Genomic DNA, 53,874 nt, shown 5'->3' on the forward strand with positions numbered 1-53,874 from the left:
GGGCAGACGCAGTTCGTGGCCACCGGTGTCTCGGTGGCTGACAACATGATCAAGCGCAACCCTGCGCTGGGCGCCGAATACAAGTTGCTGCTCAAGGACAGCCCGAACTACATCGGCGTGGCCAAGGGCGAGGACGCACTGCGCACCAAGGTCAACGAGATCGTGCTGGCCGCCAAAAAGGCCGGCGAGCTCGACGCGCTGGCCAAGAAGTGGCTCGGTCGTCCCGCCGGCACGCTGCCGGAATAAGCCCCGACCCACGCGCAACGCCCCACGCTGAACGACCATGGGCATCGAACTCGACTTCATGGCGGTGCTCTCGCAGTGGCCGCTGCTGCTCAAGGGCATCGCCTGGACGGTCGGTCTGACCGCCGTGTCGGCGGTGCTGGGCGTCGCACTCGGCGTGGCCTGCGCCTGGGCCCGCACCGAAGGCCCGGCGGCGCTGGGCTGGCTGGCAGCGGCCTATGTGGAGCTGATCCGCAACACGCCTTTCATCGTGCAGCTGTTCTTCGTGTTCTTCGGCCTGCCGGCGGCGGGTGTAAAGCTCACGCCCGAACTGGCCTCGGTGATCGCCATGGTGATCAACCTGGGCGCCTACGCCGCCGAGATCGTGCGCGCTGGCGTGGAGGCCACGCCGCGCGGTCAGTTCGAAGCGGCGGCCAGCCTGGCGCTGTCGCGCGCACAGACCTTTGTGTACGTGGTGCTGCCGCCCGCGCTGCGCAAGGTCTGGCCCGCGCTCACCAGCCAGATCATCATCGTGATGCTGGGCTCGGCCGTGTGCGGGCAGATCGCCACCGAAGAGTTGAGCTTCGCCGCCAACCTGATCCAGAGCCGCAACTTCCGCGCTTTTGAAGCCTTCATCGTCGCCACCGCGCTCTACCTGGTGTTGTCGATGGCGGTGCGCAGCCTGTTGAACTGGCTTGGCCCGCGCTATTTGTTCGGAGGGCGCCGTGGTTGATTTCACCCTCTGGGACATCGTGCGCAACCTGCTGCTGGCTGCGCGCTGGACGGTGGTGCTGTCGTTGATTGCCTTCATCGGCGGCGGCGTCGTGGGCCTGCTGTTGCTGGTGGCGCGCACCGCGCGCTGGCCGGGGGCGATCGGCTTCGTCAAAGGCTATGTGCAACTGTTTCAGGGCACGCCGCTGCTGATGCAGTTGTTCCTGGCCTACTTCGGTCTGGCGCTGTTCGGCTTCGACACCTCGGCCTGGGTGGCAGCATCCCTCGCGCTCACGCTCTACACCAGCGCCTTTCTCGTCGAGATCTGGCGCGGCTGTGTGGAGGCCGTGCCCAAGGGTCAATGGGAAGCCGCACAAAGCCTGGCGCTGAACTTTGGCGAGCAGCTGCGCTACGTGATCCTGCCGCAGGCGCGTCGCATGGCCATCGCGCCCACGGTGGGCTTTCTGGTGCAGGTCATCAAGGGCACGGCGCTGGCCTCGGTGATCGGCTTCGTCGAGCTGACCAAGGCCGGCACCATGATCACCAACGCCACCTTCGCCCCCTTCCTCGTCTACAGCTGCGTGGCGCTGATGTACTTCGCGCTGTGCTTCCCCGTGAGCTGGACCGCCCGCTCGCTCGAAAGGAAACTCCATGGCCGCCGTTGAATCGCCGTCCGCCGCCAGCGCCACCACCGGCCAGGCTATCGTCCAGATCGCGGGTCTGCGCAAGTCCTATGGCACCAACGAAGTGCTCAAGGGCATCGACCTGAACGTGCAGCGCGGCGAGGTCGTGGCCATCATCGGCAAGAGCGGCTCGGGCAAGAGCACGCTGCTGCGTTGCATCAACGGGCTGGAGACGTTCCAGGCCGGCACGCTGACGGTGGACGGCCAGCCACTGCGCCACAACGACCCGGCCGCGATGCGCGAGCTGCGCCAGCACGTGGGCATGATCTTCCAGAGCTTCAACCTCTTTCCGCACCTGAGCGTGGGCCGCAACGTGATGCTCGCGCCCTCGCTGGTGAAGAAGGCGGCCGAGGCCGAGAACATCGCGCGTGCCCGGCAGTTGCTGGAGCGGGTGGGCCTGGGCGACAAGTTCGACGCCTTCCCCGACCAGCTCTCCGGTGGTCAGCAGCAACGCGTGGCCATTGCGCGCGCCCTGGCCATGCAGCCCAGCGTGCTGCTGTGCGACGAGATCACCTCGGCGCTCGACCCCGAGCTGGTGGGCGAGGTGCTGCAGGTGGTGGAGTCGCTGGCCAACGAAGGCATGACGCTGCTGATGGTCACGCACGAAATGAACTTCGCGCGCAAGGTGAGCGACCGCGTGATCTTCATGCACCAGGGACGTGTGCACGAGATCGGCCCACCGGCCCAGCTGTTCGGCAACCCAACCACACCGGAGCTGCAGCAGTTCCTGTCGTCGATGCACTGACGACGCAAGGGCGGTCAGCGAGGGTCAGGCCAGGTCGCGCAGCCAGATCCAGATCACGCCCAGCGACAGCAGCGTCACCGGCACGCCGATGCGCGCGTGCCGCTTCCAGTCGATGACCACGCCTTGCCGGCGCGCCAGGTCGGCGACGATGAGGTTGGCGATCGAGCCCACCAGCAGCAGGTTGCCGGCGAAGGTGGTGATCAGCGCCAGCAGCACGCCGGCCTGCGGTTGCCCCTGCAGGTGCGGCAACAGCAGCATCACCGCTGGCACGTTCGACACCAGGTTGGACAAGGTCACGCCAACCACCAGCAAGGCGCCCGGCTGGCTCAGGTGCACGCCCCGCGCCTGCAGCCACGCCACCGCCTCGGCGGCCAGGCCGGTCTGCTCGAAGGCATGGTTCACCACGAACAGCCCGATGAACAGGATCAGCAAGGGCCAGTCCACCAGCTTCATGAACTCGGCCGAGGCCAGGCGGCGGCTGAGCAGCAGCAGTGCCGCGCCCACCAGCGCCATGACCTCGTGCGGCCCATCCTGGGTGAGGAACAGCACCAGCAGCGCCCCCGCCACAACCAGGCCCTTGACGGTCTGCCACGCATCAAACGGGGGCTCGTCGTCGGCACCGTTCGAAGGCAAGGGCTCGTGCTCGGTGCGCGGCTGACACACCAGCCACACCCACAACACCACCAGGCTCAAGGTCACCGGCAACACGGCGTGGCGTGCGTAGTCGGCGAAGTCGAGCCGCAGAACCGAGCCGATGAGCATGTTCTGCGGATTGCCGATGAGCGTGGCGGCCGAGCCGATGTTGGCCGCGCAGGCCAGGCCGACGAGGAAGGGCAAAGGGTCGGCACCCCGACGCAGGCACAGGCGGGCCACCACCGGCGCCATGGCCAGGCAGACCACATCGTTGGAGAACACCGCCGACAGCACCGCCGCCATGCCCACCACCAGCGCGAGCAGCAAGGCATCCGACACCGGCAAGTCACCGATGCGCCGCGTCGCGGCCTCGTAGAAGCCCCCCAGGCGCATCTGGGCCGAGATCACCATGAAGGCGAAGAGCAACAGGATGGTCGGCAGGTCCACCGCCTCGGCGGCCTCGACCACGCCCATGCCCGAGACCGCGATGACCGCGATGGCGCCAAGCAAGGCCACGCCCGAGCGGTCCAGCCGCAAGCGGGGCAGACCGCCCAGGAACATGCCCAGGTAGACCACGCCGAAGATCACGACGACAGCCCAGTCGGCCATGGCGACGAACAGAGGATCGGGGTGCATGGACCGCGCATCGTAGCGGCGCGCAGCAAAAAGCCGCCCGAGGGCGGCTTGGTGGCAGGCGTGTGCCGAACAGCGGCGCGCCTCAGGGCTGCAGACCGAGCTCTGCGTCGTGAAACACCTGTGCGCCTTCGACCACATGGCGCGCCTGCACGGGCGCCAGACGCTGAAGCATCGACTCGGCGACCTGTCGGGTGGCGTAGGTGGACAAGAGAAAGAACACGCGCATCCAGCGGCTGTGGGTCAGGATGCTGTACTCCACGGCGGCGAAGTAGTCGCGGACGACCGACTTGACGTCATCGTCGGTCAGGGCGTCGTCCTGAGAGATCCTGGCCAGGCGCGCACGCGCTTGCATCAGGGCATGGTCGAAGTCCTCGTTCTTGCGGCGCGACAGCACCACTTCGAGGATGTCGTCGACACCCACGTCAGGCATCGCCGCCAGCAACTCGTTCACACGGCCATAGCAGTGGCGAAACACCTGACTCTCTTCGGCCAGTTGCTGCCTGGCCACCAGAAGAATCAGTCGATCGCGGACTTCGTAGAGCCGGAAACGGGCCCGCATGCGGGCCGAGCGCAGGAACAGGTGATAGAAGACAAACGCGGCAACCAGGAACACCAGGACATGCAGCGCCAGCAACTGAATCATCGGTGACTCCTCCGTTGGGACGATTTCCTGAGTTTCAGCACCTGCCGCTCGAGTTCCGCCTTGGCCTTGCAGCAGCGCTCCACCTCATCGGTCAGGATCCCTTGGCGGTGGGCGCAATGCCGCACCATCAGTGCCAGCACCCCCGCCATGGTCGTGAATGTAATCGCCCACAGCGTGGGCGGCGACAGGTCAGGGCCAACAATCACGCCCCAGAGCCACTCCATGCCCGGTCCGATGGTGCATATGGCCAGCAGCGAGGCGAACACCTGACGCAAGAAACCCACCATCCGCGACCCGACCTCTGAAATTTGAGAGGCCAGGATGGTAACAAATGAATTCTTTTGAATTCATTTCGAGGCGATCCATCGCCTCGATTCGATACCAAAGTCGAAAGGTGGTCAGCTTTGCAGCGCCGCCCACATCTCCTGGTCGCGCTCGGCGGTCCAGACGCGCGGGTTCTTGATGCCCTTGGCCTCGTCGTAGGCGCGGCTGACGTCGAACGGCAGGCAGTGTTCGTAGATGAACACGTGGCCGAACACCGGGTCCATGCTCTTGCGCGTATGGGCCATGGCGGCCTTGAGGTCCATGCCCGCAGCGGCGGCTTCCTTGCCGGCCTGGAACAGCGTGGTCACCCAGCGCTGGGTGTAGTCCAGCGCCTTGTTGACGTCGGCGTTGCCCTTCATGGCTTCGCCGCGGCCGGGCACGATGGCCTCGGCCTTGAGAGCGCGCAGTGCCTCGAGCGTGGCGGGCCATTCCTCGAGCTGGGCGTCGCCGGTGTAGACGCCGGCCTCGTACTCGACCAGGTCACCGCTGAAGAGCACCTTTTCGTCTTCGACCCAGGCGATGGTGTCGCCGCGGGTGTGGCCCTGGCCCGGGTGCCAGATCTCGACCTTGACGCCGCCCAGGTCGACGGTGAGCGAGCCTTGGCGGCCGGGCTTGCCGTCGCCGATGACCATGGTGGGCCAGGTCAGGCCGGGCACGGTGTCGGCGCCGCGGAACAGGCGCGGAAAGCGCTCCATCTCGCTCTTCATGTCGGCTGCGCCACGCTCGACGATCAGCTCATAGGTGCCGCGGCTGGCGATGACTTCGGTCGCGCCTTCGGCCACGTAGGCGCTGGCGCCCAGCACGCGCACCGCGTGGTAGTGGGTCAGCAACACATATTTGATGGGCTTGTCGCTGACCTGGCGGATGCGCTGGATCAGGTCCTGTGCCATGGCCGGCGTGGCCGTGGCATCGCTGACCATGATGAACTTCTCGCCGATGATCACACCCGAATTGGGGTCGCCTTCGGCGGTATAGGCCCAGCAGTGGGGGCTGAGTTGCTCGAAGGTGATCTGCTTGTCCTGCAGGTCGGCCTGGGAGGCGAAGGCTTTGCTCATGGGACGGTCTCCGTGGGAAAGCGTGGATTTTACTTAAACGAAATCCGTTTCACATCCGTAAATCAATGCCCCGACACTGCCGAGGGTCTCGGGCCGGCAAATCCCCCTTCGATCACGGCCACCACCTCCTCGGCAAAACCGCTGTAGCTCATGGGTCCGCCGGGTCGCAGCCAGGTGAAGGTCCAGTTGATCATGCCGAACAGCATCATGGCCAGGGCCGCCTGGTTGGACGCGGTGACCCGCTCGGGGTAGGCGCGGCGGATGAAGCGCGTGAAAGCGGCCACCACGTCGCGCTGGCGGTCGAGGATGAGTTCTTTCTGCACCTCGCCCAGGAACTTGGTGTCCGACACCAGCGCGACGTGGCGTGTGGCGCTGGTCTCGTACTCGGTCAGAAACGCGCGCACCAGTTCGTTGAGCGCTTCGCGTTCGCTGAGGTTCTTGCGCTGGGCACGGCCTTCTGCCTCACCGATGAGCGCCAGCAGGCGCTGGGTGTAGCGGTCCAGCAGGTCGAACAGGATCGCTTCCTTGCTCTCGTAGTAGTGGTACAGACGGGCCTTGCTGGTGCCGCAGGCCTGGGCGATGTCGTTCATGCTGGCCGCCGGAAAGCTCTGGCGCGCGAAACAATGGGCCGCGACGTCGAGGATCTGGTCGCGTTTGAGGTCGTGGGTGGCGGACTTGGGACGGGCCATTGGCGGATTCTGCCCGCACCCGCAGAATCGCCGCATGCCCACCCCTGCCGACCCCTTTGTCGAACACGTTCGCGAACTCCTGTCCAGCCTGGGCCCGGTGGCGGCGCAGCGCATGTTCGGGGGCTGGGGCCTGTCGGTGGACGGCATGAACGTGGGGATCATTGCCTGGGACACGCTGTTCCTCAAGACCAACGCCGAGACCGAACCCCAGTGGCTGGCGGCCGGCGCGCGCGCCTTTGTCTATGAGGCCAAGGGCAAGCCGATGAGCCTGCACTACCACACGCCCCCCGAGGAGGCGATGGAATCGCCCGCGCTGATGGCGCCCTGGGCGCGGCTGGCGCTTCAGGCGGCGTTGGCGGCGCGCGCGCCCAAGCCGAAAGCCAGACCCGGCGCCAAAACCAAGGCGCCGACCAGGGTCAAGGCGCCGCGTGCCAGCCGCTGACACCCCACGGCGCCGCGCTCAGGGCTGGTTCGACTCGAAGCGCGAGAGCACCCGGCCACGGCCGGCCACCAGAAACTCGCCATAGCCCAGCACGCCGCGCAGCAGTCGCGCGAACGCGACCACCACTTGACCAAGGGCCCTGCCCAGTTCGCGCGTGGGCGTGGCCACCTCGCGCGCAAAGCGCTGGGATTTCTCGACCGCCTGGGCGCTGAGGCACCAGTCGAAGCGCAGCGCGTCGCCATTGACCCAGGGTTCCATGACGACGTGGCTGCCCGCAGGCACCTGCAGGCTCTCGCCGGTCTGCAGGACGATGTCGCCCAGGCCGCCAGGGACCTGAGGCAGGTTGAGGGTGACCCAGGCGCGGCCGTTGAGGATGCAGAGTTCGCTGTCCTCGACGGGGTACAGGCTGATGGCGCGATGGGCTCCGACGAGGTGCCCGCGGCGCTGCTGGGTTGATGCGGATCCGGAAAGGGTGTTCATGCTGGACCTTCCTTGCGTAAACGTGTTGGAGCGGTATGAATGGTCGGCTTTGCGGGCTTCGCCGTCCAATGAAACACCGCTAAGCTATTGATTCGCCCAACGCATCAATGCCGCCATGTCCCTGACGCCCCGACACCCCCGAACCCGGCCCATAGGCATGGGTCATCTGCGCGCCTTCGAGGCCGTGGCCCGTCACCTGAACTTTCGCGCCGCGGCCGAAGAACTCTCCCTCACGCAAAGCGCGGTGAGCCGGCAGATCCAGTCGCTCGAAGACGAGGTTGGCGCCTCGCTGTTTCTGCGGCACACACGATCGGTCGACCTCACCAGCGCCGGGGCCATGCTGTTGCGCTCGGCGGCCAGCGCGCTCGAACGCGTGGACGGCACCGTGCGCCAGATCCGCCAGAGCGCAGGACGCAAGAGCGTGGCCATCACGACCTGGGCGTCGTTCGCGTCGATGTGGTTGATTCCGCGGCTGGAGGCCTTCCAGCGCAACCACCCGGACATCGACATCCGCATCGATGCCACCGACGTCGCGGTCGACCTGTCCACCGCCGACGTGGACATGGCGCTGCGCTACGCTGCGCCGCAAACCGTTGCGCCCGGCGCCATCCGGTTGTTTGGCGAAAAGCTCACGCCGGTGGCCAGCCCCTGGCTGCTGCAAAGCCACCCGATCCACCGCATCGAAGACCTGGCCGGCTGCGCCCTCATCGAGGCCGGCGATGCGCACCGCACCCGCCACCTCGAATGGCTGAGCTGGCAGCGCTGGCTGGAGCACTTTGCCGGCCCGGAACCGGCCCCGCGGGGGCGCAAGGCCGGCGCCAAACCGCGGTTGAACCCGCAGCGCTGGCTGTACTTCAACTACGCGCAGCAGATCGTGCAGGCGGCCATCATCGGCCAGGGCGTGGCCTTGGCACGCCTGCCGCTGGTGGCCGAGAACCTGGCCAGCGGCGCGCTGGTCGAGCCCTTGCCCCAGGCGCGCATGGATTCGCCGCTGGTGTACTGGCTGGTGATGGCCCCGCGAAGCGACCACCGCCCGGAGGTCAAGGCCTTCGCCGACTGGTTGCTGCAGCAGGCTGCTGCCACGCGCGAAGCCATTGGCGACGTGCCCGACCCGGACACGGTGGATCAGATCGATTGATGGCCAGTGGCGCCAGCGGGTTACTGGCGAGCGGGCACACTCGCGCGCCTTGCCCAACCGACCCGCCGCCATGAACGCCCTGCGCCACAACAGCAACCTGCGAAGCATCGTGTCCATGCTGATCGCGGTGGGCTGCTTTGCGCTCATGGACGCGGTGCTCAAAACCTTGTCGGGACGCTACCCGGCGCTGCAGGTGGCCGCCCTGCGGGGCGCCACCGCGCTGCCGCTGGTGCTGCTCTACATCGCCTGGCGGGGCACATGGCACACCGTGCTCAAGGTGCGCTGGCCCATCCACGTGTTGCGCGGACTGCTCGGCATCGTGATGTTGACGCTGTTCACGATGGGCGTGCGCTCGCTGCCGCTGTCGGCGGCCTACACCCTGTTCTTCATTGCACCGCTGCTGATCACCGCGCTCTCGGTTCCCGTGCTCAAGGAGCGCGTGCCGGCGGCCCACTGGTGGGCCATCGGCGTCGGTTTCATCGGTGTACTGATCGCCTTGCGGCCCAGCGGCGCCGACCTGCAGGCGGGTCTGGTCACCACCGGCGGCCTGGCGGTGCTGGGTGCTGCCCTGTGCTACGCCGTGGGCGCGGTCAGCGGCCGCCTGGCCAGCCGCACCGACTCCAGCGAATCGCTCATCCTGACCGCCATGGCCTTTGTCGCCGTGGGCGCCGGTGCCCTGGCGCTGCCCAACTGGGTGCCGCTGGCGCGCGCCGATGCGCCGCTGTTGCTGGCGCTGGCCATCACCGGCTTTGCCGGACAGGTGGCCATCACCGACGCGTTCCGCCATGGCCAGGCGTCGGTGGTGGCCGCCTTCGAGTACAGCGCGCTGGCCTGGGGTGTGGGCCTGGACTGGCTGCTCTGGCAGACCCTGCCCGCCTCGCACACCTGGCTGGGCGCGGCCATCGTGATCGGCAGCGGGCTCTACCTCATCCGCCACGAACGCCGCATCGCCGAGGTGCACGCCTCGGCTGAGCACCCTTGAGATTGCAGCCGGTCAGCTGAAGCGCTCGCGCGTCCAGGCATCGATCAGGCCGATCGCCTGCGCCATGGCCTCGGGTTGCCCCTGGAAGTAGTGGTTGGCCGGCGCGATCACGTGCATCTGTCGATCGGCGCTGGCCGCAGCCGCATGCAACAGGCCCACATCGGGCTGGGGTACGGCGTCGTCCGAGCCGTGCTCGATGGCCAGCAGCGGCACCGTGACGCGGCGCGCCGAGACCTCACCGTCCGCACGCGAATGGTCGATCGACCACTGCGACAGCCAGGATCGCAAGGTGGAAAAACGCGCCATGCCGACCGGCCCGCTGTTGACCGTCTCGGGCACCCCCAGATAACACCGCCCGATCGGCCGGCCATTGGGGTCGATGCTGCCGTCCAGAAAGCGCGGGTCGGCCAGGGTGCGGTGCGTGACGAAGCCGCGCTCGACCTCGGCGCCGCCGCGCTGGCGCAGGGTGTGCAGGGTCTGCTGCACTTGCGCGGTGATGCGGCGCACCCGCGCCAGTTGCGCGGCCCGGTACTCGGCCAGCCAGTCGGCCGGGTACGGCGCCCGCACCGGCAACTGCGGCGAATACAGGTCGAAGCGGGGATCGCGGCGATCCGGGTCGGCCTCGTCGAGCACCGACGGGTCAATCCAGTCAAGCAGGCAGCGCGCGCGCGAACGGTGGGCCGCCTCGATCACGATGCCATCGACGGGCGGCAGGCCGGCGCTGCGCAGATCGAGCGGGTCACCTGCCGGCGTGGCCGTGATGTCGGGTTGCTCGGCCTGCGCCTGGTAGGTCAGCGAGAGCGAGCCACCGCCCGACCAGCCCAGCAGCACCACGCGCCGAAACCCCAGCACTTCACGCGCATGGCGCACGGTGGCGCCCAGGTCGAGCAACACCTTTTCCAGGATCAGCGCGGTGTCGTTCTTGGCGTAGCGGCTGCCCATGCACAGCACCGGCCAGCCCGCGGCCGCCAGCGCGCCCGGCAGCGGCAGCAGCTGCAGCGTGGAGCTCGGGTGCATCAGCACGAACACCACGTCGCGCGGCGACCCCGGTGCGTCGATCAACAGGCCTTCGATGTTGATCGCACCCTGGCTGCCGGAAAAGCCGTAGGTCTCGGTGAAGGCGGATGTTTCGCGGTAGCTGATGTGCACCCACTGGCGCGGTGGCATCGCGCTCATCGCACGGGCCAGGCCACACCGGTGTCGACAAGGATGGCGTCCAGTGGCACGTCGTGCGGTTCGGGTCGCATCTCGGACAGGAAGGCGAAGTCGTAGCCCAGACCCACGGTGAACGGCCGCGGACTCAACGTGGCCAGCGTGCGGTCGTAGAAGCCGCCGCCGTAACCCAGTCGGTAGCCGCCGGGCCCGTAACCCACGCAAGGCACGAAGATCAGCGTGGGTTGCACGACCTCGGTGTCCTTGGGCTTGGGAATGCCATAGGCGTCCTCTTCCATCGGGCAGCCCGGGTACCAGGTGTAGAAGGTCAGCGTCTTGTCGATCTTGTTGACCACCGGCAGGCCGATGCGCCGGTTGCGCGCCGCACTTTGTGCGTCTTCTTCGAGGCCGGCTTCCTGCCACCGAAACAACGCCGGCAGCGGATCGAACTCGCCCTTGATGGGCCAATAGGCGCCGATCACCGTGTCGGGCCGGTTGACCAGCCACACGCGCATCACACGTTGCAACATGTCGTTGCGCCACAGGCGATCCGGCATGGCCTGGCGCTTGTCGACCATTGCCTTGCGCCACTTCGCCTTGGTCTCGCCCGGGGTGCCACCGGCCGTCTGTCCGTCGCGATTGAGGGAACTCTCACCCGGCTTGCTGTCCATAATCGTCGTGGTCTTTTCGCGCTCGTGGATTCAGGGATTTCGCATGCATTTGCCGTTGACCGTTCGCCGTTGCTGGCGCACGACCCGCCGGGCCATTATGGCGGCGCTGTTGGTACCCACCGTGGCATGGTCGCAAACGGCCGCGGACAAGGCCTTGCTGGACATGCGCGAGGCCTATCGCAAGAACCAGGTCGGCGAGCTGGCCCGCCTGCTGCCCGCCACGCGCGGCCACCTGCTGGAACCCCTGGCGCGCTACTGGGACATGCGCGCCCGGCTCGACACAGCGTCGCCTGCCGACGTGCGCGCCACGCTCGACGCGATGGCCGGAACCTACTGGGAGGACCGCCTGCGCAACGACTGGTTGCTGCAACTGGGCAAGCAGCGCGACTGGGCGCGCTTTGCCACCGAGCGCCCCCTGTTCCGCATGAACGACGACCGCCAGGTCACTTGCTACACCGTCATGCTTGACGCCGCCGCCTCGCGCCTGCCCGGCGAAGTGGCGGCCGAGCGCGTGCGCGAACTCTGGCTGGCACAACGCGACCAGGAAGACGGCTGCGCCACCGCCGCCCAGGCCTTGCTGGCCAGCGGCCACCTCAAGCCGACGGTGGCCTGGCAACGCGCCCGCCTGATGATGGAAGCGAACAAGCCGCGCGCGGCCAGCCAGGCGGTGTCGCTGCTCGATCCCGAATGGGGGGCCATGGTCGAGACCATCGCCGCCAATCCGGCGAAGTACCTCGACAACAAGATCACCGCCTTGCGTCCCCGCACCAAGGAGCTGGTGACCCTCGCGCTGGTGCGCCTGGCCGCACAGGACCCCGCCGCAGCCGCCGACGCTGCCGATGACCTGCGCTGGCGCGCTCAATTGACCGACGAGGAGCGCAGCTGGGTCTGGGGCGCGATCGGCCGCCGCGCGGCGCAGCGCCTGCAAGACGATGCGCTGACGTTCTTTGCCCGGGGCGAGCCGCACCAGATGACCGACGACCAGTTGGCCTGGATGGCGCGCGCCGCGTTGCGCGCCGGGCGTTGGGAGTCGGTGCGCGATGCCATCTACGCCATGAGCCCGGCGCTGCGCAGTGAGACGGCGTGGGTCTACTGGCGCGCCAGGGCGATTGAGAACCTGCGCGAACCCGACGCCGCGGTGTCACGCGCGCAGGCCCGCACCCTCTACGAGTCCATTGCTTCACCGCGCGACTTTCACGGCATGCTGGCACTCGAAGCCCTGGGCCTGCCGATCACCGCGTCCGAGCCGCCGCCCGCGCTCACCGACGCCGAGCGCCAGGCCGCCAGCGGTGATGCCGGCCTGCAGCGCGCACTGGCCGCGATCCGCCTGGGCCTGCGCAGCGAGGGCAGCCGCGAATGGACGTACCAGGTGGCGCTGCATTCCAGCGGTGGACTGGGCGACCGCGAACTGCTGGCCGCCGCCGATCTGGCCTGCCGCGAGCAGGTGTGGGACCGCTGCATCAACACCAGCGTGCGCACCCGCGACGTGGTCGACATGGCGCAGCGCTTCCCCATGCCGTACCGCGAGCAGGTGGTGCCGCGCGCGCGCGAGATCGGGCTCGACCCGGCCTACGTGTACGGCCTGATCCGCCAGGAAAGCCGCTTCGTCACCGATGCCCGTTCAGGCGTGGGCGCCTCGGGGTTGATGCAGGTGATGCCGGCCACCGCGCGCTGGACCGCGCGCAAGATCGGCTTGAGCGATTTCCGCGCGCAGCAGATTACCGAGCGCGACGTCAACATCCAGATTGGCACCGCCTACCTCAAGCTGGCGCTCGACGACTTCGAAGGCTCGCTGCCCATGGCCGCTGCGGCTTACAACGCCGGCCCCAGCCGTGTGCGCCAGTGGCGCAACGGGCCGGTGCTGGCCGGCGAGGTCTGGGCCGAGAACATTCCCTTTGAAGAAACCCGCGACTACGTGCAGCGCGTCTTGAGCAATACCACGCTGTATGCCGCCGTTCTGACCGGTCAACCGCAATCGCTGCGCGCACGCCTGGGCCAGGTGGGCCCCCGCAGCCCCGACTCGGCCGCCGTCAACACCGAACTGCCCTGAGCGCCAGGGCCGAGGAGACCGCGATGCGCAAGGTATTGGTCCTGGGTGGCACCGGCTTCGTCGGGCGCCATGTCTGCGAGAAGCTTCACCGCGATGGCTGGGAGGTGACGGTACCCACCCGCCGCGCGGTCAATGCCGCCGCGGTACAGCACCTGCCGCGGGTGCATGTGGTCACCGCCGATGTGCACGACACCGACCACTTGCTGCCGCTGATGCAAGACCACGACGCGGTGGTCAACCTGGTCGCGGTGTTGCACGGCGATGAACAGCGTTTCGAACGCGTGCACGTGGAGCTGCCGCTGACCGTTGCCGAAGCCTGCGTGTCTGCGGGCATTCGACGCCTGGTGCACGTGAGCGCCCTGGGCATTTCGACGGATGGCCCATCGCGCTACCAGCGCAGCAAGGCGCAGGGCGAGGACGTGCTGCGCGGCAGCGGCCTGGACCTGACCCTGCTGCGGCCGAGCGTCATGTTTGGACACGGTGATCGCTTCCTCAACCTGTTTGCCGCGTTGCAGGCGCGTGCACCGTTCGTGCCGTTGGCCGCCGCCGATGCGCAGATGCAGCCCGTGTGGGTCGAGGACGTGGCGCAGGCGGTGGCGCGCTGCCTGGGTGGCAACGGGGTGGCGCGTGGCAGCGTCGGACAGACCATCGAATGCGCCGGTCCGGAGGTCTTCACGCTGCGCGAGCTGGTGCAGGTGGCCGGCCAGCACGGTGGGCAGGCCCGCCCGGTGTGGCCATTGCCCCGCGCGCTTGGGCGGTGGCAGGCGGCGCTGATGGAGGCGCTGCCGGGCGAGCCGGTGCTCAGCCGCGACAACCTGGACGCGCTGTCGGTCCCCAACGTGGCCAGCGGGTCGCACCCGGGTCTGGCAGCGCTCGGCATTCGTCCGACCAGCCTGCATGCGGTGGCACCCACCTACCTGGGTCGCCGAAATTCGCGCTCAAAGCTACTGCATTTGCGGGAGCAGGCTGGACGTTAGTCGGATCAACCGTCGCGAACAGATCACCAAAACTGTACGGGAGTGGTGTTATCTGTCATGCTCGCGCCGCTCACAAAATGAGTACCTTTCACTGATAGGCGCATCATGAATCCGCAACAGCCCCCCTCCTCTGCCTCCACCGCTCTCCAGGACCCGCTCATCCCCCGCTCGGACACCCAACGCGACGTCGTCAACCGCCTCAAACGCATCGAGGGTCAGGTTCGCGGCCTGATCGAGATGGTGCAATCCGAGCGCTCCTGCGAAGAGGTGGCGCAGCAAATGGCGGCCGCTCGCAAGGCGATGGACAAGGCCTTCTACCGGATGATGGCCTGCACGATGATGGACGCCATGGCCGACATCGCTGTGGAGAGTCCGGTGATGCGCGGCGTCGAGCGGTCCACGCGCATCCTCGAAAAGTACGCCTGATCGTCGCGAAAGGGGATTGATGCGCTGCGCGCATCCATCAGTGCGCCAATGCGCATCGACTGCAGGGTGGTGGCCACCTACCATCGGCGAGCTCAACGGAGTTCACCATGTCCCTGCAACTGATCATCGGCAACAAGAACTATTCGTCCTGGTCCATGCGCCCCTGGGTGCTCATGCGCCAGGCCGGCATTCAATTTGAAGAAGTCCAGATCCGCTTCGATTCCTTCGACGCGGATTCCGAGTTCAAGCGGCGCGTCACCGCCATCAACCCCGTGGGCAAGGTGCCCGCCCTGATCGACAACGGCCTGGCCATCTGGGACTCATTGGCCATTGCCGAATACCTGGCCGAGCGCTTCCCCGACAAGCACCTGTGGCCGGCCGACCCCCGCCAGCGTGCGCGCGCCCGCAGCATCTGCGCCGAAATGCACAGCGGGTTCAGCGCGCTGCGCAATCACTGCCCCATGAACATCGAAGCGTCGCTGCCCGAGGTGGGCCAGCTGTTATGGCGCGACCAGGCAGGCCTTCGTGCCGACATGGCGCGCCTGATCGCCATGTGGACCGAACTGCTGGCGGATCAACCCGCCGATGGTCTGTTGTTCGGCGACTTCACCATTGCCGACGCCTTCTTTGCCCCCGTTTGCTCCCGCATTCGTACCTACGCCCTGCCCGTGCCACCGCGCCTGGACGCATACGTCGATCGCGTGCTGGCGCTGCCCGGCGTCCAGGCCTGGACCCAGGACGCGCTGGCCGAGCACGACTTCATCGCCTTCGACGAACCCTACCGGCTCGGGCCCGACCCGGCCTGAAGCACGCGGCAGTGCCTACACTGCCGCTCCATGCAGATCTATCTGGTGGGTGGTGCGGTGCGGGACGCGCTGCTGTCGCGCTTATTCGGCTGGCCGGCGCCGGCGCGGGCCGACCGCGACTGGGTGGTGGTCGGCGCATCGCCCGAAGCCATGGCCAAGGCCGGCTTCGAACCGGTGGGGCGCGACTTTCCAGTGTTTCTGCACCCGGGCACGCGCGAGGAATATGCCCTGGCCCGCACCGAGCGCAAGACCGCGCCGGGCTATCGCGGCTTCGCTTTTCACACCGCGCCCGATGTCACGCTGGAGCAGGACCTGGCCCGGCGCGACCTCACCATCAACGCCATGGCGGTGGCCGCCGCTGAGGCCGATCACCCCGCCGACGCCGCACTGATCGACCCCTGGGGCGGCCTCGAAGATCTCCGCCAGCGCGTGCTGCGCCATGTCACGCCAGCCTTCGCCGAAGACCCGGTGCGCATCCTGCGCGTGGCCCGCTTCGCCGCACGCTGGCCCGACTTTCAGATCGCGCCGGACACGCTCGACCTGATGCGCGACATGGTGGCGCACGGCGAAGCCGATCACCTGGTGCCCGAGCGCGTCTGGCAGGAAGTCGCCCGCGGTCTGTGCGAAGCCCGACCGAGCCAGCTCGTGCGGGTGCTGGCCGACTGCGGCCTGCTCGCGCGGCTGGACTTGCGCACGCTTGAGCAACATGCCTTTACCCCGGCGCTGGCGGCCACGCCTCTGTTCGCGCGCGCCGGCTTGACCGAGCGTTGGTGCTGGCTGGTTGCGGGCGAGAGCGACCCCGGGCGCCTGCGCACTTTGTGCGAGCGCTGGCGGGTGCCCACCGCCGAGCGCGACCTGGCACTGCTGGTCCAACGAGAACGCCACGCGCTGCGCACGGCCGATGTCGGTGACGTCGACGGCCTGATGGCGCTGTTCGAGCGTTGCGACGCCTGGCGCAAGCCGCAGCGCCTGCGCCAGGCGCTCGACGTGATCGATGGCGAGGCCTTGCAGACCGGCCCCGAACAGACCACCCGTGTGCATGCATCGACACAAGGCCTGCGCCAGGCCCTGGACCGACTGCAGTCCCTGGATACCGCGGCCATCACGCGCGCGGCCCTGGCCGAGGGCGCACAAGGCCCGGCGGTGGGCGAGCACTTGCGTCAGGCACGGCGCGCGCACCTGCTGAGCCGCGACTGAGCCCGCGGTCAGGCAAGCTCCTGTCAAGCCGGCGCCGTTTGTCGTAGCGCAGCACTGCGATAAGGCCGCGGTGCTTGGCCGTCTTGGCCGGAGCAGGTTAGGGTAGCGGGCTGATGACCAATCTGCCCCCCCTCAGGGCCGGGCATTCCGCACTCTTTCTGGATTTCGACGGCACGCTGGCCGACCTGGCCAGCCGCCCTGACGCGGTGCGGGTGCCGCCGGATCTGCCCGACCTGCTCGACGCCTGGCACCAACGCCTGGGCGGGGCGCTGGCCATCGTGACGGGCCGCGCCCGCGACGACCTCACCCAATGGCTTCCGACCCACCGATGGCCTGGCGCCTTTGAGCACGGGGCCGTGCGTGTGGGTGCCGATGGCATCGAACGCACGCAAGCCGGCATCGACCTCTCGCCCGTCGCGGCCGCGGCACAGGCCTTCGCTGCCCGCCACGCAGGCCTGCTGGTCGAGATCAAGAAGACCTCGCTGGCGCTGCACTACCGGCTCAACCCCGCGCTGGGCACGGCGTGCGTGGACATGCTGGCGCGTGCCATTGACGAGCAACCCGGCCTGCGGCTGATGCACGGCAAGGCGGTGGTCGAGGTCAAGGCTGCCGACGCGGGCAAGGGCAAGGCCATCGAGGCCTTCATGAACGAATCGCCGTTTCTCGGCCGTCAGCCCTGGTTTGCGGGCGACGACGTCACCGACGAAGACGGCTTCGACGTGGTGGCTTCGCTCGGCGGGGCCAGCATCAAGGTGGGCGACGGACCGACACGCGCCCACCACCGCTGTACCGGACCCACGGCATTGCGGACCTGGTTGCGCCGCGCACTGGAGAGCGACACATGACGCCATCGAACGGCTTTGCGCCACCCGCCACACCCTCGCTGCACATGGGCGTGGTGGGCAACTGCGCCATCAGCGCACTCATCGACCAGCGCGCGCGCGTGGTCTGGTGCTGCCTGCCGCGCTACGACGCCGACCCGGTGTTCTGCGCCTTGCTGGGCGGCGACGGTGCCAGCGACGGCAGCTGGGCCATCGAGATCGAGGACTTCGCTTCGTCCACCCAACGCTACGAACCCAACACCGCGGTGCTCATCACCGAGCTGTGGGACAGCCATGGTCAGGGCCTGCAGGTGACCGACTTCGCCCCCCGCTTCCCCAGCCGGGGCCGCTTCTTCCGACCCATGCAACTGGTGCGGCGCGTGAAACCCATCAAGGGCACGCCGCGCATCCGCGTGTGCCTTTCACCGCGCTTCGAGTGGGGTGCGCAGACACCACGCATCACCTCGGGCAGCAACCACGTGCGCTACGTCGGCGACCACCTCACGCTGCGCCTGCACACCGACGCCCCCATCAGCCACGTATTGGCGGCCGAGCCCTTCCTGCTCACGCGCGAGCACAACTTCATCCTCGGCCCCGACGAAACCCTGCAAAGCGGCATCGGCGACACGGCACGCCAGTTCGAGCAGGACACCCTGGCCTACTGGCGCACCTGGACGCAGCGCCTGGCCGTGCCCCTGGAGTGGCAGGACGCGGTCATCCGCGCCGCCATCACGCTCAAGCTCTCGCTTTTCGAAGACACCGGCGCCATCGTCGCCGCCATGACCACCAGCATCCCCGAAGCGCCCAACAGCGAGCGCAACTGGGACTACCGCTACTGCTGGCTGCGCGACGCCTTCTTTGTGGTGCGCGCACTCAACAGCCTGGCCGAGGTCGGCACCATGGAGGACTACCTGCGCTGGCTGGCCAACGTGGTGGTGGGCAGCGCGCGCGACGGCACCGGGCATGTGCAACCGCTGCTGGGCATCGGCCTTGAGCGTGAATTGCCCGAACGCATCGTGACCAGCTTGCCGGGCTACCGTGGCATGGGCCCGGTGCGGGTCGGCAACCAGGCGCATGAGCACTTCCAGCACGACGTCTACGGCAACATCGTGCTGGCCGCGGCCCAGGCCTTTCACGATCAGCGTCTGATTCACCGCCCTGGCGTCGACGAGTTCGAGCGGCTCGAAGCGATCGGCGAACACGCCGTGCGCGTGTTCGACCAGCCCGACGCCGGCATGTGGGAGCTGCGCACCCGCGCGCGCATCCACACCTCGTCAGCGCTCATGAGCTGGGCCGCCTGCGATCGCCTGGCCAAGATCGCCCACCGCCTGGGCCTGGACGAGCGCGCCAATGTGTGGCGCTCGCGTGCCGACGGCATGCGCGAGCGCATCCTGCGCGAATCGTGGTGCGAAGAGCGCCAGTCCTTCGCCGAGAGCTTCGGTGGCCGCGACCTGGACGCCAGCGTGCTGCTGATGGCCGAGGTCGGCATGATCGAGCCAATGGACCCGCGCTTCGTGTCCACGGTGCACGCGCTGGAAACCCACCTCTGCGACGGCCCCTTCATGCGCCGCTACGAGGCCCCCGACGACTTCGGCAAGCCCGAGGTCGCTTTCAACATCTGCACTTTCTGGCGCATCGACGCCCTCGCCCGCACCGGGCGACTGACCGAGGCGCGCGCCATCTTCGAAGCCATGCTTGCTGCTCGCAACCCCCTCGGCCTGTTCTCCGAGGACACCCACGCCACCACCGGCGAGATGTGGGGCAACTTCCCGCAAACCTATTCGATGGTCGGCCTGATCAACGCCGCGGTGCGACTGTCGGCCTCGTGGGACGAAGTCGTATGAGCCGGCTGGTCGTCGTCTCCAACCGCATCGCCGACCCGCGCAAGACCGCCGCCGGCGGCCTGGCCGTGGCCCTGGGTCAGGCGCTCGAAGCCAGCGGCGGCCTGTGGTTCGGCTGGAGCGGACAGATCGCCGAGAACGGCACGCCCGGCGAAGGCGACATGAACCGCCAGCAGGCCGGCAAAGTGCAGCTCGTGACCGTGGACCTCAGCCGCGAAGACCACGACAGCTACTACCTCAACTACAGCAACGGGGTGTTGTGGCCGGTGTTCCACTATCGGCTCGACCTGGCCGATTTCGACAGCGGCGGCGTGGCCGGCTACCGGCGCGTGAACCAGATGTTCGCGCACAAGCTCAAGAGCCTGCTCAAGCCCGACGACATCATCTGGGTGCACGACTACCACCTGATCCCGCTGGCGGCCGAGCTGCGCGCGGCGGGGTGTCAGCAGCGCATCGGCTTCTTCCTGCACATCCCGTTGCCACCACCCCTGATCCTGGCCGCCCTGCCCGAGCACGACTGGCTGATGCGCTCCCTCTTCGCGTACGACCTCGTGGGCTTTCAGAGCGAGACCGACGTGGCGCACTTCGCGCGCTATGCCGCCACCGAGATGCAGGCCAAGCCGGTGGGCGAGCACGGCTGGCAGGCCTTTGGCAGCACCGTCCAGGCCCGCGCCTTCCCCATCGGCATCGACGTCGACGAGTTCCAGTCCATGCTCAAGGGCAAGGAAGCCGTCGACATGCAGGCCCAGCTCAAGCGCGAATACGTGCGCCGGCGCCTGCTGGTGGGCGTGGAGCGGCTCGACTACTCCAAAGGTCTGCCGCAGCGGCTCAAGGCGTTTCGTCAACTGCTGCGCAACTACCCCGAGAACCACGGCAGCGCCACGCTGATCCAGATCGCCTCGCCCAGCCGCGAGTCGGTCGATGCCTACGCTGCCTTGCGCGCCGAACTGGACAGCCTGTCGGGCGCCATCAACAGTGAGCACGGCGAGATGGACTGGATGCCGGTGCGCTACATCCACCGCAACGTGGCGCGCAAGCGCCTGCCCGGGTTGTTTCGCGCGGCCTCCGTGGCCCTGGTCACGCCGCTGCGCGACGGCATGAACCTGGTCGCCAAGGAATACGTGGCCTCACAGAACCCGGACGATCCGGGCGTGCTGGTGCTGTCGCGCTTTGCCGGCGCCGCCGAGCAAATGCCCGAAGCCCTGCTGGTCAACCCCTTCGACACCGCTCGCACCGCCGAGACCATTCAGCGCGCCCTGCAGATGCCCTTGCCCGAGCGCCAGCAACGCCACCAGGCCCTGCTGGCGCGTATTCGCACGCACGACGTGCATTGGTGGCGCGAGGCCTTCCTCGCCGCCCTCAAGCAGACACCGGAGGACACTGCATGAATGAAAACCTGTTGAACATGATCACCACCTGGTGGGCCGAGCTGGGCTCGGCCGCCACCACGGCCATGCGCATCGCGGTCATCCTGGTGGCGGCCTGGGTGCTGATCGGCGTGCTGCAGCGCGCCATCCGCAGCATGCGCGTGCGCATTGCCAACCGCCTCGATGACCGCGAGGCATCCAAGCGCGCCGAGACGCTGGGCCGGGTCTTTCGCTATCTGGTGGCGGTGGTGGTGAGCCTGATCGCGGGCATGCTGGTGCTGGGTGAGCTGGGTGTGTCGGTCGCGCCCATCCTGGGCGCTGCCGGTGTGGTCGGTCTGGCGGTCGGCTTCGGCGCACAAAGCCTGGTCAAGGACTACTTCACCGGCTTCTTCATCCTGCTGGAAAACCAGATCCGCCAGGGCGACGTGGTGCAACTCAGCGAGCACACCGGTCTGGTGGAGGAAGTGACGCTGCGCTACGTGCAATTGCGCGACTACGACGGCAACGTGCACTACGTGCCCAATGGCTACATCACCACCGTGGTCAACATGTCGCGCGGCTTCAGCCAGGCGGTGATGGACATCGGCGTTGCCTACCGCGAAGACGTCGAAGCGGTCATGGACGTGATGCACCGGGTGGGCCGCGAACTGCGCAACGACGAGACCTTCGCGCCCCGCATCCTCGACGAGCTGGAAATGGCCGGCGTCAACGAATGGGGCGATTCGGCGGTGGTCATCCGTTGCCGCTTCCGCACCCAGCCGCTGGAGCAATGGGGCGTGCGGCGCGAATACCTCAAGCGCCTGAAGGCCGCGTTCGACGCCGAGGGCATCGAGATTCCGTTCCCGCACATGACCGTCTACGCCGGGCAGGACCGCACCGGCAAGGCGCCCGCCTTCCCGTTCGAGCAAGTCGTGCAGCACTAGGACCTGGTATTGCCCGAGCGGGGCATTCGACTTTGTGGTGATCGGCACCGCCTGCATGGCCGGCGATGCCACCATCCGCCCTCCCACCGACGGAGGTCGCCATGCCCGCGTCCAACCCGCTGAACCGCCCGCTCGCCGACGGCATCGCGCGACTGGGATTTCGCAAGTGGTACGAGCGCGAGCTGCTTTCCAGCCACGCGCACATGCTGCTGGCGGTCCTGGCCGTCATCGCCATGCTCGCCAGCGCCGAGGCCATGCGTGGCGCGCCGCTGCACGAGCGGCTGCTCGACGTGCTCATGGCCATCGCTTCGGGCGGTATCGGGTACTGGGCGCTGCGCCGCTACATGTATCTGCTGATGCACGCCGAAGAAATGGCCAACCAGGCCAGTTGCGCGGCCTGCCAGAGCTACGGGCAGCTCAGACTCGCCGACGCATTCAATGTGAAGGGCGCCGATGCCCCGCGCTATGTGCCAGTGTGCTGCAAACGCTACGGCCACGCCTGGGACATGCGAGACGACTGACGCCAGCCCGCTCAGGCTTCAGCCAAAGACCGAATCGCTCTCGGCGTGCGCGGCGCCCACGAACACCCGCAACACCGGGCCGTTGCCATCCATTTCCCACAGCCGCCCCTGGATGGTGAACTGGCGCCCGCCCACGCGGAACACGTCGCCCGAGACGGGCGCCACGTTGTGGCCACGCCAGTAGTCGGGCACCGTCACGTTCATGCGCTTGAGCCAGGACTGATCCTCGTGGGTGAAGACCAGCGCGACGCGCAGGGAGCTGCTGAACATGGGGCCTCCGGCAAAGGACTGGGGGTTACAAGAGGCTCGCAGCGTAGCGCAAGGCCGTCATCAATCCAAGCTGTCGAGCAGGCTGGCAACGCCTTGCAAAGCGGGCGACTCGGGCGCGGTGATGACCCACACGGGAATTGGCCGCAGGTAGTCGCCAAAACGACCCTTGGCCTCAAAGCGCTCGCGAAACGGCGAGCCGTCAAACCAGTTGCCCAGGCGCGGCACGATGCCACCACCGATGTACACACCGCCGCGCGCGCCCAGCGTGAGCGCGAGGTTGCCGGCGACCGCGCCCAGCACCCCGCAGAACAGGGCCAGTGCCTCCAGGGCCTGCGGGTGCGCATGGGACAGGGCCGCGTCGCTGACGGCGGCCGCGGTGGTGATGTCGTGCGTCACCCGATCGGCCTCGCACAACAACCCGAAGGTGCCAAGCAGGCCGGACCCGCTGCACACCCGCTCGGCCGACGCATGCCCGTGGCGGCGCACCAGGCCATCGAACACCAGGCGCTCGCGCGGCGTGATGGCGGGCCAGGTCACGTGGCCACCCTCACCCGCCAGCGGCAGCCAGCCGCCACGCCCATCGGGCAGCAGGCCCGACACGCCCAGGCCGGTACCGGCACCAATCAAACCGATGGCCGCCCCTTCGACCGGCGTGCTGCCCCCGACCTGCCGGCGGTGCGCCTCGGGCAGCGTCGGCAAAGCCAGGGCCAGTGCGGTGAAGTCGTTCACCACACAGAGCTGGCGCAGGCCAAGGGCCTCGCGCAGCTCACGTTGCGAAAAGGACCAGTCGTGGTTGGTCATGTGGACCGCATCGTCCACCACGGGGTTGGCGATCGCGATCGCGGCCATCGCCACCCGCTGCGGCGCCAGGCTGTCGACGTAGTGGCGCAGCGCGTCGAGCAGGCTCGGAAACCGGGTCACCGGCCAGACCACCACCGACGCCAGCGGACCGCCCGCTGCACACTGATAGGCAAACCGCGCATGGGTGCCGCCGATGTCGGCCAGCAAACGGCCGCCATGGGAATGCGTCGTCGTCATGGCGCCGCATGATAAGCGGGTACTGCGGCCCGTCGGGCGCGGCAATCCGAAGGAACCGGGATGGGGCAAGTGCCACCCATGACGGCCCCAGCCCTCCGGTTTCACATGGCCATCTCTCGCAAGCCCGACACCAAACTCGCTGCCCCCATCTCGGTCAAGGATCGCCAGCTGGCGGCCTACCAGCTGGATCAGCTCCAGGCCCGGCACGCCCTGGGCACCCATGCGAACGGCCTGCTGAAGTTCAAAGACGGGGTGCTCTACAGCAAACCCGGCTCGGCCGACGACGTCGCGACCCGCTTCGGCAACCGGCCGGCGGCAGAACGCCAGCGCGACAAGACCGATGCGGCGCGCCAACGTCTGTGCGAAGCGATCGACCACGACTTTGGGGCAGGAACAGCCGCGCGCATTGGCCTTGATGCCGAGGATCGGGTTCTGCGCGGCAGCGACCTGTCGCAGGCCTTGTGCGAAGGCGCCGCAGCGCAAGCGCTGTACCACTTCGCCGTCTACTCCGATGACGACACAGAAAACATGCGCCGGACGATCCAGGGCATGTTGCCGGCGATGAGAGAACGGCTTCAGACGGAGGGCGCGCTCGCCATTCACGGGACCTACTCGGCCGACCAATGGAAGTGGGCCGCCAAGCAAGTGGTCCGGGACAAATTCCCCGCGGCGACCGACAACTTCGATTTGGCCCGCAAACAAGTGGCGTCCAACCAGATACTTTCAGGGGCTCCCCCACATCACCAGGAAAACGTTGCGCGGACCATCAAGCGCAACATGCTCGCGCTCACGGGCAACGCCGGCATCATGATCCCAGCGCCACAGGCTGCCGCCGAGGTGACCGATTGCTATGTCACCGTTGCCAAAGCGCTGACCAACCTGGGGGCTTTTCCCACGACAAACGCCGATACCGACGCCCTGTCCCGCGGTCAGAAGGCCGTGGAGGAGCTGTTGCCCACCCTGATTGACCGCAGTCTTGTCGGACCGCACCCAAGACCATCGCGCGCAGACGCTGCCAGCACGTTGGCGTTCGCGTTCGTCCTTCGCCAGCACATCGATCACTTGCCTGCCCCGCAGCTTGCCCACCTGCCGGATGACATCGATACCGCCATCGGCGAATGGATGGGCACGCTGGCGCAGCATCCCGACTTCGCCAGATACGACCGTGAGGCGCTGGACCTGATCAAGCAATGCCTCACCAGGGGCGAGCAACCCACCATCGCCAACCTGCTACAGCAGCGCCGCCTGGCGCAGTTGAACGACCCCACCATTTCCGCGGCGCAACGTCAGTCGGTGCTGACCGCCGCCACAACGAGCGCGATCGACGACCCGACCGGCTCGAACCCGTCGTTCCAGCCACGCTTCGATGCACTGTTGATCACGCTGAAATCGCCCCTGGAACAACCACGGCGCCAAGGCCGGCTGGACTCCGTTCTGGGTCCGTGGGTCACCCAGCTCCGCGCGGTGCTGCAGCCCTCGACGCCCACGGCCCCGGGCCTGCCGCTCGACGATGACGCCGCCACAGACGCCTGCCTGCAAGCCTTCGAGACTCTGCTTGCGAACCCGGCTTTCAGCCTGACGCCGGACATGAAGGCCGTGATGCAGGGCATCGACAGCAGCCAGCGACCGCCGAACGTGAAGGAAGCGCTGAAACAGCAATGGCTGTTCGACACACTGGCGACGCAGATCCTGCTTCCTGCGGTGCAGCGCCAGGGTCAGGCCGTCGACCCCATGCTGGGCATTCAGCGCGACGCTGGCGCCGAACGCATCGCCCGCCTTCTGACGGATCTGTTCAACCCCGACAACCTCGACCCACGCGTGCAACGCACCCGCAACGCCTGGCGCGCATTCGCAGAGAACGCAGCGGGCGCCGTTTGACCGTTTGATTGAGTGAGGCGGTTGGCCAGCCGCCGCCGGCTCAAGCCCGACGCTGCGAGCGCGCCCAGCGCACGATGTCGGCCGCGCCCATGGCGCCCGGCTGGCGCGCCACCTCGCGCCCGCCCACGAACAGCGCCAGCGTAGGAATGCTGCGGATGTTCAAGGACGCGGCGAGCTGCTGGGCTTCTTCGGTGTTGACCTTCACCAACCGGAAGTTGGGCTCCAACTCGCGCGCGGCCGCCTCGAACTGCGGCGCCATCATGCGGCAGGGGCCGCACCAGGGCGCCCAGAAGTCCACCAGCACCGGCAGATCGGACTTGGCGATCGTCCTGGCAAAACCCGCTTGGTCCAGCGCCACCGGCTTCCCCACGAACAGCGGCTGGTGACAGCGCCCGCAATCGGGGTCGCTGGCCAGCGCATCCGCGGCCAGGCGGTTGGTGGTGCCGCAATGCGGACACAGGGTGTGCAGTGGGGTGGTGGTGGCGCTCATGTGTATTCAGGTGGGCCCGGATGTCGCCAACTCAAGAGCGCGGCATCCGTTGCGGGACAGGCGGCATCGGCGGAACCCAAGACCTGCGGGGGTTACCCAGCATGGCGAGCAACACTGCCTGACCCCGCGCACCATGGACTCACTCGAACAGATCGATCAGCGCCTGGCCGACGTCGTCGACACATCGGCCAACCTGCTGGGCTTTGTGCGCGAAAGTGAGGCCCCCATCTGGACCCTGCTGTTTGCCGACGACGCCTGGGTGGACGTCGACATGCGCGGCGACGGGCTCTTGTCCATTGGTACCGAGATCGGTGGCTTGCCCGACCTGCTGGCATCCCAGCGCATGAACGAGTTGATGTTGAGCTACGCCGGCTTCACCCCGGACACCGCCTTCAGCATGACCCCCGACGGCGTGCGCCATCTGCGCCAGTACATGCCACGCGATGCACTCGATCAGCCCGGCTTCATCACCACGGTGGAAGGGTTTGTGGCCAAGGCGCAGGCCTGGCGCGAGCTGCTGCAAACGCCGCCCCGGCCCAGTGCCCGGGTAGCCGCCGAGGCACACCCTGGCCTTCTGCTTGACATGCGCGGCTGAACAACAGCCCGCTTGTTCGTGCACGAGGCGTTCAGATCAGGTAACCGATCAGCGACGCCACCATGCTCAGCAACACCGTGCTGGCAAACGGCAGAAACCACTCCCGCCCGAACGCCCGGAAGTGAAAGTCGCCAGGCAGCTTGCCCAGGCCCAGGCGCTTGAGCAGTGGCGTGACCCAGCTGATCAGCATCAGGGCCAAGAAGATGACGATCATCCAGCGAATCATTTTGGGCGTTGGGCGGAGGGCGGAGGGCGGAGGATGCCACGGGCTTGCCTCACAGCCGGTGGGTACGGTCCCCCTCGGCAAAGCCGATGGGCACCCACCCCGCGCTGCTGGCGCGTGGCGCCAGTGCGATGACCTTGAACAGCTCGCCCATCTCGTGCTCCAGGATCAGCTTCTGCATCTGCGCGTTGTCGCGCAGGTCGGCGTTGCGGGCGAGGTCGATCAAACCGGCGTTGAGCAGAAACCGGCCCTGGCTGGTGTAGCCGATCACATCCAGCCCGGCGTCCTGCGCGGCCAGGGCAATGCCGGTGAAGTTGACGTGGGCAGTGATGTCCTGCTCGCCCGGCGCGGCCAGCACGTCGTCGCTGCGGCGGTGCGCGCGGTGGGCCACCAGGGTGCCCATGCTGCGCTGGGGGTGAAAGAACTCGGCCTCGGGAAAGCCATAGTCGACGAAGAAGGCGGCGCCGCGCTGCAGGCGATCACCCAGCGTGCGAACGAAGGCCTCGGCCTGCGGCTGCAGCTCGGTGAGGTAATCGTGGGTGCCCGGCACCTCGGTGGGTGGCCGTCGATCGGTGGGGCGGTCGGCCCAGGCGAAGCGTTGGCCGTCGAGCGCCACGCCGCGCTCTAACCAACGGCCGTCCACGCGCGCGATCAGGCTCACCGGCATGGCGTCGAGCACCTCGTTGCCCACCACCACGCCCGCCATGTGCTCGGGCAGTGCGTCGAGCCACTGCACGCGATCCGCGTGGGCGGCCAGGGTGCTCTGCTGGCGCTCGCGCAGCGCGCCCGACAGATCGACGATGCGGTAGCGCGCCAGCGGTTGCCCCAGTTCGGCCAGACCCTCGATGAGTTGCAACGCCAGCGCGCCGCTGCCAGCGCCGAATTCCCAGACCTCGTCGGTGCCGGTGGCCGACAGCGCCTGCGCCACCTGGCGCGCCAGGGTGCGGCCGAACAGCGGTGACAACTCGGGCGCGGTGACGAAGTCGCTGCCCTGCTGCGGCAGCAGGCCGAACTTGCGGCTGGTGTTGGCGTAGTAGCCCAGGCCGGGTTCGTACAAGGCCATGGCCATGAAGCGCTCGAACGGCAGCCAGCCACCCGCATCGCGGATGGCCGCGGCAATGCGCAGCGACAGGGCGCTGGCTACACTCGACGGCTCGTTCACGGATGCGGTGTTCACGCGCCGCATTGTCCCCGATGGCTTCCACGCAACCCGGCTCAACCCCTGCCCACCCCCGCACCGTGCTGGTCACCGGCGCCGGCAAGCGCCTGGGCCGCGAGATCGCGCTCACGCTGGCGCGGGCCGGCTGGCAGGTGGCCGTGCACCACCGGCACTCGGTCGATGACGCCCGCCAGACCGCGGCCGATGTCGAGGCCGCCGGCGCACGCGCCCAGACCTTCTTTGCCGACCTGGCCGACGAGCGCAGCGTGCGCGCGCTGCTGCCCGCGGTGGTGGCGCATTTCGGCGCGGTCGATGCGGTGGTCAACAGCGCCTCGACCTTCGAGCACGACAGCGCGCAAAGCTTCGACTACGGCGGCATGGAAACGCATTTGCGCGCCAACACCGGCGCCGCCGTGGTGCTGGCGCAGGCCCTGCACGAGCACCTGGGCAGCCGCGATGCACACGGCGCGGTGGTCAACCTGCTCGACCAGAAGCTGTGGAACATGAACCCCGATTTCTTCAGCTACACCTTGTCCAAGGCGGCGCTGGAAGCGGCCAACACCATGCTGGCGCTGGCCCTGGCGCCCCGCGTGCGGGTGGTCGGCGTGGCGCCCGGGCTCACGCTCACCAGCCACATGCTGTCGGACGAGAAGTTCGCGCAGTTGCACCGGCAGTCGCCGCTGGGGCGTTCGTCCACCCCGGCCGACGTGGCCTCGGCCGTGGCCTTTGCGCTGGCCAACGGCTCGATCACCGGCACCACGCTGCTGGTCGACGGCGGCCAGCACCTGATGCGCTTCGAGCGCGATTTCTCGCTGATGTGAGGCCCGCATGTCCGTGAATGCCGCCGGCAACCAGATCCTCACCCTCACCGGGCTGCGCTTCGAAGCCAGCCTGGGCATCCTCGACCAGGAAATCGGCACACCGCAGCCGATCCAGGTCGACGCCGAACTCAACCAGGGCACGCAACCGCTGCTGCCCAAGGACGACGACATCGGCCATGTGCTCGACTACCGAAAGGTGCGCCAGATCATCATCGACGAGTGCACCGCCGAGCACGTCAACCTGCTCGAGAGCCTGATCGGCAAGCTCACGCGGCGGCTGATGCAACTGCCCGGCGTGATCGGCGTGCGGGTGAAGATCGCCAAGCTCGAGATCTTTGACGACTGCGAAGTCGCCATCCGCATGGAGAGCGGCAGCTGGTGAGGCGCGCTCAGCTCGCGCGCGGCACCTGGTCGCGCTCAAAGCGCTCACGGATGTCGACCACGGCGCTTTCCAGCGCACCCAGAAACAGGCCCATCGCCACCGCCGTCGTGTAGCCCGAGCGCTGATAGATGCAGCTGTGCTGGCGCGCGCCGGCATCGTCCAGCGGCACCCACACCAGCGCGCCGTCGGCCACCTCCTGCGTCACGTTCTCGGGTATCAGGAAGCCCACTGCGTGGCTGCCCGCCACCAGACGCCGCACCATGGGCACCGAGGTGGTTTCCACCAGGGGGCGGCCCAGCCGCGCCAGCCGCGGCTCGATGCGGTTGAGCATCGTGCGCAGCTCCATGTCGGGCGAGAGCATGACCATGGGCTGGTCCAGGCAGTCGCGCACGCGCAACCGGCGCGACCCGGCGGTCAGCGGGTGCCCGGGCGCGGTGACCACGCCCAGTTGCTGTGGGTGCGAACGCACCTCTTCGACGCCGGGCGGCGGCGCGCGGCGCAGACAGTAGGCGACGTCGATCTCGCCGTTGGCCAGCCAGCGCAGCAGGGTTTCGCCGTTGCCGGAACGCACGCTGAAGGTGATGCCCGGGTGGTGGCGCTGCACCGATTCGACGACCTCGGGCAACAGGTACTCGGCGGTGGAATGCGACACACCCACATTGACGTGCCCGCGCCGCAGTGCGCGCAAATCCTCGACCTGGGCCAGCGCGGAGTCGAAGTCGCGCTGGCTGCGGCGCACAGCCGCAATCATGATTTCGCCGGCCGAGGTCAGCTGCATGCCGCGCGGCAGGCGATCGAACAGCGGCGTGCCGACCAAGGCCTCCAGCTTGAGGATCTGCTGGTTGACCGCTGCGGCCGTGAGGTGCAGCGACTCGGCCGCCTGGCGCACCGACCCCCGGCGCGCCACGGCATCGAAACAGCGAAACGACTGGGAGATGGCGGTCACACCCGGACTGTACGTTTTTTCTTTACAGCCATCCAAAAACAAACAGCTATGCCTGACGCAATCGCCTGCCTAGAGTGGCGTCCAACGTTGTGTTCTCACCCACTTCTCGCAACCGGGAGCAAAGCTTGGCCACCACCGTCGACCAGATCACCCAGCGCCGCCGCGGCGTCGGCCTGATCGCCCACGATCCCGCCCTGTCCGCTGGCGGCTACACACTGATCGCCCCGCAGACCGCGGACGGCCACGTCTACCTTGTGGCCGCCGACGGCGAGGTCGCGCACCAGTGGAAGCTGCCGGTGCGCGCCGGGCGCCACGCCGTCATCCTGCCCAACGGCAACCTGGGCTACAACGGCAACCACGCCCACTCCCCGGACCGTTACGCGCCGTGGTCGATGTGGCACGGCGGTGACTTCTACGAGGTCACGCCCGACGGCGAAGTGGTCTGGCACTTCGAGGACCCGGCCCACCACCACGACGCGCAGTGGCTGCCCAACGGCCACCTGCTCTACGCCGCCTGCGAGCAGGTGCCCACCGGCTTTGCCGCCACCGTGCCGGGCGGTACTGCCCACGGCCCCGACGAAGTGATGTACGCCGACGTGATCCGCGAGGTCAACCGCGCGGGCGAACTGGTGTGGGAATGGAAGGCCTGGGAGCACCTCGACCCGCAGCGCTTCCCGATCCACCCGGGCTTTGGGCGCTACCACTGGCCGCTGGTGAACGGCCTGGGCGTGATGGCCGACGGCTCGGTGCTGATGAGTCTGCGCACCACCGCCGGCGTCATCGGTGTGGACAAGGCCAGTGGCGCGGTCGGCCTGCACATTCCGCCCTCGGTGGTATCGCACCAGCACGCGCCGGTGCCACTGGCCAACGGGCACATCCTCATCTTCGACAACGGCAACTTCCGCGAAGGCTCTCACGTGGCCTTCTCGCGCGTGGTCGAGGTCGACCCCGCCAGCGGTCAGGTGGTGTGGAGCTACCAGGACGAAATGGTCAACGCCTTCTACACCGCCTTCATGGGCAACGCCCAGCGGCTGTGGAACGGCAACACGCACATCACCGAGTCGGCCACCGGGCGCCTGTTCGAGGTCACCCCCGCTGGTGAGGTGGTCTGGGAATACGTGATTCCCTGGTTCGCCGAGTACCCCGACGCCGCCGCGCGCAAGACCGGCCCCGGCCGCCTCAACAGTGTGTTCCAGACCTTCCGCTACCAGGCCGCCGATGTGCCCTGGCTGAAACGCTGAGCCCTGCCCCTGTCCACCTAGCACGCATTTCGCTTACCCACCCACGCCCACCCGCCGACACGAGGACCACCATGAACCGCCCCTCCTTTGCCCTTGCCCGACGCGCCACCCTCACCACCCTCACCACCCTGGCAGCCTGTGCCGCCTGGGTGCTCGCCCCCGCCCACGCGCAGGACGCCAAGCCGGTGCGCGTGCTCACCAACTGGTTCGCACAGGCCGACCAGGGCGGCTACTGGCAGGCCCAGCAGGACGACCTCGGCCGCGCCGCCGGCCTGAAGATCACGGTGCAGCAGGGTGGCCCGCGCATCCAGACCATTCCGCAAGTGGCCTCGGGCCAGGCCGAGTTCGGCGTCGGCAACGCCGACGACGTGCTGCTGGCGCGCCAGCGCGGCGTGCCGATCAAGGCCGTGTTTGCACACCTCGACCACGTGCCCTACACGCTCGTCTACCACGCCAACCCGGCGGTGAAGTCGATCAACGACCTGCAGGGGCGACCGTTCGCGGTGAGCCTGGGCTTCGCCTACTGGGAGTGGGCCAAGAAGCAATACAAGATCGCACCCTCGCGCGAGATGCCGGTGACCGGCGACCTCGGCCTGTTCCGCAACGACCCGACCATGGTGCAGCAGGGCCTGTACCTGTATCTGCCCGCGCGCATGAAGGCCGCCGGCATCGAGGTTGACCAGATCAAGATCGCCACGCTGGGCTACCGGCCCTACTACGTGCTGTTCACCACCGACGAGCTGATCCAGAAGAACCCGCAACTGGTCAAAGCCACCGTGGCGGCCATGCAGAAGGGCTGGGCCAACTTCATGCGCGACCCACAAGCCATCAAGCCCTACCTGATGGGCCTGAACCAGCAGATCTCGTCCGACGTGCACGACGCCGCGACCCGCGACATGGCCAACGGCCTAGTGTCGCGCGACCCCGCCAAGATGGGCTGCATGGCCGACTCACGCTGGAAGGAGTTGTCCGAACAGCTCAAGAGCGTGAACTTCCTGCCGGCCGACTTCGACGAGAAGCAGGCCTACGACACGCGCTTCGTGCCCGGTTGCTGAACATGAGAGGCGCTGCCATCACGCTCGAGGGCGTGTCCAAGACCTACGACAACGGGCTGCTGGCGCTGCAGGCGACCGACCTCGGCATCGATGCGGGCGAGTTCATCTCCATCGTCGGCCCGTCGGGTTGCGGCAAGTCGACGCTGCTGCGCATCGTGGCCGACCTGGTACAGCCCACGCAGGGGCAGTGCCTGCGACCCGGCGAGTTCGAGACCGGCTTCGTGTTCCAGGAGGCCGCGCTGCTGCCCTGGCGCACGGTGCAGAAGAACGCCGAGCTGTTGATGGAGCTGGAAGGCTATCGCGCCCCGGATTGCGCCGCGCGCGCCGCCGAAGCGCTGAAGCTGGTGGGGCTGGCCGGCTTCGAGAAGAGCTACCCGCACGAGCTGTCGGGCGGCATGCGCATGCGGCTGTCGCTGGCGCGCGCACTTGCGCTGCGGCCCGCCCTGTTGCTGCTCGACGAGCCACTGGCGGCCGTCGACGAGCTCACCCGCGACGTGTTGCAGGAAGAGCTGTCGGCGCTGTGGAAGGAGGCCGGCTTCACCGCCATGATGGTCACGCACAACGTGCACGAGGCGGTGTTCCTGTCCACCCGGGTGGTGGTCATGTCGGCCCGCCCGGGCCGGGTGCTGCGGGTCATCGACGTGCCGTTCGACTTTCCGCGCGCGCCCGAGCTGCGATCCTCGCCCGCCTTTGCGGCCCTCACCGGCGAGGTGACCGCCGCCCTGCGCCACCCGGTGGCCGAGCAGGTGAGCGCATGAGCACCCAGACCGATTCGCGCTGGGCATCGGCGGTGGGCACGGTGGCGCCGGTGCTCGTGGTGGCGCTGCTGGCCCTGCTGGGCTGGTGGTTGCTGTCGGCCACGGTGTACGCCGGGCGCGCCTACCTGTTGCCCGGTCCGGGTGCGGTGGCGGCGGCGGTGCGCGAGAACGCCCCCGCCCTGGTGGTGGCCTCGCTCATCACGCTGCGCGAAGCCAGCCTGGGCTACCTGGGGGCCATCGTCATCGGCGTGCTGCTGGCCGCACTGATGAGCCAGTCGCGCCTGATCGAACGCAGCCTGTACCCCTACGCCGTGCTGCTGCAGACGGTGCCGGTGGTGTCGGTGGCGCCGCTGATCGTGCTCTGGTTTGGCTATAACGAGAGTTCGGTGGTCGTCATCAGCTTCGTCATGGCGCTGTTTCCCATCATCAACAACACCTTGCTGGGTCTGAACTCGACCTCGCGCACCCTGGTGGAGTTGTTCGCGCTGCACAACCGCAGCCGCGTGGTGGCGTTCTGGAAACTGCGCCTGCCCAGCGCCTTGCCCAGCATCTTTGCCGGCCTGCGCATTTCGGCCGGGTTGTCGGTGATCGGCGCCATCGTGGGCGAGTTCATCATCGGCTCGGGCAACTCGCAGGGCGGGCTCGGGGTGCAGATCGTGTTTGCACAGGGCCGCATGTACACCGCACTGCTGTTCGGCGCGGTGATCGCAGCCACCCTGCTCGGCTTCATGTTCTTCCTGCTGGTCAGCGTTGTCGGGCGCCGCCTGCTGCGCCACTGGCACGAGTCGGCGCGCTGACCATGGGTGCCGCCGCCGCCTACCTGCACATCCGGCCGGTGCCTCAGTTGCCGGGCTTCGCGGCGCGCGTCGACGGCCTGGACTTTTCCGCGCCACTGTCGGCCGAGGTCAAGGCCGAGCTGCACCGCGCGCTCAACCAGTTCGGCCTGCTGACCATCGAGCCGCACACGCTCACCCCCGCTCAGCACATCGACCTGGCGAGCGCCTTTGGCGACATCGCCCCAGGCGCCTTCTTTCCGCGCCTGCCTGGCCACGACGAGGTCGAGGTGATCCGCAGCGACCGTGAGCACCCGCCCGAACTCAACGTCTGGCATAGCGACGTCACGTGGCGACGCGATTTCCCCACCGGCACCGTGATCCAGTTGATCGAGCTGCCCGAGAGCGGCGGCAACACCGCCTGGGCCTGCGGGCGCAAGGCGTTCCAGGCCCTGTCCGAGGGCATGAAGACCTACCTTCGTGGCCTGCACGCCACCCACAGCTGGACCGGCAGCCTGGTCGAGGACGCGCTGCGGGCCAGCGGCGAAGAGGCCATGGTCAACGCGGTGCGCCGCTTTCAGCCGGTGTCGCACCCGCTGGTGCGCCGCCACCCCGAAACCGGCGATGAGGTGCTGTTCGCCAACGAGGCCTTCACCCGCCGCATCGACGGCGTGCCCATGCGCGAAAGCCGCGCGATGCTCGAATTTCTGCGCGAGTGGATGGTCCAGCCCGAGTTCGTGTACTCGCACCGCTGGCGCGCCGGCGCCCTGGCCGTGTGGGACAACCGCTCGACCCAGCACCACGCCGCGGCAGACTACTGGCCGCAGACGCGGCTGTTGCACCGGGTGACCTTTCGCTCGCAGGCCGAATCGGCGGCGTGAGCCGGATCGGGGCTCGACGCCTGGGGATTCAAGTGTTCTTACAAAAGTTATCGAACGAAGATAACTTTTCAAATTTCGCTAGAATCGCGACCGATGAACCCGGTCAGAAACCCCTTCGCCCCTGGCGCCGGCACGCCGCCGCCCGAGCTGGCGGGCCGCGATGCGCTGCTCGAAACCCTGCAGGTGGCGCTGCAGCGCACCCGCATCGGCCGCCCCGCGCGCAGCGCCATGCTGGTGGGCCTGCGCGGCGCCGGCAAGACGGTGCTGCTCGACCGCGCGCGCGACGACGCCGAGGCCATGGGCATCCACACCATCCGGCTCGAAGCGCCCGAGGGCCGCTCACTGCCGGCCATGCTGGCGCCCCAATTGCGCCAGGCGCTGCTGCGGCTGAGCCAGCTCGAAGCCGCCAAGGACTACGCAGTGCGCGGCCTGCGGGCGCTGGCCGGCTTTGCCAGCAAGCTCAAGCTCACCTTCAAGGACATCGAGGTCGGCATCGACTACGAGGCCGAGCCCGGCCTGGCCGACAACGGCGACCTCGAACACGACCTGCAGGCCCTGATGGAGCAGGCGGGCCTGGCCGCCAAGGCCGGCAACACCGCGCTGGCGCTGTTCATCGATGAGCTGCAGTACGTCGAGGAACACCAGCTCGCCGCCCTGATCACGGCGCTGCACCGCATGGCGCAGCGCCAGCTGCCGGTGGTGCTGGTGGGCGCGGGCCTGCCGCAGTTGCGCGGCCAGCTGGGCAACGCCAAGTCCTACGCCGAGCGCTTGTTCGAGTTCACCGAGATCGGCCCCTTGCCGCCCGAGGCCGCGGCCCAGGCGATCGAGAAGCCCTTGCTCGACGAGGGCGTGACGATCACCCCCGCCGCGCTGGCCGAGATCGGCCGCGTGAGTCAGGGCTACGCCTACTTCCTGCAGACATGGGGCAGCCACACCTGGCTCGCGGCCGAAGGCAGCCCGATCGACACCGACGCCGTGGCGCGCGCCGGCATCACCGCCATCGCCGCCCTCGACGAGGGCTTTTTCCGTGTGCGCTTTGACCGCTGCACGCCCAAGGAAAAGAAGTACCTGCGCGCCATGGCCGAGCTGGGCGACGGGCCCCACCGATCGGGCGACGTGGCCGACGTGCTGGGCGAAAAGGTATCGTCTCTGGCCCCCACCCGCGCCACGCTCATTGGCAAGGGCATGGTCTGGAGCCCCACCCACGGCGACACGGCCTTCACCGTGCCGATGTTCGCCGCCTTCATGCAACGCATCATGCCGGGCCAGGACTGGCGCTGAACACCATGGACATCGAACGCGAAAACCACAAGCTCGAGAAGCGGCTGTGCCGCGAGGTCGGGCGCGCGATCACCGATCACAACATGATCGAAGAAGGCGACCGCGTGATGGTCTGCCTCTCTGGCGGCAAGGACAGCTACGGCATGCTCGACATCCTGCTCAAGCTGCAGGCGCGCGCGCCGGTGAACTTCGAGCTGATCGCCGTCAACCTCGACCAGAAACAGCCCGGCTTTCCCGAGCACGTGCTGCCGGAGTACCTGACAAAGCTCGGCGTGAAGTTCCACATCGAGAACCAGGACACCTATTCCATCGTCAAGCGCGTCATCCCTGAAGGCAAGACGCTGTGCAGCCTGTGCAGCCGCCTGCGCCGCGGCATCCTGTACCGCGTGGCCAGCGAACTGGGCGCAACCAAGATCGCCCTGGGCCACCACCGCGACGACATCCTGCAGACGCTGCTGCTCAACATGTTCTTCGGCGCCAAGCTCAAGGGCATGCCGGCCAAGCTGGTGAGCGACGACGGCCGCCACGTGGTGATCCGGCCCATGGCCTACGTGCCCGAGAAGGACCTCAGCCGCTGGGCCGAGGTGCGCCAGTTCCCCATCATTCCGTGCACGCTCTGCGGCAGTCAGGAGAACCTGCAACGCAAGCAGGTCGGCAACCTGCTGCGCGAGTGGGAGCAGAAGTTTCCGGGCCGCGTCGAGAACATGTTCAGCGCGTTGCAGAACGTGGTGCCCAGCCACCTGATGGACCGCTCGCTGTTCCCGTTCGAGACCCTGCGGGCCACCGGCGTGCCCGATGCCGACGGCGACAAGGCCTTCGACGACGAGCCCTTCACGGCTGCGACGCCCACCGCCGCGCCCCGGGCCGATGCCGACGGCGGGAACCCCGCGCCGACGCGCACGGTCATACCGATCGCCGCCGATCTCTGACCCGCAACATGCAACGCGTTCGCCGCTTCACCTGGCTTGCCGCACTCACCAGCGTGCTGCTGGGTGGCTGTGCGTCGGTGATCAAGGTGGACAACCAGGTGCAGAGCTTTGCGCGCTGGCAAGCCGCCTCCCCAGCCAATGCGGCGCCTGCCGTGCCTGCGCCGCCGCAGGTCTTCCGCTTCGAGCGCCTGCCCTCGCAGCAGAACCTTGGCCAGCAGGACGAACTGGAAAAGCTCACCGAGGCGGCGTTGGGTCGCAAAGGCTGGAGCCGCGCGGCCGACGGTGTGTCAGCGCCCTGGCTGGTGCAGGTCAACGCCAGCACCGTGCGCCTGCCGCGCGCGCCCTGGGAGGACCCCTACGACGCGTGGGGGCCGTTCGGCTACCCGTATGCCCTGCCCGGGCGCGACTACGTGGTGACCGGCACCGGCCAGGTGATGTTCTTCCCGGCCTTCCCGCGCTTTGAGACGCCGTACTACCAGCGCGCAGTGGCGCTGCTGGTGCGCGAGGCCGCCAGCGGCCGTGTGGTGTACGAGACGCGGGCCGCACACGATGGCCGCTGGAACAGCACGCCGTCGCTGTGGACGGCCATGCTCGATGCCGCACTGAACGGGTTCCCGTCCCCGCCAGCGGGCAACCGACAGGTCGACATCGACATCGCGCGCTGAGGAGCGGAGCGGCCGAGGCGCTGAAGCGCTGTCCCGGGTCGATGCCGTCAATCCGCCACGGGTGACGGATCGCTCTCGATCAGTTGGCGAATGGTTCGCCCCATTGCATCCATGCTGTCCTGCTTGGCCAGCACCTCGTGCACCCCCTCACGCCGGGCCTCGTCCAGCAAGGCATCGCTGACATGGCCCGAGACGATTGCGACCCGCAGATCCGGGCGCAGCTGGCGCGCCTCGCGCGCCACGTCGACGCCGGACATGCCAGGCATGTTCTGGTCGGTGACCACCAGATCCACCGGATCGTCGGGGTAACGCCGCAGCCAGTCGATGGCCGCCTCGCCCGACTCGAAGGTGCTGACGCGGTAGCCCTGCTTGCGCAGCAGGCGGCCCACCAGGAACACGAGCGCCTCGTAGTCGTCGACGTACACGATGTGCCGCCCCGCGGGCGCCGTCTCGGCCACCGCTGGCGGCGCCACCTCCACCAGGGGTGCCTGGGACACCGACGCGCCCAGCGGCAGGTAGACGTCGAAGCGTGTGCCCGCACCGAGCCGGCTGTCGATGCCGATGGCCCCGTGGTGCGCCTTGACGATGCCGTGCACCACCGCCAGCCCAAGCCCGGTGCCCGCGCCCGGGGCCTTGGTGGTGAAGAAGGGCTCGAACACCCGGCGGAGGGTCTGCTCGTCCATGCCGGGGCCGTTGTCGGCCACGCTCAGCCGCGCGTATGCCCCTGGATCGATGGCGCCCAGTTGAAGCGCCTGCGCCGCGTCCAGCTCGACGGGTTCCAGGGCCACAGTGACTTCACCGCCACGGCGTCCCATGGCCTGCCAGGCGTTGGTGCACAGGTTCATCAGCACCTGCTGCATCTGCGTGCCATCCACCACCGCCGGCAGCGGCACATCGGTGAGGCGGCTCACCAGTTGCACGCCAGCGGGCAGCAGCGAGCGCATCAGGCCCAGCGCCTCCTGTACCAGTGGCAGCAGATCCTGTTGCTCCATGAGCTGCGGTCCTCGCCGGCTGAAGGTGAGGATCTGCTGCACCAGCTGCCGTGCCCGGATGGCGGCACGGTTGATCTCCTTGAGGCTCTCCTGCGCCGGATGCTCCGGTCCGACGTCCTCGCGCGCCAGCACCAGGTTGCCCAGGATGGCCGCCAGCAGGTTGTTGAAGTCGTGGGCCACGCCACCGGCCAGCGTACCGATGGCCTCCATTTTCTGGCTCTCGCGCAGCTGGGTTTCCAATGCGCGCTGCTGCTCTTCGGCGGCCTTGGCTTCGGTGACATCGGTGTGCGTACCCACCATGCGCGTGGGCTGACCATGGGCGTCGCGCTCGATGATGGCGCCGCGGGTGAGCACCCAGATCCAGCGACCGTCGCGTGAGCGAACCCGGTGCTCGTTGCGGTAGGCGCGCGTGCGACCTTCAAAGTGCGCCACCCGCGCGGCCATCATGGCCGGCACATCGTCGGGGTGGGTGCGCGAATCGAGGTCGCGCATGCTGCCTTTGAGTTCGTCGCGGGTGAAGCCGTACATGGCGATCAGGCCGTCCGACAGGTACTCCTCGCCGGTGGCGATGTTCCAGTCCCAGACACCATCGCCCGCACTACCCAGCGCGGCCTTCCAGAGCTCTTCGCTGCGCCGCAAGGCTTCTTCGGTGCGTCTGCGGTCGGTGATGTCGAACAGCACCCCCACACGTTGAATGCCACGCTCGTTGCGAAGAACCTCGCATGAGCGCCGATGCACCCACTTGACCTCGCCATCGGGGGTGACGATCCGGAACTCGCTCATCAGCGCTTCACGGCCATCGATGACCGATTGGGTCTCGCCAGCGAACTGTTCAAGTTCATCCGGGTGGCGCAGCCGGGGCAGCAGCATGGGGTCGCGCAGAACCTCTTCGCGATCCACGCCGTACAGGTCTTTGACGCCCGAGTTGAGGAACAGGTAGTGCCGGCTGCCGTCCCAGCCCACCAGCACCGAATACACCACGCCCGGAATCTGGTCGGCCAGCGCCACCAGACGCTGCTGCTGCTCGCGGGCGTCGCGCTCCCGAAGGACCCGCTCGGTGACGTCCTCGACCGTGCCTTCGTAATAGAGCACCCGACCGTCTTCGCCGCGCACCGCGTGCGCGTTCTCGTTCACCCAGGCGCGCTCCCGGGTGTGGTGGCGGTAGACCTCGGAGACAAAGGCGCACACCTGCCCGTCGGTTTCCAGGGCCGAGCGGAACGCATCGCGTCGCGCGGGGTCGACGTACCACTCGTTGGCGACGTCGCGCACATTGGCCAGCAGATCGGCTTCACTGGCGTAGCCGTTGAACTTCACCAGCGCGTCGTTGGCGCGCAGCATGTGCCCATCGGGCGCACTGCGGTAGGCACCGATCGGCAGGAAGCTGAACAGCGTCGAGAAGTCGCCATCGGATGCACCCATGACCGCGATTGTGTCGCAAGGGCCGCTACATTTGAGCGTCTCCGAAACCCTGAGCCGAGCGTGCAAGTCACCCGCATCCTGGCCGTGCGCCACGGTGAAACCACCTGGAACCGCGACACGCGCATCCAGGGCCACACCGACATCGACCTCAATGACCACGGCCGTTGGCAGGCGTCGCGGCTGGGCCAGGCGCTGCGCGACGAGAGCGTGGCCGCCATTTACAGCAGCGATTTGCGGCGCGCACGCGACACGGCCCAGGCGGTGGCCGACCACCACAGCCTGCCCGTGCACGCCGAGATCGGCCTGCGCGAGCGCGGTTTTGGCCGCTTCGAGGGCCACACCTGGGACGAACTTGAACTGCGCTACCCCGCCGAAACTCTGGCCTGGCGCAAGCGCATGCCCGACTTTGCCCCGCCCGGCGGCGAAACCCTGCTGCAGTTGCGCGAGCGGGTGGTGGCCACGGTGATCGGCCTGGCCGAGCGCCACCTGGGCGAACAGATCCTGGTGGTGGCGCACGGCGGCGTGCTCGACGTGCTGTACCGCGCCGCCACACGACTGGAGCTGCAGGCGCCGCGCACCTGGCAACTGGCCAACACCGGCGTCAACCGCTTGCTCTGGTCGCCCGAGGGTCTGGCCCTGGTGGGCTGGGGCGATGTGCGCCACCTGCAGGTGGGCGACGACGAGGACGTGCTCGATGAGCGCAGCGCCTGAGATCGCCGTTCCCGATCGCTTCGCCGGCCTGATCGGTCAGGCGGTGGCCGCCATCGACACACCCGCCCTGGTGATCGACCTCGACGCCATGGACCGCAACCTGCACCGCATGGCCGATTTCTGTCTTGCCCGCGGGATGCGGCTACGCCCGCACGCCAAGATGCACAAATGCGCCGAGCTGGCCCTGCTGCAGATGGCACACGGCGCGGTCGGTGTGTGTGTGCAGAAGATCGGCGAAGCGCTGGCGCTGGCGTCCAAAGGGGTGGGCGACATCTACGTCAGCAACGAAGTGGTCGACCCCCGCAAGCTGGCCCGGCTGGCCACTGCCGTGCGCACGGGCGGCACCCGCTTTGCCATCGCGGTCGACAGCCTGGTCGGCATTCAACACTTGGCGCAGGCGCTGGCACACGCCGGCGTGAGCGCGCCCGGAGCGATCGACGTGTTCGTGGAAATCGATGTCGGGCACGGGCGCTGCGGCATGGCGCCCGGCGTGCCGGCCGGCGAGCTGGCCCGGACTGTTGTGGCCCAGCCGGTGCTGCGCTTTGCCGGCCTGCAGGCCTACCACGGCGCGGCCCAGCACTATCGCTCCGCGGACGAGCGTCGCGCCACCGTCGCGGCGGCAACGCAGGCGGTACGGGCCACGTGCGACGCGATCGAAGCAATGGGCATCGCGGTGCCCCTGGTCACGGGCGCGGGCACCGGCACCTTCATTCACGAAGCCGCCAGTGGCGTGTGGGGCGAACTGCAGGCGGGCTCCTACCTGTTCATGGACGCCGACTACGCGGCCAACCAGGCCGATCCCGCGGCACCGGCGTTCGAGCACGCCTTGTTCGTCAAGTCGCAGGTGATGAGCCGCCCGCAAGGCCGTGCTGTGGTGGATGCCGGCCACAAGAGCCACGCCATCGACAGCGGCCTGCCGCGCGTGTGGCTGCCCCAGGGCCTGGACTTTGCCAACGGCGGCGATGAGCACGGCGTGCTGCGCGGCGCCCACCTGCCCGAACTGGGCGAAACCGTGTGGCTGGTGCCCGGGCACTGCGACCCGACCGTCAACCTGCACGACGTGATGGTGGGCGTGCGCGGTGGCCTGATTGCCGGCCGTGTCGAGCGGCTGCTGCCGGTGGACGCTCGCGGCGCTCTGGGTTGAACTGAGCCAGGCCGGAGCCGACGGCGGCCTGACACCCACACCGGGCGTTATCAAGGCGGCCCGAAGACCCTTGCTTCCAGCCCCATGGCCTTCACGCGGGCAGCGGCCTCGACGGCCTGCGCGTGGCTATCGAACGGACCGACGCGCACCCGCGTGAGCGGCCCGCGCGACGACTCCAGCGGGTCGGTCACCACCGGCAGGCCGGCAGCGCGCAGGCGCTCGGCCGCGCGCTGCGCATTGGCCGGATCGGCAAAGATGCCCACCGCCACGCCGTGACCGTCGAAGCGGTGGCGCGGCGCGTCGGTGGCGGCAGGTGCAGCCGGCGGGCTGGCTGGTGCCATGGCGGCCGCAGGCGCTGCGGGTGTGGCGGCGGCCATGGTCTCGGGGGCTTTGGGCGCCAGGATGGGGGGCGGGCTGGGCGCCTCTGCCATGGGCGGTGGGGTAACTGCCTTGGGCGCCTCGCCCGGCGCGCGTTTCGGCTCGACTGCGGTGGCTGCTGCCGCTTCCACCGGTAAAGCCTTGGGCGATGGTTCGGCAGCGGGCTCGGCCACCGGCGCTGCGACGGGGGCTGCGTCGGGCACAGGGGGCGCGGCTTCAGCGGCAGGTGATGACGGGGTCGCTGCGGGGGCGCTCGGCGTTGCGGCGCCTTCCTTCGGCGACCCGGGCCCAGGCGCCGACTCGCTCAACACGGGCTCGGGCGTGGCCACCGCCACCGGCACCGATCCGCGCAAGGTGTGCCAGGCGCCCCAGGCCAGGGCCAGCTCGAGCGCCAGCACCAACCACCAGGCCCGGCGCGACAGCGTCGGCGCCGCCAGCAGGTTGCAGGCCTCCTGCACGGTGCGCGCGCGCCGCACCGCCACCGTCATGCGCCGGCGCGTGTCGGCGTGCAGCCAGGCATCGCCCCACCAACCGGGGGCCACCACGGCCACCACGGCGATGGCGCTGAGCAAGCCCCAGCGCACACCCGCCGGCCAGGGGCCGAACTGTTCGTGCAGCCACCACCACGTCACCAGGGCCACCATCACCAGCACAGCGTGCCAGATGGCCTGGCGCCACAGCCGCCGGTACAGCAGCCAGTGCCAGCCCAGCCAGCCAGCGGCGTGGTTCCAGTGCGGGCGCGCCATGCCGAGTTCATCGAACCGCGCGAAGGCCGGCAGGTAGTGCGCCAGGCGCCCCGGCCCCAGCGCTGCGCGGTACAAGGCCTCGGTCGCGCTGGCCGCCGCCGCCATGGCCGGCGCCGGTGCGGTGGCGTCGGGCAGGACGGAGGGTGCGCTGGTCTCGGCCATGGTGGGCAGTGTCAGGAGCCGTCGGTGAACAGGCCGCCGGCGCTTTGCGGCGGCGCCACACCCAGGTGGCGGTAGGCCGCCAGTGTGGCGGTGCGCCCGCGCGGCGTGCGCTGCAGGTAACCCTGCTGAATCAGGTAGGGCTCGATCACGTCCTCGATGGTGTCGCGCTCTTCGCCAATGCTGGCGGCAATGTTGTCCAGCCCCACCGGGCCGCCGTCGAAGCGGTGGATGACGGCCTCCAGCAGCTTGCGGTCCATCAGGTCGAAGCCCTGCGGATCGACGTCGAGCATGGCCAGCGCGCGCTCGGCAATGGCCTTGCTGATGTGGCCGCCGCCCTTCACATCGGCGTAGTCGCGCACCCGGCGCAGCAGGCGGTTGGCGATGCGCGGCGTGCCGCGCGAACGGCGCGCGATCTCGAACGCGCCGTCATCGTCGATCGGCGCGTTGAGCAGCCCGGCGCTGCGGCGCACGATGCGCGCGAGTTCATCGGCCGTGTAGAACTCCAGCCGGGCGACGATGCCGAAGCGGTCTCGCAGCGGGTTGGTGAGCATGCCGGCGCGGGTGGTGGCGCCCACCAGCGTGAAGGGCTGCAGGTCGAGTTTGATGCTGCGCGCAGCCGGACCCTCGCCAATCATGATGTCGATCTGGTAGTCCTCCAGCGCGGGGTAGAGGATCTCCTCGACGACGGGCGAGAGGCGGTGGATCTCGTCGATGAAGAGTACGTCGTTGGGTTCGAGGTTGGTCAGCAGCGCCGCCAGGTCCTTGGGCTTTTCCAGCACCGGCCCGCTGGTCTGGCGCAGGTTCACGCCCAGCTCCTGCGCAATGATGTGCGACAGCGTGGTCTTGCCCAGGCCGGGCGGGCCGAACAGCAGCACGTGGTCGAGCGCCTCGGCGCGCTTCTTGGCCGCGCCGATGAAGATCTCGAGCTGCTCGCGCACCTTCATCTGGCCCACGTACTCGTCGAGCAGCTTGGGGCGCAGCGCGCGCTCGATCGCCTCTTCCTTGGGCGACACGCTCACCGGCGAGATCACGCGCGGCGCGGGGGCAAAGTCGTCGGTCTGGATGCTCATGCGTTGCTCCGCCGGGCCGCCCCAAGGCGCAACCGCCCCCCCGGGGGGCAGCGCAGTACACGAAGTGACAAGCGTGGGGGTTTCATTTCGCCAGCGCCTTGAGTGCCAGCTTGATGCCCTCGGTCACACCGACGTCGGCCGGCAGGGCCTTGAGCGCAGCAGCGGCGTCCTTTTCGCTGTAGCCCAGCGCCATCAGCGCCTGCTGGATGTCGCTTTGGGCGTCGCTGCGGGTGGCGCCGGCGGGCAGACCAAGGTCGACGCCCAGCTTGCCCTTGAGCTCCAGCAGCAGCCGCTCGGCCGTCTTCTTGCCGATGCCGGGCACCTTGACGATGCGCCCGGTCTCCTGGGTGCTGACGGCCTGCGCGAGGTCGCTCACCGACAGGCCCGAGAGCACCGACAGCGCGGTGCGCGGGCCCACGCCGCTGATCTTGATGAGCTGGCGAAAGGCGTCGCGCTCGCCCGCGCTGGCAAAGCCGTAGAGGATCTGCGCGTCCTCGCGCACGACGAAGTGGGTGAGCAGCGACACCTTCTCGCCGCTGGCGGGCAGCAGGTAGAAGGTGCTCATGGGCACGTCCACCTCGTAGCCCACGCCGTGGCAGTCCAGCAGGATCTGGGGCGGGTTCTTCTCCAGCAACGTGCCGGTCAACTTGCCTATCATTCGTGTCCTCTTGGCGCCTGGGGTGAGCAGACACCCCGAAGGAATTATCGGCTTGATTCTCAGACACACCTTCAGCCCCCCGGACAACACCCGCATGGCCCACCTGTGCGGCCCGCTGGACGCGCACATCCGCAGCATCGAAGCCGCGCTGCAGGTGAAGGTGGCGCACCGCTTCGAGCAGTTCCGGGTGGAAGGCCCCAAGGCCAAGGCGCAGCGCGCCATGGAAGTGCTTCAGGCGCTGTACGAAATGGCGCGCGGCCCGATACCGCCCGAGCAGGTGCAGCTCATGCTCAGCGGCGACACAGCACTGGCCGAAAGTGGCGACGGTGCGCCGGCCATGCAGACACGCCGTGGCGAGGTGCGCGGGCGTACGCCCAATCAGGCCCGCTACCTGGAGAACATGTCGCTGCACGACATCACCTTCGGCATCGGCCCGGCCGGCACCGGCAAGACCTACCTGGCCGTGGCCTGTGCGGTGGACGCGCTGGAGCGCAGCGCGGTGCAACGCATCGTGCTCACGCGTCCGGCGGTGGAAGCGGGCGAGAAGCTCGGCTTTCTGCCCGGCGACCTGGGCCAGAAGGTCGATCCGTACTTGCGCCCCCTGTACGACGCGCTCTACGACCTGATGGGCTTCGACAAGGTGCAAAAGGCCTTCGAGCGCCAGCAAATCGAGATCGCGCCGCTGGCCTTCATGCGCGGGCGCACCCTCAACCACGCCTTCGTCATCCTCGACGAGGCGCAGAACACCACGCCCGAGCAGATGAAGATGTTCCTCACCCGCATCGGCTTCGGCAGCAAGGCCGTGGTCACCGGCGACGTGAGCCAGATTGACCTGCCGCGCACGCAGCTCAGCGGCCTGATCGACGCCGAACGCGTGCTCAAGCGGGTGCAGGGCATCGGCTTCACCCGCCTGAGCAGCGCCGACGTGGTGCGCCACCCGCTGGTGGCGCGCATCGTCGACGCCTACGAGGCGCGCTCGCCCTCGGCCGAAGACGGTGCCGCACCCGCGCGCCGCAGCCGGCGCAGCGAGGACTGAAGGAGACGCCATGGCCCTGCCCGACCTGAGCCTGTCCCTGCAATTCGCCCGCTTCGACGGCGTGTCCGAGCACCGCGCAGCGCTGCCGCGTGCCTTCGTCGTGCGCTGTTTGCGCCATGCGCTGGCGCGCGACGCCGAACTCACGGTGCGCATCGTCGATGCCGACGAGGGCCGAACGCTGAACCGCGACTACCGCGAGAAGGACTACGCCACCAACGTGCTCACCTTCGACTACGCGATTGAACCCATGGTGATGGCCGACCTGGTGTTGTGCGCCCCGGTAATCGCCGCTGAGGCAAAGCAACTGAAGAAACCGCTGGCGGCGCACTACGCCCACCTGCTGGTGCACGGCGCGCTGCACGCGCAGGGCTGGGACCACGAAACCAGCGAGGCCGACGCCGAGGCCATGGAGGCGCGTGAGGTGCAGATCCTCGCCGGCCTGGGTCAGCCCAACCCCTACACCTGATCGGCACTCTGCGGCCGCAAAGCCGGGTGATTCGGTGGGCGAAAGGGTCTGGTCACTTACCCGTAGGGGGTATCGGCTTTTAGGATGGTCGCTCCTCAACCCCCGCAAGGAGCACCCATGGCCGGCTGGTACGAACTCTCCAAGAACGACAAAGGGCAGTTTCGCTTCGTGCTCAAGGCCGGCAACGGCCAGGTGATCCTGACCAGCGAGCAGTACGAGGCCAAACCCTCGGCGCAGAACGGCATCGCCTCGGTACAGAAGAACGCCCCGATGGACGAGCGCTACGAGCTCAAGACCGCCAGCGATGGACGCCCGTTCTTCAACCTCAAGGCGTCCAACGGGCAGGTGATCGGTACCAGCCAGATGTACTCGTCAGAGGCCGCGCGTCAGACCGGCATCGACTCGGTCAAGGCCAACGGGCCGAGCACCGAGGTGCGCGAGGTCTGAACCCCTCGCGGTCTCAGGCGCTCATGCGCATCGGGATGGTCACCGGCCCGTCGTTGACCAGGTGCACCTGCATGTCGGCGCCGAAGCGGCCGGTGGCCACGGCGGCATGGGCGGCGCGCGCCTGGGCCACGAAAGCATCGTAGAGCGCCTCGCCCAACGCGGGCGGCGCGGCGTTGGTGAAGCCGGGGCGGTTGCCGCCCGAGGTGTCGGCCGCGAGCGTGAACTGGCTGACGATCAACAGCCCGCCACCCACGTCCTGCACGCTGCGGTTCATCTTGCCGGCGTCGTCGGCAAAGATGCGCAGCTTGAGGATCTTGTTCAGCAGCTTCTGGCCCACGGCCTCGGTGTCGGTGGGCTCGGCGCACACCAGCACCAGCAGACCCGGGCCGATGGCGCCGACGGTCTGCCCGGCGATGTCCACGCGCGCCTCTCGCACGCGCTGCAGCAGGGCAATCACTTCAGGTCCCTCTCGTCGTCGAAGTGCGCTTCCACGTCGGTGGGCAGCAACTGGATGGTGGCGCGCAGCCCGGGCACCGCGCTCATCAGTGCCTGCTCGACGCTGGTGCGCAGGGCGGCGGCGCGTCCCAGGGTCCAGCCGGCCGGCATGTGCATGTGCAGGTCGACGAAGCGCCGCGCACCAGCCTTGCGGCTGTTGATGTGATCGAAGCGGATGATGTCGGTGGTGCCGCGGCTGTAGGCAAAGTCGGCCAGCGTGGCTTCGATGGTCTGCTGCAGGTCGGGGTCGAGGGCTTCGTCCATCAGCCCACGCGAGGCGTCGCGCATCAGGTGAACCCCTTCGCGCAGGATGTTCAGCGCCACCAGCATGGCCAGCACCGGGTCGAGCCAGAGCCAGCCCGTCACACCAACGAGCGCGATGCCCGCGACCACGCCGACCGAGGTCCAGACGTCGGTGAACAGGTGGCGGGCATCGCCCTCGAGCGCGGCCGATCGATGGACCCGCGAGGCCCGCAGCATCACCCAGGCCAGGCCGCCGTTGAGCGCCGAACTGATCACCGACAGCCACAGGCCCAGCCCGACCTGTTCGATCGGCTGCGGCGCCATCAACCGCCCGATGGCGGCCCAGACGATGCCGCCGGCCGCCGCGATGATGAGCACGCCCTCAAATCCCGAGGAGAAGTACTCGGCCTTGTGGTGGCCGTAGGGGTGCTCGTCGTCGGCCGGCCGCGCGGCGATGGTGACCATCAGCAGCCCGAAGGTGGCGCCGGCCAGGTTCACCAGCGATTCCAGCGCGTCGGAGAGCAGGCCGACCGAATCGGTAACCCACCAGGCACCGGTCTTGAGGGCAATGGTGACCAGCGCCACGGCCACCGAGGCCTGGAGCAACCGGTTGGGTGGAAGGCGTTCAAGTGCGGCAATCATGAGCGCATTGTCGCGTGCCAGAATGCCCCGCATGCGAGGCACATGGTGGTCGAGGCTGGGCTGGGTGGCGGCGGGCCTGGGCCTGGCGCTGGTGGGCAGCGCCCTGATCGCGCAACGCGACCTGCAAGCCCGACGCGCCGCCTTCGAAACCGACGCCCGCATTGCGCACCGATTGCTGAGCCAGCAGGCGGTGCAACACGATGCAGTGCTGGCGACCTTGCGGCTGCTGGCGCCCACGCGCAACGACGCACTGCCCAGGCTGAGCGCGATCCACCCCCGGGTGCAGAAGGTGCTGGCGCGCGCGGCCGGCGAAACCTGGCCCGACGCAACGCTGAGTCGAGCGGAGGAAGCGTCTCGTGCTGTGGGTCATGCCGTCATGGCGGACGACCGGATCGCCGATGGGCACTACACCCTGGTGCAGGCCGCAGGCGAGAGCGCGTATGCACTGGAGATTGCCCTGGATGGCCTGGTGCCCGACGCCGACTGGCCCATGGACCGCACCAACAGCCCGGTGCGCGTCGCGCTCGCGCTGGATAAGCAGATCTTCCCGGTGCAAGCCGGCAGGCCATTGACCCAGGGTTGGCACTTCGACTTCGACAAGGTCGTCGCCGCTGAAAGCCAGCCCATGCACGTCGTGGCCACGCGCTGGGTTGGCTGGGGCGAACTGCCCTGGACGGCCATGGCGGGGTGGACCGTCGCAGTGGTGGCGGCTCTGTGGGCCCTTCGGCAGGGGCTGCGCCAGCGAGAAGCGCGCCAGCGGGCCGAGGCCCTGCTGCGTCTGGGCCAACTGGGTCGCCTCAACGCCATGGGCGAGTTCGCGGCCGGTCTGGCGCACGAGCTGAACCAGCCACTGACGGCGGTACTGGCCAACACCCAGGCCGCGCAGCGGATGCTCAAGGACGATCCACCGGCAATCGCCACCGCGCAGGACGCCATGGGCGCGGCAGCGGCCCAGGCGCGCCGCGCCGCCGATGTGCTGGGACGCCTTCGACGTGGGCTTGAGCAGGACGCCAGCACAAACCTCCAACGTCCGTTGGCGCTGGGACCTTGCGTGCGCGACGCGCTGCATTTGATGCATCCCGACATCGAGCAGCTGGGCGTAACGGTGCGCTGGCTGCGCGACGAGCCCGTCACGGTGATGGCCGATCCAGTTGCCCTCGATCAAATCGTGCACAACCTGCTGAGCAACGCCTTGCAGGCACTGGCCCGGCAGACACACAGACCGCGGGCGCTGCGCCTGTCCATCCAGCGCGACGGCAGCAGCGCCGTGCTGCAGGTGGAAGACACCGGCCCGGGCCTGTCGCCCACCGAGCGAGAGCGGGTGTTCGAGCCATTCTTCACCACCCGCGAGGGCGGGCTGGGCTTGGGTCTGACGCTGAGCGAATCGCTTGCCCGGGCCCAGGGTGGCGAGCTGAGCGCAGACCACGCCCCCGACGGCGGCGCCTGTTTTCGCCTGCGTCTGCCGTGCCATGGAGACACCGAATGAGCCACGATCACCAATCGCCCACGGTGCACCTGATCGACGACGACGACGCCGTTCGCGAAAGCCTGTCGCTGCTCATCGGTACGGTCGGTTTGCGCGTGGTGGGCTGGTCGCAGCCGCAGGCCTTCCTGGCCGGGTTCGACCGCGAAGGCATTGGCGCCATCGTGCTGGATGTGCGCATGCCCGGCACCAGCGGCCTGAGCGTGCTCGATACGCTGGTCGCACAGGGCGTGGACCAGCCGGTGATCATGCTCACCGGCCACGGCACCGTGGACATGTGCCGGCGCGCCTTCAAGGCCGGTGCGGCCGAGTTCCTGGAAAAGCCGGTCGATGACGAGGCGCTGATCGATGCCTTGCAGCAGGCAGTGCGCCAACACGTGATGCGCCGCCAGCGCAGCCAGACGGAGAGCCTGGCCCGGGAACGCTGGCAACAGCTGTCGCCGCGCGAGCGCGAGGTGCTGGCGCTGATCGTCGAGGGCTTGAGCAACAAGGCCATCGCACGCCAACTGGGTCTGTCGCCGCGCACGGTGGAGACCCATCGCGCGCATGTCTTCGACAAGCTGCAGGTCGATTCGCTGGCGCAACTGGTGCGCGACTTTGCCGCACTGGTGGCCCAGCGCCCCGCTGCGTAGTTCTACGCAGGTCGGGGCGTAGCCGCGCGAATGGCGAGCGAACGCCTGGATTTCTACAGTGGCGCCACGGTTGATCGAACCGCCCCTCACTGGAGAACAAACCCATGCGTCCCACCCTTGCTACCGCCACTACCCTGGCCTTGATCGGCTCCGTCACCCTGGCGCACGCCGAGGCTGTCCGCACTGAGCGCACCCTGACGCTGGAACTGGCCAATCGCCTGGCCGCTGGCGCGGTGGCCGCGTGCAGCGCCAACGGCCATGCCGTCACCGCCACCGTGGTCGACCGGGCCGGTCAGGTTCGTGCCCAGCAGCGCGCCGACAACGCCGGCCCGCACACGCTGGAAGCCAGCCGGCTCAAGGCCTACACCTCGGCTTCGGCGCGCAACAACACGCTGGCCATGATGGAGACCGCGCAAAAGAACCCCGGCGCGGCCAACCTGGTGAACATCCCGGGCTTTCTGCTGCTCGGCGGTGGCGTGCCGGTGCGCGCGGGCAACGAGGTCATTGGCGCCATCGGCGTCGGTGGCGCGCCGGGCGGTCACCTCGACGAGCAATGCGCGGTCGCGGCGATCGAGCAAGTCAAGGCGCAACTGCAATGAAGCGGCGCACCCTGCTGCTGCTGGCGGCAACGGCTGCAGTGGCCCATGTGCACGCGCAGGTGCCCCCCACGGCCAGCGAGGCCGCGGTCTATCAGGGCCTGCACGCGGCGGCCCATCGGGGCGACGTTCCCGCCATCGAGCGCCTGCTGCGGGCAGGCGCAGCCATCAACGCCACCGACCCTGCCGGGCGCACGCCATTGCACGTGGCCACGTTTGCACGTCGGCCCGCCGCGGTGCAGGCACTGATGAAGGCGGGCGCTGACCACGCCGCGCTGGAGCAAGGGCGCTACGACGCCGTGACCATCGCATCGGTGGCCGACGACGAAGACTGCCTGCGTGTGCTGCTGTCGAGCGGTGCCAGCGCCCGGCTGGTCACCAGCCGCTACGACGGCACGGCGCTGATCGCGGCCGCCCACCTCGGACACGACGGCGTGGTGCGCCAGCTGATCGCCGCCGGCGCGCCGCTGGACCACGTCAACAACCTGCACTGGACGGCGGTGATCGAATCGATCGTGCTGGGCGATGGGGGTGTGCGTCACCAGGCGACCCTGAAGGCTCTCATCGATGCGGGTGCCAACCTGCAACTGAGCGACCGCAGTGGCCAGACCCCATTGGCACTGGCGCGCAGCCGGGGCTACTCGGCGATGGCGCAGACGCTCACGCAGGCTGGCGCCCGCTGAGCACTGCCCTCAAGCCAGCGTGACCCGAGCGAACTTGCGCTTGCCAACCTGCACCACGTAGGTCCCGCCGGCCAGCTTGAGACCCTTGTCGCTGACCACCGCGCCATCGACACGCACGCCGCCGCCGTCGATGAGGCGGTTGGCTTCGCTGGTGGAGGGCGCCAGGCCGGCCGACTTGAGCAGTGCGCCGATGCCCAGCGGCGCGCCACCGAGCGAGACCTCGGGGATGTCGTCGGGCACGCCGCCCTTGCTGCGGTTGATGAAGTCCTGCTCGGCGGCCTCGGCCGCGGCGGGGTTGTGAAAGCGCGCGGTGATCTCCTTGGCCAGCATCACCTTGGCGTCCTTGGGGTTGCGTCCCCCCACCACCTCGGCCTTGAGCGCCGCAATGTCGTCAAGCGACTTGAACGACAGCAGCGTGTACCAGCGCCACATCAGGTCGTCGGAAATGCTCAGCACCTTGGCGAACATGGTGTTGGCGTCTTCGGTGATGCCGATGTAGTTGTTCTTGCTCTTGGACATCTTGTCCACGCCATCCAGGCCTTCGAGCAGCGGCATGGTGAGGATGCACTGCGGCTCCTGGCCGTACTCGGCTTGCAGGTGGCGCCCCATGAGCAGGTTGAACTTCTGGTCGGTGCCACCGAGCTCGAGGTCGCTCTTGAGCGCCACCGAGTCGTAGCCCTGCATCAACGGGTAGAGGAACTCGTGCACGCTGATCGGCGTGCCGGCGGAAAAGCGCTGGTGGAAGTCGTTGCGCTCCATCATGCGCGCCACGGTGTACTTGGCCGCGAGCTGGATCATGCCCATCGAGCCCAGCGGCAGACTCCATTCGCTGTTGTAGCGAATCTCGGTTTTCGCCGGGTCCAGCACCAGGCTGGCCTGCTTGTAGTAGGTCTCGGCGTTGGCCTTGATCTGCTCGGGCGTGAGCGGCGGACGCGTGCTGTTGCGTCCCGACGGGTCGCCGATCAGGCTGGTGAAGTCGCCGATGAGGAAGATCACCGTGTGGCCCAGGTCCTGCAACTGGCGCATCTTGTTGAGCACCACGGTGTGGCCGATGTGGATGTCGGGGGCGGTCGGGTCCAAGCCGAGCTTGATGCGCAGAGGCGTGCCGGTGCGCTCGGCACGTGACAATTTTTGGACCCAGTCGGCCTCGGGTATCAATTCTTCGCACCCCCGCCGCGTCACCGCCAGTGCGTAGCGCACGCCGTCCGTCAGCGTGTCGGCGCCGCTGGGTTCGCCAGCCGGCAAGACGGGCGAATTTAGGCCGTTCTTCATACGTGTTTCTTCCGATGGGAGGGGGTGGGCGCGTCGTTACAATTGCCGCCCGTCGCCGGATTTTAGTTGGCGTGTTTTTTGCACTGTCTGAAACACGCAGTAAAGACCGGCCAGCCGCGTGAACTCTCACGCAGCCGTCCGCTCACTCCCTGGATGCCGGTGTGTGGCCTTGCTGCCCGCACCGGCCCTTTCATGGATGACCGAAATTGATACGCCAGACCCTCAACGCCGCCAGCCAGCTTGGCCGCCAGACCGCTGATTCGATCGCCCGCCACCCGCGCCGCCTGATGGGTGGCCTCGGCGTGTTGCTGCTGGGCACCGGCGTCACCGCCTTCGGCATCGCCCCCCTGGCACCCGACGCCGCCAAGCTGCCGGTGCACGAAGTGGTTGAGGCACTGCCCGCCAGTGCCCAACCCACGCTGATCCCTGCGCCCATGACGGCCGGCGACCTTGCCCAGGGCAACCCGCTGCTGGCCGACGCCCAACCCTGGACGCTGTACCGCAGCGACGTCACCCGCCGTGACGACACGCCCCAGACCCTGCTGCAACGCCTGGGCGTCAACGACGCCGAAGCGCAGACCTTCCTGGGCCGCGACAGCGTGGCCCGCCAACTGCTGGCCAGCCGCTTCACCCGCCTGGTGCACGCCGAGGCTTCGCCCACGCAGACCCTGCAACGCCTGACTGCGCGCTGGCCCGATGGTGGCAACGACCGCGGCTTTGTGCGCCTCGTGGTTGAGCGCGGCCCCGACGGGCTGAGCTCGCGCCTCGAAAAGGGCGAACTCGAAGCGTCGTCGCGCCTGGCCGGCGGCGAAATCCAGAGCTCGCTGTTTGCCGCCACCGACGCCAGCAACATCCCCGATGGCGTTGCGGTGCAACTGGCCGAAATCTTTTCCTCAGACATCGATTTCCGACGCGACCTGCGCAAGGGCGATCGCTTCAACATCGTCTACGAAACCCTCACCGCCGACGGTGAGCCGCTGCGCACCGGCCGCGTGCTGGCCGCCCAGTTCATCAACGCCGGGCGCAAGCACGAGGCCATGTGGTTCGAGGCCGCCGGCCTCAAGGGCGGCTACTACGGC

General features: G+C 68.4%; 60 protein-coding genes (1 of these 60 only partly in view). 39 read left to right on the forward strand and 21 right to left on the reverse strand.

Annotation, left to right across the window (positions count from 1 at the left end; genetic code table 11):
• The 4 genes from KF871_RS14560 to KF871_RS14575 form a co-directional block, all read left to right on the forward strand.
• Positions 1–246, forward strand: a 246-nt coding sequence (locus KF871_RS14560) for a transporter substrate-binding domain-containing protein (protein WP_291143934.1), incomplete at its 5' end; no start/stop codon positions are given.
• A gap of 37 nt (positions 247–283) precedes the next feature.
• On the forward strand, positions 284–955 hold the full coding sequence (locus tag KF871_RS14565) for an amino acid ABC transporter permease (protein WP_291143937.1): 672 nt from the start codon (positions 284–286) through the stop codon (positions 953–955).
• Complete coding sequence (locus KF871_RS14570; protein WP_291143940.1) at positions 948–1,598, forward strand: amino acid ABC transporter permease; 651 nt, start codon at positions 948–950, stop codon at positions 1,596–1,598. Before KF871_RS14565 ends, KF871_RS14570 begins: the two co-directional genes overlap by 8 nt.
• Positions 1,585–2,361 carry an amino acid ABC transporter ATP-binding protein gene (locus tag KF871_RS14575; protein WP_291143943.1) on the forward strand — a complete coding sequence of 259 codons (777 nt, stop codon included), beginning with the start codon at positions 1,585–1,587 and terminating at the stop codon, positions 2,359–2,361. The genes KF871_RS14570 and KF871_RS14575 overlap by 14 nt, the downstream gene beginning before the upstream one ends.
• Positions 2,362–2,385: 24 nt before the next feature.
• On the opposite strand, the gene KF871_RS14580 is transcribed toward KF871_RS14575, so the two are convergent.
• The 5 genes from KF871_RS14580 to KF871_RS14600 all read right to left on the reverse strand — a co-directional run bounded on the left by KF871_RS14580 (position 2,386) and on the right by KF871_RS14600 (position 6,341).
• Complete coding sequence (locus KF871_RS14580; protein ID WP_291143945.1) at positions 2,386–3,630, reverse strand: anion transporter; 1,245 nt, start codon at positions 3,628–3,630, stop codon at positions 2,386–2,388.
• Positions 3,631–3,712: 82 nt separating this feature from the next.
• Positions 3,713–4,273 carry a hypothetical protein gene (locus KF871_RS14585; protein WP_291143948.1) on the reverse strand — a complete coding sequence of 187 codons (561 nt, stop codon included), beginning with the start codon at positions 4,271–4,273 and terminating at the stop codon, positions 3,713–3,715.
• The gene (locus KF871_RS14590) at positions 4,270–4,548 is read right to left on the reverse strand and encodes a hypothetical protein (RefSeq protein WP_291143951.1); all 279 of its coding nucleotides are present in this window, start codon (positions 4,546–4,548) and stop codon (positions 4,270–4,272) included. The genes KF871_RS14585 and KF871_RS14590 overlap by 4 nt, the downstream gene beginning before the upstream one ends.
• A gap of 123 nt (positions 4,549–4,671) precedes the next feature.
• Positions 4,672–5,652, reverse strand: a complete 981-nt coding sequence (locus KF871_RS14595; protein ID WP_291143953.1) for an MBL fold metallo-hydrolase — start codon at positions 5,650–5,652, stop codon at positions 4,672–4,674.
• Positions 5,653–5,714: 62 nt separating this feature from the next.
• Positions 5,715–6,341, reverse strand: coding sequence for a TetR/AcrR family transcriptional regulator (locus KF871_RS14600; RefSeq protein WP_291143956.1), 627 nt, complete (start codon positions 6,339–6,341; stop codon positions 5,715–5,717).
• A 34-nt stretch (positions 6,342–6,375) separates the two neighbouring features.
• On the opposite strand from KF871_RS14600, the gene KF871_RS14605 reads away from it, so the two are divergent.
• Positions 6,376–6,783 carry a TfoX/Sxy family protein gene (locus KF871_RS14605; RefSeq protein WP_291143958.1) on the forward strand — a complete coding sequence of 136 codons (408 nt, stop codon included), beginning with the start codon at positions 6,376–6,378 and terminating at the stop codon, positions 6,781–6,783.
• An 18-nt stretch (positions 6,784–6,801) separates the two neighbouring features.
• Here KF871_RS14605 and KF871_RS14610 read toward each other — a convergent pair whose 3' ends face one another.
• The gene (locus KF871_RS14610) at positions 6,802–7,263 is read right to left on the reverse strand and encodes a DUF2917 domain-containing protein (RefSeq protein WP_291143961.1); all 462 of its coding nucleotides are present in this window, start codon (positions 7,261–7,263) and stop codon (positions 6,802–6,804) included.
• A gap of 115 nt (positions 7,264–7,378) precedes the next feature.
• Between KF871_RS14610 and KF871_RS14615 the strand changes: the two genes are divergently transcribed.
• Positions 7,379–8,401, forward strand: a complete 1,023-nt coding sequence (locus KF871_RS14615; RefSeq protein ID WP_291143964.1) for a LysR substrate-binding domain-containing protein — start codon at positions 7,379–7,381, stop codon at positions 8,399–8,401.
• Between the two features lie 70 nt (positions 8,402–8,471).
• A complete protein-coding gene (locus KF871_RS14620; RefSeq protein ID WP_291143966.1) occupies positions 8,472–9,383 on the forward strand; it encodes a DMT family transporter in 912 nt (303 codons plus the stop codon).
• A 12-nt stretch (positions 9,384–9,395) separates the two neighbouring features.
• Here the strand turns inward: KF871_RS14620 and KF871_RS14625 are convergent, their stop codons facing one another.
• Together KF871_RS14625 and KF871_RS14630 are read right to left on the reverse strand one after the other, a co-directional pair.
• The gene (locus tag KF871_RS14625; protein WP_291143969.1) at positions 9,396–10,559 is read right to left on the reverse strand and encodes an alpha/beta hydrolase; all 1,164 of its coding nucleotides are present in this window, start codon (positions 10,557–10,559) and stop codon (positions 9,396–9,398) included.
• On the reverse strand, positions 10,556–11,206 hold the full coding sequence (locus KF871_RS14630) for a 5-formyltetrahydrofolate cyclo-ligase (RefSeq protein ID WP_291143972.1): 651 nt from the start codon (positions 11,204–11,206) through the stop codon (positions 10,556–10,558). The genes KF871_RS14625 and KF871_RS14630 overlap by 4 nt, the downstream gene beginning before the upstream one ends.
• A 121-nt stretch (positions 11,207–11,327) precedes the next feature.
• Between KF871_RS14630 and KF871_RS14635 the strand changes: the two genes are divergently transcribed.
• The 10 genes from KF871_RS14635 (at position 11,328) to KF871_RS14680 (ending at position 22,135) form a co-directional block, all read left to right on the forward strand.
• Complete coding sequence (locus KF871_RS14635) at positions 11,328–13,256, forward strand: lytic transglycosylase domain-containing protein (protein WP_291143975.1); 1,929 nt, start codon at positions 11,328–11,330, stop codon at positions 13,254–13,256.
• 23 nt (positions 13,257–13,279) lie between these two features.
• Positions 13,280–14,233: a complex I NDUFA9 subunit family protein gene (locus KF871_RS14640; RefSeq protein WP_291143978.1), complete on the forward strand. Its 954-nt coding sequence runs from the start codon at positions 13,280–13,282 to the stop codon at positions 14,231–14,233.
• Positions 14,234–14,338: 105 nt separating this feature from the next.
• The gene (locus KF871_RS14645; protein WP_291143981.1) at positions 14,339–14,659 is read left to right on the forward strand and encodes a metal-sensitive transcriptional regulator; all 321 of its coding nucleotides are present in this window, start codon (positions 14,339–14,341) and stop codon (positions 14,657–14,659) included.
• 107 nt (positions 14,660–14,766) lie between these two features.
• Positions 14,767–15,465, forward strand: coding sequence for a glutathione S-transferase family protein (locus KF871_RS14650; protein WP_291143984.1), 699 nt, complete (start codon positions 14,767–14,769; stop codon positions 15,463–15,465).
• 30 nt (positions 15,466–15,495) lie between these two features.
• On the forward strand, positions 15,496–16,662 hold the full coding sequence (locus KF871_RS14655) for a multifunctional CCA tRNA nucleotidyl transferase/2'3'-cyclic phosphodiesterase/2'nucleotidase/phosphatase (protein ID WP_291143987.1): 1,167 nt from the start codon (positions 15,496–15,498) through the stop codon (positions 16,660–16,662).
• 113 nt (positions 16,663–16,775) lie between these two features.
• The gene (gene otsB, locus KF871_RS14660; protein ID WP_291143990.1) at positions 16,776–17,507 is read left to right on the forward strand and encodes a trehalose-phosphatase; all 732 of its coding nucleotides are present in this window, start codon (positions 16,776–16,778) and stop codon (positions 17,505–17,507) included.
• Positions 17,504–19,327, forward strand: coding sequence for a glycoside hydrolase family 15 protein (locus KF871_RS14665; RefSeq protein ID WP_291143993.1), 1,824 nt, complete (start codon positions 17,504–17,506; stop codon positions 19,325–19,327). Before otsB ends, KF871_RS14665 begins: the two co-directional genes overlap by 4 nt.
• On the forward strand, positions 19,324–20,712 hold the full coding sequence (otsA, locus tag KF871_RS14670; RefSeq protein ID WP_291143995.1) for an alpha,alpha-trehalose-phosphate synthase (UDP-forming): 1,389 nt from the start codon (positions 19,324–19,326) through the stop codon (positions 20,710–20,712). Before KF871_RS14665 ends, otsA begins: the two co-directional genes overlap by 4 nt.
• Complete coding sequence (locus tag KF871_RS14675) at positions 20,709–21,614, forward strand: mechanosensitive ion channel family protein (RefSeq protein WP_291143997.1); 906 nt, start codon at positions 20,709–20,711, stop codon at positions 21,612–21,614. The genes otsA and KF871_RS14675 overlap by 4 nt, the downstream gene beginning before the upstream one ends.
• A gap of 101 nt (positions 21,615–21,715) precedes the next feature.
• Entirely contained in the window at positions 21,716–22,135 is a 420-nt protein-coding gene (locus KF871_RS14680) for a hypothetical protein (RefSeq protein WP_291144000.1), read from the forward strand.
• 18 nt (positions 22,136–22,153) lie between these two features.
• Here the strand turns inward: KF871_RS14680 and KF871_RS14685 are convergent, their stop codons facing one another.
• Positions 22,154–22,405, reverse strand: a complete 252-nt coding sequence (locus KF871_RS14685; RefSeq protein WP_291144002.1) for a hypothetical protein — start codon at positions 22,403–22,405, stop codon at positions 22,154–22,156.
• Between the two features lie 60 nt (positions 22,406–22,465).
• The gene (gene glk, locus KF871_RS14690) at positions 22,466–23,443 is read right to left on the reverse strand and encodes a glucokinase (RefSeq protein WP_291144005.1); all 978 of its coding nucleotides are present in this window, start codon (positions 23,441–23,443) and stop codon (positions 22,466–22,468) included.
• 78 nt (positions 23,444–23,521) lie between these two features.
• Between glk and KF871_RS14695 the strand changes: the two genes are divergently transcribed.
• Positions 23,522–25,321, forward strand: a complete 1,800-nt coding sequence (locus KF871_RS14695) for a hypothetical protein (protein ID WP_291144008.1) — start codon at positions 23,522–23,524, stop codon at positions 25,319–25,321.
• A gap of 40 nt (positions 25,322–25,361) precedes the next feature.
• Here KF871_RS14695 and trxC read toward each other — a convergent pair whose 3' ends face one another.
• Complete coding sequence (gene trxC / locus KF871_RS14700; RefSeq protein WP_291144011.1) at positions 25,362–25,811, reverse strand: thioredoxin TrxC; 450 nt, start codon at positions 25,809–25,811, stop codon at positions 25,362–25,364.
• 133 nt (positions 25,812–25,944) lie between these two features.
• Between trxC and KF871_RS14705 the strand changes: the two genes are divergently transcribed.
• Positions 25,945–26,406 (forward strand): hypothetical protein, encoded by a 462-nt coding sequence (locus tag KF871_RS14705; protein ID WP_291144014.1) that lies wholly within the window; start codon positions 25,945–25,947, stop codon positions 26,404–26,406.
• A gap of 31 nt (positions 26,407–26,437) precedes the next feature.
• Here the strand turns inward: KF871_RS14705 and KF871_RS14710 are convergent, their stop codons facing one another.
• Together KF871_RS14710 and KF871_RS14715 are read right to left on the reverse strand one after the other, a co-directional pair.
• A complete protein-coding gene (locus tag KF871_RS14710; protein ID WP_291144017.1) occupies positions 26,438–26,632 on the reverse strand; it encodes a DUF2905 domain-containing protein in 195 nt (64 codons plus the stop codon).
• A 49-nt stretch (positions 26,633–26,681) separates the two neighbouring features.
• Positions 26,682–27,815: an SAM-dependent methyltransferase gene (locus KF871_RS14715; protein ID WP_291144020.1), complete on the reverse strand. Its 1,134-nt coding sequence runs from the start codon at positions 27,813–27,815 to the stop codon at positions 26,682–26,684.
• An 8-nt stretch (positions 27,816–27,823) separates the two neighbouring features.
• Between KF871_RS14715 and KF871_RS14720 the strand changes: the two genes are divergently transcribed.
• On the forward strand, positions 27,824–28,609 hold the full coding sequence (locus KF871_RS14720) for an SDR family oxidoreductase (protein WP_291144023.1): 786 nt from the start codon (positions 27,824–27,826) through the stop codon (positions 28,607–28,609).
• A gap of 7 nt (positions 28,610–28,616) precedes the next feature.
• Positions 28,617–28,991, forward strand: coding sequence for a dihydroneopterin aldolase (locus tag KF871_RS14725; protein WP_291144025.1), 375 nt, complete (start codon positions 28,617–28,619; stop codon positions 28,989–28,991).
• 7 nt (positions 28,992–28,998) lie between these two features.
• Here the strand turns inward: KF871_RS14725 and KF871_RS14730 are convergent, their stop codons facing one another.
• On the reverse strand, positions 28,999–29,937 hold the full coding sequence (locus KF871_RS14730; protein ID WP_291144029.1) for a LysR family transcriptional regulator: 939 nt from the start codon (positions 29,935–29,937) through the stop codon (positions 28,999–29,001).
• A 125-nt stretch (positions 29,938–30,062) separates the two neighbouring features.
• On the opposite strand from KF871_RS14730, the gene KF871_RS14735 reads away from it, so the two are divergent.
• The 8 genes from KF871_RS14735 (at position 30,063) to KF871_RS14770 (ending at position 37,520) form a co-directional block, all read left to right on the forward strand.
• Positions 30,063–31,178, forward strand: a complete 1,116-nt coding sequence (locus tag KF871_RS14735; protein ID WP_291144032.1) for an aryl-sulfate sulfotransferase — start codon at positions 30,063–30,065, stop codon at positions 31,176–31,178.
• A gap of 71 nt (positions 31,179–31,249) precedes the next feature.
• Entirely contained in the window at positions 31,250–32,233 is a 984-nt protein-coding gene (locus tag KF871_RS14740) for an ABC transporter substrate-binding protein (RefSeq protein ID WP_291144035.1), read from the forward strand.
• 2 nt (positions 32,234–32,235) lie between these two features.
• Entirely contained in the window at positions 32,236–32,991 is a 756-nt protein-coding gene (locus KF871_RS14745; RefSeq protein ID WP_291144038.1) for an ABC transporter ATP-binding protein, read from the forward strand.
• The gene (locus tag KF871_RS14750) at positions 32,988–33,788 is read left to right on the forward strand and encodes an ABC transporter permease (protein ID WP_291144040.1); all 801 of its coding nucleotides are present in this window, start codon (positions 32,988–32,990) and stop codon (positions 33,786–33,788) included. Before KF871_RS14745 ends, KF871_RS14750 begins: the two co-directional genes overlap by 4 nt.
• Before the next feature lie 2 nt (positions 33,789–33,790).
• The gene (locus KF871_RS14755) at positions 33,791–34,645 is read left to right on the forward strand and encodes a TauD/TfdA family dioxygenase (protein WP_291144043.1); all 855 of its coding nucleotides are present in this window, start codon (positions 33,791–33,793) and stop codon (positions 34,643–34,645) included.
• A gap of 93 nt (positions 34,646–34,738) precedes the next feature.
• The gene (locus KF871_RS14760; RefSeq protein WP_291144046.1) at positions 34,739–35,926 is read left to right on the forward strand and encodes an ATP-binding protein; all 1,188 of its coding nucleotides are present in this window, start codon (positions 34,739–34,741) and stop codon (positions 35,924–35,926) included.
• A 5-nt stretch (positions 35,927–35,931) separates the two neighbouring features.
• Positions 35,932–36,855 (forward strand): tRNA 2-thiocytidine(32) synthetase TtcA, encoded by a 924-nt coding sequence (ttcA, locus tag KF871_RS14765; RefSeq protein ID WP_291144048.1) that lies wholly within the window; start codon positions 35,932–35,934, stop codon positions 36,853–36,855.
• 8 nt (positions 36,856–36,863) lie between these two features.
• Entirely contained in the window at positions 36,864–37,520 is a 657-nt protein-coding gene (locus KF871_RS14770; RefSeq protein ID WP_291144051.1) for a hypothetical protein, read from the forward strand.
• Positions 37,521–37,567: 47 nt separating this feature from the next.
• Here KF871_RS14770 and KF871_RS14775 read toward each other — a convergent pair whose 3' ends face one another.
• Positions 37,568–39,931, reverse strand: coding sequence for a PAS domain-containing protein (locus KF871_RS14775; RefSeq protein ID WP_291144053.1), 2,364 nt, complete (start codon positions 39,929–39,931; stop codon positions 37,568–37,570).
• 60 nt (positions 39,932–39,991) lie between these two features.
• On the opposite strand from KF871_RS14775, the gene KF871_RS14780 reads away from it, so the two are divergent.
• Together KF871_RS14780 and KF871_RS14785 are read left to right on the forward strand one after the other, a co-directional pair.
• Positions 39,992–40,642 (forward strand): histidine phosphatase family protein, encoded by a 651-nt coding sequence (locus KF871_RS14780; RefSeq protein ID WP_291144056.1) that lies wholly within the window; start codon positions 39,992–39,994, stop codon positions 40,640–40,642.
• The gene (locus tag KF871_RS14785; RefSeq protein ID WP_291144059.1) at positions 40,626–41,786 is read left to right on the forward strand and encodes a DSD1 family PLP-dependent enzyme; all 1,161 of its coding nucleotides are present in this window, start codon (positions 40,626–40,628) and stop codon (positions 41,784–41,786) included. The genes KF871_RS14780 and KF871_RS14785 overlap by 17 nt, the downstream gene beginning before the upstream one ends.
• Positions 41,787–41,836: 50 nt before the next feature.
• Here KF871_RS14785 and KF871_RS14790 read toward each other — a convergent pair whose 3' ends face one another.
• The 3 genes from KF871_RS14790 to ruvA all read right to left on the reverse strand — a co-directional run bounded on the left by KF871_RS14790 (position 41,837) and on the right by ruvA (position 44,800).
• Positions 41,837–43,072 (reverse strand): SPOR domain-containing protein, encoded by a 1,236-nt coding sequence (locus tag KF871_RS14790; RefSeq protein ID WP_291144063.1) that lies wholly within the window; start codon positions 43,070–43,072, stop codon positions 41,837–41,839.
• Positions 43,073–43,083: 11 nt separating this feature from the next.
• Positions 43,084–44,142: a Holliday junction branch migration DNA helicase RuvB gene (gene ruvB, locus KF871_RS14795; RefSeq protein ID WP_291144066.1), complete on the reverse strand. Its 1,059-nt coding sequence runs from the start codon at positions 44,140–44,142 to the stop codon at positions 43,084–43,086.
• Positions 44,143–44,224: 82 nt separating this feature from the next.
• Positions 44,225–44,800 (reverse strand): Holliday junction branch migration protein RuvA, encoded by a 576-nt coding sequence (gene ruvA, locus KF871_RS14800; RefSeq protein WP_291144069.1) that lies wholly within the window; start codon positions 44,798–44,800, stop codon positions 44,225–44,227.
• Positions 44,801–44,852: 52 nt separating this feature from the next.
• On the opposite strand from ruvA, the gene KF871_RS14805 reads away from it, so the two are divergent.
• From KF871_RS14805 to KF871_RS14815, 3 genes are all read left to right on the forward strand, one after another.
• Positions 44,853–45,836, forward strand: coding sequence for a PhoH family protein (locus KF871_RS14805; RefSeq protein ID WP_291144072.1), 984 nt, complete (start codon positions 44,853–44,855; stop codon positions 45,834–45,836).
• Positions 45,837–45,846: 10 nt separating this feature from the next.
• On the forward strand, positions 45,847–46,302 hold the full coding sequence (ybeY, locus tag KF871_RS14810) for an rRNA maturation RNase YbeY (RefSeq protein WP_291144075.1): 456 nt from the start codon (positions 45,847–45,849) through the stop codon (positions 46,300–46,302).
• Between the two features lie 117 nt (positions 46,303–46,419).
• Complete coding sequence (locus KF871_RS14815) at positions 46,420–46,749, forward strand: YegP family protein (protein ID WP_291144078.1); 330 nt, start codon at positions 46,420–46,422, stop codon at positions 46,747–46,749.
• A gap of 13 nt (positions 46,750–46,762) precedes the next feature.
• Here KF871_RS14815 and dtd read toward each other — a convergent pair whose 3' ends face one another.
• Entirely contained in the window at positions 46,763–47,206 is a 444-nt protein-coding gene (gene dtd / locus KF871_RS14820; RefSeq protein ID WP_291144080.1) for a D-aminoacyl-tRNA deacylase, read from the reverse strand.
• Entirely contained in the window at positions 47,203–48,129 is a 927-nt protein-coding gene (locus KF871_RS14825; RefSeq protein ID WP_291144083.1) for a cation diffusion facilitator family transporter, read from the reverse strand. The genes dtd and KF871_RS14825 overlap by 4 nt, the downstream gene beginning before the upstream one ends.
• 31 nt (positions 48,130–48,160) lie before the next feature.
• Between KF871_RS14825 and KF871_RS14830 the strand changes: the two genes are divergently transcribed.
• From KF871_RS14830 to KF871_RS14845, 4 genes are all read left to right on the forward strand, one after another.
• A complete protein-coding gene (locus KF871_RS14830; protein ID WP_291144086.1) occupies positions 48,161–49,615 on the forward strand; it encodes a HAMP domain-containing sensor histidine kinase in 1,455 nt (484 codons plus the stop codon).
• Complete coding sequence (locus KF871_RS14835; RefSeq protein WP_291144089.1) at positions 49,612–50,244, forward strand: response regulator; 633 nt, start codon at positions 49,612–49,614, stop codon at positions 50,242–50,244. Before KF871_RS14830 ends, KF871_RS14835 begins: the two co-directional genes overlap by 4 nt.
• Positions 50,245–50,348: 104 nt before the next feature.
• Positions 50,349–50,843, forward strand: coding sequence for a heme-binding protein (locus KF871_RS14840; RefSeq protein WP_291144092.1), 495 nt, complete (start codon positions 50,349–50,351; stop codon positions 50,841–50,843).
• The gene (locus tag KF871_RS14845) at positions 50,840–51,523 is read left to right on the forward strand and encodes an ankyrin repeat domain-containing protein (protein ID WP_291144095.1); all 684 of its coding nucleotides are present in this window, start codon (positions 50,840–50,842) and stop codon (positions 51,521–51,523) included. The genes KF871_RS14840 and KF871_RS14845 overlap by 4 nt, the downstream gene beginning before the upstream one ends.
• A 9-nt stretch (positions 51,524–51,532) precedes the next feature.
• On the opposite strand, the gene tyrS is transcribed toward KF871_RS14845, so the two are convergent.
• Positions 51,533–52,795, reverse strand: coding sequence for a tyrosine--tRNA ligase (tyrS, locus tag KF871_RS14850; RefSeq protein WP_291144097.1), 1,263 nt, complete (start codon positions 52,793–52,795; stop codon positions 51,533–51,535).
• Between the two features lie 206 nt (positions 52,796–53,001).
• Between tyrS and KF871_RS14855 the strand changes: the two genes are divergently transcribed.
• Positions 53,002–53,874, forward strand: partial view of a M23 family metallopeptidase gene (locus tag KF871_RS14855; RefSeq protein WP_291144100.1) — the 5' portion only. It continues 525 nt past the right edge of the window; only the first 873 of its 1,398 coding nucleotides appear in the window; its start codon is at positions 53,002–53,004; the stop codon falls past the right edge of the window.

Source organism: Hydrogenophaga sp. (genome assembly GCF_019635465.1).
Classification (GTDB): domain Bacteria; phylum Pseudomonadota; class Gammaproteobacteria; order Burkholderiales; family Burkholderiaceae_C; genus Hydrogenophaga.

What these genes read in the sequence shown, in the direction of transcription:
- KF871_RS14565 (WP_291143937.1), top strand. Translation starts at nt 284, where the DNA reads ATGGGCATCGAACTCGACTTCATGGCGGTGCTCTCGCAGTGGCCGCTG.
- KF871_RS14575 (WP_291143943.1), top strand. Translation starts at nt 1,585, where the DNA reads ATGGCCGCCGTTGAATCGCCGTCCGCCGCCAGCGCCACCACCGGCCAG.
- KF871_RS14580 (WP_291143945.1), bottom strand. Translation starts at nt 3,630, where the DNA reads ATGCACCCCGATCCTCTGTTCGTCGCCATGGCCGACTGGGCTGTCGTC.
- KF871_RS14585 (WP_291143948.1), bottom strand. Translation starts at nt 4,273, where the DNA reads ATGATTCAGTTGCTGGCGCTGCATGTCCTGGTGTTCCTGGTTGCCGCG.
- KF871_RS14595 (WP_291143953.1), bottom strand. Translation starts at nt 5,652, where the DNA reads ATGAGCAAAGCCTTCGCCTCCCAGGCCGACCTGCAGGACAAGCAGATC.
- KF871_RS14600 (WP_291143956.1), bottom strand. Translation starts at nt 6,341, where the DNA reads ATGGCCCGTCCCAAGTCCGCCACCCACGACCTCAAACGCGACCAGATC.
- KF871_RS14605 (WP_291143958.1), top strand. Translation starts at nt 6,376, where the DNA reads ATGCCCACCCCTGCCGACCCCTTTGTCGAACACGTTCGCGAACTCCTG.
- KF871_RS14610 (WP_291143961.1), bottom strand. Translation starts at nt 7,263, where the DNA reads ATGAACACCCTTTCCGGATCCGCATCAACCCAGCAGCGCCGCGGGCAC.
- KF871_RS14615 (WP_291143964.1), top strand. Translation starts at nt 7,379, where the DNA reads ATGTCCCTGACGCCCCGACACCCCCGAACCCGGCCCATAGGCATGGGT.
- KF871_RS14620 (WP_291143966.1), top strand. Translation starts at nt 8,472, where the DNA reads ATGAACGCCCTGCGCCACAACAGCAACCTGCGAAGCATCGTGTCCATG.
- KF871_RS14625 (WP_291143969.1), bottom strand. Translation starts at nt 10,559, where the DNA reads ATGAGCGCGATGCCACCGCGCCAGTGGGTGCACATCAGCTACCGCGAA.
- KF871_RS14630 (WP_291143972.1), bottom strand. Translation starts at nt 11,206, where the DNA reads ATGGACAGCAAGCCGGGTGAGAGTTCCCTCAATCGCGACGGACAGACG.
- KF871_RS14640 (WP_291143978.1), top strand. Translation starts at nt 13,280, where the DNA reads ATGCGCAAGGTATTGGTCCTGGGTGGCACCGGCTTCGTCGGGCGCCAT.
- KF871_RS14645 (WP_291143981.1), top strand. Translation starts at nt 14,339, where the DNA reads ATGAATCCGCAACAGCCCCCCTCCTCTGCCTCCACCGCTCTCCAGGAC.
- KF871_RS14650 (WP_291143984.1), top strand. Translation starts at nt 14,767, where the DNA reads ATGTCCCTGCAACTGATCATCGGCAACAAGAACTATTCGTCCTGGTCC.
- KF871_RS14655 (WP_291143987.1), top strand. Translation starts at nt 15,496, where the DNA reads ATGCAGATCTATCTGGTGGGTGGTGCGGTGCGGGACGCGCTGCTGTCG.
- otsB (WP_291143990.1), top strand. Translation starts at nt 16,776, where the DNA reads ATGACCAATCTGCCCCCCCTCAGGGCCGGGCATTCCGCACTCTTTCTG.
- KF871_RS14665 (WP_291143993.1), top strand. Translation starts at nt 17,504, where the DNA reads ATGACGCCATCGAACGGCTTTGCGCCACCCGCCACACCCTCGCTGCAC.
- otsA (WP_291143995.1), top strand. Translation starts at nt 19,324, where the DNA reads ATGAGCCGGCTGGTCGTCGTCTCCAACCGCATCGCCGACCCGCGCAAG.
- KF871_RS14675 (WP_291143997.1), top strand. Translation starts at nt 20,709, where the DNA reads ATGAATGAAAACCTGTTGAACATGATCACCACCTGGTGGGCCGAGCTG.
- KF871_RS14680 (WP_291144000.1), top strand. Translation starts at nt 21,716, where the DNA reads ATGCCCGCGTCCAACCCGCTGAACCGCCCGCTCGCCGACGGCATCGCG.
- KF871_RS14685 (WP_291144002.1), bottom strand. Translation starts at nt 22,405, where the DNA reads ATGTTCAGCAGCTCCCTGCGCGTCGCGCTGGTCTTCACCCACGAGGAT.
- glk (WP_291144005.1), bottom strand. Translation starts at nt 23,443, where the DNA reads ATGACGACGACGCATTCCCATGGCGGCCGTTTGCTGGCCGACATCGGC.
- KF871_RS14695 (WP_291144008.1), top strand. Translation starts at nt 23,522, where the DNA reads ATGACGGCCCCAGCCCTCCGGTTTCACATGGCCATCTCTCGCAAGCCC.
- trxC (WP_291144011.1), bottom strand. Translation starts at nt 25,811, where the DNA reads ATGAGCGCCACCACCACCCCACTGCACACCCTGTGTCCGCATTGCGGC.
- KF871_RS14705 (WP_291144014.1), top strand. Translation starts at nt 25,945, where the DNA reads ATGGACTCACTCGAACAGATCGATCAGCGCCTGGCCGACGTCGTCGAC.
- KF871_RS14710 (WP_291144017.1), bottom strand. Translation starts at nt 26,632, where the DNA reads ATGATTCGCTGGATGATCGTCATCTTCTTGGCCCTGATGCTGATCAGC.
- KF871_RS14715 (WP_291144020.1), bottom strand. Translation starts at nt 27,815, where the DNA reads ATGCGGCGCGTGAACACCGCATCCGTGAACGAGCCGTCGAGTGTAGCC.
- KF871_RS14720 (WP_291144023.1), top strand. Translation starts at nt 27,824, where the DNA reads ATGGCTTCCACGCAACCCGGCTCAACCCCTGCCCACCCCCGCACCGTG.
- KF871_RS14725 (WP_291144025.1), top strand. Translation starts at nt 28,617, where the DNA reads ATGTCCGTGAATGCCGCCGGCAACCAGATCCTCACCCTCACCGGGCTG.
- KF871_RS14740 (WP_291144035.1), top strand. Translation starts at nt 31,250, where the DNA reads ATGAACCGCCCCTCCTTTGCCCTTGCCCGACGCGCCACCCTCACCACC.
- KF871_RS14745 (WP_291144038.1), top strand. Translation starts at nt 32,236, where the DNA reads ATGAGAGGCGCTGCCATCACGCTCGAGGGCGTGTCCAAGACCTACGAC.
- KF871_RS14750 (WP_291144040.1), top strand. Translation starts at nt 32,988, where the DNA reads ATGAGCACCCAGACCGATTCGCGCTGGGCATCGGCGGTGGGCACGGTG.
- KF871_RS14755 (WP_291144043.1), top strand. Translation starts at nt 33,791, where the DNA reads ATGGGTGCCGCCGCCGCCTACCTGCACATCCGGCCGGTGCCTCAGTTG.
- KF871_RS14760 (WP_291144046.1), top strand. Translation starts at nt 34,739, where the DNA reads ATGAACCCGGTCAGAAACCCCTTCGCCCCTGGCGCCGGCACGCCGCCG.
- ttcA (WP_291144048.1), top strand. Translation starts at nt 35,932, where the DNA reads ATGGACATCGAACGCGAAAACCACAAGCTCGAGAAGCGGCTGTGCCGC.
- KF871_RS14770 (WP_291144051.1), top strand. Translation starts at nt 36,864, where the DNA reads ATGCAACGCGTTCGCCGCTTCACCTGGCTTGCCGCACTCACCAGCGTG.
- KF871_RS14775 (WP_291144053.1), bottom strand. Translation starts at nt 39,931, where the DNA reads ATGGGTGCATCCGATGGCGACTTCTCGACGCTGTTCAGCTTCCTGCCG.
- KF871_RS14785 (WP_291144059.1), top strand. Translation starts at nt 40,626, where the DNA reads ATGAGCGCAGCGCCTGAGATCGCCGTTCCCGATCGCTTCGCCGGCCTG.
- KF871_RS14790 (WP_291144063.1), bottom strand. Translation starts at nt 43,072, where the DNA reads ATGGCCGAGACCAGCGCACCCTCCGTCCTGCCCGACGCCACCGCACCG.
- ruvB (WP_291144066.1), bottom strand. Translation starts at nt 44,142, where the DNA reads ATGAGCATCCAGACCGACGACTTTGCCCCCGCGCCGCGCGTGATCTCG.
- ruvA (WP_291144069.1), bottom strand. Translation starts at nt 44,800, where the DNA reads ATGATAGGCAAGTTGACCGGCACGTTGCTGGAGAAGAACCCGCCCCAG.
- ybeY (WP_291144075.1), top strand. Translation starts at nt 45,847, where the DNA reads ATGGCCCTGCCCGACCTGAGCCTGTCCCTGCAATTCGCCCGCTTCGAC.
- KF871_RS14815 (WP_291144078.1), top strand. Translation starts at nt 46,420, where the DNA reads ATGGCCGGCTGGTACGAACTCTCCAAGAACGACAAAGGGCAGTTTCGC.
- KF871_RS14825 (WP_291144083.1), bottom strand. Translation starts at nt 48,129, where the DNA reads ATGATTGCCGCACTTGAACGCCTTCCACCCAACCGGTTGCTCCAGGCC.
- KF871_RS14830 (WP_291144086.1), top strand. Translation starts at nt 48,161, where the DNA reads ATGCGAGGCACATGGTGGTCGAGGCTGGGCTGGGTGGCGGCGGGCCTG.
- KF871_RS14835 (WP_291144089.1), top strand. Translation starts at nt 49,612, where the DNA reads ATGAGCCACGATCACCAATCGCCCACGGTGCACCTGATCGACGACGAC.
- KF871_RS14840 (WP_291144092.1), top strand. Translation starts at nt 50,349, where the DNA reads ATGCGTCCCACCCTTGCTACCGCCACTACCCTGGCCTTGATCGGCTCC.
- KF871_RS14845 (WP_291144095.1), top strand. Translation starts at nt 50,840, where the DNA reads ATGAAGCGGCGCACCCTGCTGCTGCTGGCGGCAACGGCTGCAGTGGCC.
- tyrS (WP_291144097.1), bottom strand. Translation starts at nt 52,795, where the DNA reads ATGAAGAACGGCCTAAATTCGCCCGTCTTGCCGGCTGGCGAACCCAGC.